51 protein-coding genes and 3 pseudogenes are annotated in these 57,671 nt (G+C 69.9%); 24 read left to right on the plus strand and 30 right to left on the minus strand.

From position 1 onward, the window contains the following. A partial coding sequence (locus IL992_RS42755) for an FCD domain-containing protein (RefSeq protein WP_193209002.1) occupies positions 1–146 on the plus strand: 146 nt, incomplete at its 5' end. A gap of 53 nt (positions 147–199) precedes the next feature. On the opposite strand, the gene IL992_RS42760 is transcribed toward IL992_RS42755, so the two are convergent. Genes IL992_RS42760 through IL992_RS42775 form a run of 4 tightly spaced genes read right to left on the minus strand, consistent with a single transcriptional unit; the run spans position 200 to position 4,499 of the window. Then, positions 200–1,384, minus strand: a complete 1,185-nt coding sequence (locus IL992_RS42760; protein ID WP_226874818.1) for a mandelate racemase/muconate lactonizing enzyme family protein — start codon at positions 1,382–1,384, stop codon at positions 200–202. Positions 1,385–1,409: 25 nt separating this feature from the next. Then, positions 1,410–2,237: a carbohydrate ABC transporter permease gene (locus IL992_RS42765; RefSeq protein WP_193209004.1), complete on the minus strand. Its 828-nt coding sequence runs from the start codon at positions 2,235–2,237 to the stop codon at positions 1,410–1,412. After that, complete coding sequence (locus IL992_RS42770) at positions 2,237–3,193, minus strand: carbohydrate ABC transporter permease (protein ID WP_226874819.1); 957 nt, start codon at positions 3,191–3,193, stop codon at positions 2,237–2,239. Before IL992_RS42770 ends, IL992_RS42765 begins: the two co-directional genes overlap by 1 nt. Before the next feature lie 28 nt (positions 3,194–3,221). After that, a complete protein-coding gene (locus tag IL992_RS42775) occupies positions 3,222–4,499 on the minus strand; it encodes an ABC transporter substrate-binding protein (protein ID WP_193209006.1) in 1,278 nt (425 codons plus the stop codon). Between the two features lie 219 nt (positions 4,500–4,718). Here IL992_RS42775 and IL992_RS42780 point away from each other — a divergent pair, with 219 nt between their 5' ends. The 6 genes from IL992_RS42780 to IL992_RS42805 all read left to right on the plus strand — a co-directional run bounded on the left by IL992_RS42780 (position 4,719) and on the right by IL992_RS42805 (position 13,470). Next, complete coding sequence (locus IL992_RS42780; RefSeq protein WP_319019190.1) at positions 4,719–5,408, plus strand: FadR/GntR family transcriptional regulator; 690 nt, start codon at positions 4,719–4,721, stop codon at positions 5,406–5,408. 567 nt (positions 5,409–5,975) lie between these two features. Continuing rightward, positions 5,976–7,307 (plus strand): lectin, encoded by a 1,332-nt coding sequence (locus IL992_RS42785; RefSeq protein WP_226874820.1) that lies wholly within the window; start codon positions 5,976–5,978, stop codon positions 7,305–7,307. 231 nt (positions 7,308–7,538) lie between these two features. Continuing rightward, on the plus strand, positions 7,539–10,391 hold the full coding sequence (locus IL992_RS42790; protein WP_193209009.1) for a glycosyl hydrolase family 95 catalytic domain-containing protein: 2,853 nt from the start codon (positions 7,539–7,541) through the stop codon (positions 10,389–10,391). 292 nt (positions 10,392–10,683) lie between these two features. Next, on the plus strand, positions 10,684–11,637 hold the full coding sequence (locus tag IL992_RS42795; protein WP_193209010.1) for a copper resistance protein CopC: 954 nt from the start codon (positions 10,684–10,686) through the stop codon (positions 11,635–11,637). Between the two features lie 30 nt (positions 11,638–11,667). Then, the gene (locus IL992_RS42800; protein WP_193209011.1) at positions 11,668–12,144 is read left to right on the plus strand and encodes a cupredoxin domain-containing protein; all 477 of its coding nucleotides are present in this window, start codon (positions 11,668–11,670) and stop codon (positions 12,142–12,144) included. A 9-nt stretch (positions 12,145–12,153) separates the two neighbouring features. Further along, positions 12,154–13,470, plus strand: a complete 1,317-nt coding sequence (locus IL992_RS42805) for a hypothetical protein (protein ID WP_193209012.1) — start codon at positions 12,154–12,156, stop codon at positions 13,468–13,470. Between the two features lie 55 nt (positions 13,471–13,525). On the opposite strand, the gene IL992_RS42810 is transcribed toward IL992_RS42805, so the two are convergent. The 4 genes from IL992_RS42810 to IL992_RS42825 form a co-directional block, all read right to left on the minus strand. Beyond that, the gene (locus IL992_RS42810) at positions 13,526–15,163 is read right to left on the minus strand and encodes a GH39 family glycosyl hydrolase (protein WP_193209013.1); all 1,638 of its coding nucleotides are present in this window, start codon (positions 15,161–15,163) and stop codon (positions 13,526–13,528) included. 60 nt (positions 15,164–15,223) lie between these two features. Further along, entirely contained in the window at positions 15,224–16,075 is an 852-nt protein-coding gene (locus IL992_RS42815) for a carbohydrate ABC transporter permease (protein ID WP_319019191.1), read from the minus strand. A gap of 73 nt (positions 16,076–16,148) precedes the next feature. After that, positions 16,149–17,102 (minus strand): carbohydrate ABC transporter permease, encoded by a 954-nt coding sequence (locus IL992_RS42820; protein WP_193209015.1) that lies wholly within the window; start codon positions 17,100–17,102, stop codon positions 16,149–16,151. 99 nt (positions 17,103–17,201) lie between these two features. After that, positions 17,202–18,533: an ABC transporter substrate-binding protein gene (locus tag IL992_RS42825; RefSeq protein ID WP_193209016.1), complete on the minus strand. Its 1,332-nt coding sequence runs from the start codon at positions 18,531–18,533 to the stop codon at positions 17,202–17,204. A gap of 221 nt (positions 18,534–18,754) precedes the next feature. Between IL992_RS42825 and IL992_RS42830 the strand changes: the two genes are divergently transcribed. After that, positions 18,755–19,765 carry a LacI family DNA-binding transcriptional regulator gene (locus IL992_RS42830; RefSeq protein WP_264295204.1) on the plus strand — a complete coding sequence of 337 codons (1,011 nt, stop codon included), beginning with the start codon at positions 18,755–18,757 and terminating at the stop codon, positions 19,763–19,765. A 66-nt stretch (positions 19,766–19,831) separates the two neighbouring features. On the opposite strand, the gene IL992_RS42835 is transcribed toward IL992_RS42830, so the two are convergent. After that, positions 19,832–20,881 (minus strand): LacI family DNA-binding transcriptional regulator, encoded by a 1,050-nt coding sequence (locus IL992_RS42835; RefSeq protein WP_319019192.1) that lies wholly within the window; start codon positions 20,879–20,881, stop codon positions 19,832–19,834. A gap of 109 nt (positions 20,882–20,990) precedes the next feature. Here IL992_RS42835 and IL992_RS42840 point away from each other — a divergent pair, with 109 nt between their 5' ends. The 4 genes from IL992_RS42840 to IL992_RS42850 all read left to right on the plus strand — a co-directional run bounded on the left by IL992_RS42840 (position 20,991) and on the right by IL992_RS42850 (position 25,683). Then, the gene (locus IL992_RS42840; RefSeq protein WP_319019193.1) at positions 20,991–22,118 is read left to right on the plus strand and encodes a LacI family DNA-binding transcriptional regulator; all 1,128 of its coding nucleotides are present in this window, start codon (positions 20,991–20,993) and stop codon (positions 22,116–22,118) included. 366 nt (positions 22,119–22,484) lie between these two features. Beyond that, positions 22,485–24,677, plus strand: coding sequence for a cellulase family glycosylhydrolase (locus tag IL992_RS42845; protein ID WP_319019194.1), 2,193 nt, complete (start codon positions 22,485–22,487; stop codon positions 24,675–24,677). A 113-nt stretch (positions 24,678–24,790) separates the two neighbouring features. Then, the gene (locus IL992_RS48090; RefSeq protein WP_264295205.1) at positions 24,791–24,922 is read left to right on the plus strand and encodes a hypothetical protein; all 132 of its coding nucleotides are present in this window, start codon (positions 24,791–24,793) and stop codon (positions 24,920–24,922) included. 71 nt (positions 24,923–24,993) lie between these two features. Then, on the plus strand, positions 24,994–25,683 hold the full coding sequence (locus IL992_RS42850) for a Rossmann-fold NAD(P)-binding domain-containing protein (protein ID WP_193209052.1): 690 nt from the start codon (positions 24,994–24,996) through the stop codon (positions 25,681–25,683). A gap of 144 nt (positions 25,684–25,827) precedes the next feature. On the opposite strand, the pseudogene IL992_RS42855 reads toward IL992_RS42850, so the two are convergent. The 3 genes and pseudogenes from IL992_RS42855 to IL992_RS49190 form a co-directional block, all read right to left on the minus strand. Next, positions 25,828–26,012 (minus strand): annotated as a pseudogene (locus IL992_RS42855) (response regulator transcription factor); the annotation flags it as partial. An 87-nt stretch (positions 26,013–26,099) separates the two neighbouring features. After that, complete coding sequence (locus tag IL992_RS47240) at positions 26,100–26,312, minus strand: hypothetical protein (protein WP_226874821.1); 213 nt, start codon at positions 26,310–26,312, stop codon at positions 26,100–26,102. Between the two features lie 130 nt (positions 26,313–26,442). Next, positions 26,443–26,691, minus strand: a pseudogene (locus tag IL992_RS49190) (Rieske 2Fe-2S domain-containing protein); the annotation flags it as partial. 160 nt (positions 26,692–26,851) lie between these two features. Between IL992_RS49190 and rpmG the strand changes: the two are divergent. Both rpmG and IL992_RS42870 read left to right on the plus strand, forming a co-directional pair. Continuing rightward, the gene (gene rpmG, locus IL992_RS42865; protein ID WP_193209020.1) at positions 26,852–27,016 is read left to right on the plus strand and encodes a 50S ribosomal protein L33; all 165 of its coding nucleotides are present in this window, start codon (positions 26,852–26,854) and stop codon (positions 27,014–27,016) included. After that, positions 27,013–27,258, plus strand: coding sequence for a type B 50S ribosomal protein L31 (locus tag IL992_RS42870; RefSeq protein WP_193209021.1), 246 nt, complete (start codon positions 27,013–27,015; stop codon positions 27,256–27,258). The genes rpmG and IL992_RS42870 overlap by 4 nt, the downstream gene beginning before the upstream one ends. A gap of 83 nt (positions 27,259–27,341) precedes the next feature. Here IL992_RS42870 and IL992_RS42875 read toward each other — a convergent pair whose 3' ends face one another. From IL992_RS42875 to IL992_RS42915, 9 genes are all read right to left on the minus strand, one after another. Further along, entirely contained in the window at positions 27,342–28,805 is a 1,464-nt protein-coding gene (locus IL992_RS42875; protein ID WP_193209022.1) for a benzaldehyde dehydrogenase, read from the minus strand. 24 nt (positions 28,806–28,829) lie between these two features. Beyond that, positions 28,830–29,945, minus strand: a complete 1,116-nt coding sequence (locus IL992_RS42880) for an NAD(P)-dependent alcohol dehydrogenase (RefSeq protein WP_193209023.1) — start codon at positions 29,943–29,945, stop codon at positions 28,830–28,832. Beyond that, a complete protein-coding gene (locus IL992_RS42885) occupies positions 29,942–31,312 on the minus strand; it encodes an amidase (RefSeq protein ID WP_193209024.1) in 1,371 nt (456 codons plus the stop codon). Before IL992_RS42885 ends, IL992_RS42880 begins: the two co-directional genes overlap by 4 nt. Then, entirely contained in the window at positions 31,296–32,330 is a 1,035-nt protein-coding gene (locus IL992_RS42890) for a branched-chain amino acid ABC transporter permease (RefSeq protein ID WP_193209025.1), read from the minus strand. The genes IL992_RS42885 and IL992_RS42890 overlap by 17 nt, the downstream gene beginning before the upstream one ends. Further along, positions 32,327–33,193 carry a branched-chain amino acid ABC transporter permease gene (locus tag IL992_RS42895; RefSeq protein ID WP_193209026.1) on the minus strand — a complete coding sequence of 289 codons (867 nt, stop codon included), beginning with the start codon at positions 33,191–33,193 and terminating at the stop codon, positions 32,327–32,329. The genes IL992_RS42890 and IL992_RS42895 overlap by 4 nt, the downstream gene beginning before the upstream one ends. 1 nt (position 33,194) lies before the next feature. Next, positions 33,195–33,920, minus strand: a complete 726-nt coding sequence (locus IL992_RS42900; RefSeq protein WP_193209027.1) for an ABC transporter ATP-binding protein — start codon at positions 33,918–33,920, stop codon at positions 33,195–33,197. Continuing rightward, positions 33,917–34,672 (minus strand): ABC transporter ATP-binding protein, encoded by a 756-nt coding sequence (locus IL992_RS42905; RefSeq protein WP_193209028.1) that lies wholly within the window; start codon positions 34,670–34,672, stop codon positions 33,917–33,919. The genes IL992_RS42900 and IL992_RS42905 overlap by 4 nt, the downstream gene beginning before the upstream one ends. Then, positions 34,669–35,979: an ABC transporter substrate-binding protein gene (locus IL992_RS42910; RefSeq protein ID WP_193209029.1), complete on the minus strand. Its 1,311-nt coding sequence runs from the start codon at positions 35,977–35,979 to the stop codon at positions 34,669–34,671. Before IL992_RS42910 ends, IL992_RS42905 begins: the two co-directional genes overlap by 4 nt. Before the next feature lie 219 nt (positions 35,980–36,198). Beyond that, entirely contained in the window at positions 36,199–37,038 is an 840-nt protein-coding gene (locus IL992_RS42915; protein WP_319019195.1) for an IclR family transcriptional regulator, read from the minus strand. Between the two features lie 115 nt (positions 37,039–37,153). Between IL992_RS42915 and IL992_RS42920 the strand changes: the two genes are divergently transcribed. Then, the gene (locus tag IL992_RS42920; RefSeq protein ID WP_193209031.1) at positions 37,154–38,644 is read left to right on the plus strand and encodes an aldehyde dehydrogenase family protein; all 1,491 of its coding nucleotides are present in this window, start codon (positions 37,154–37,156) and stop codon (positions 38,642–38,644) included. Between the two features lie 192 nt (positions 38,645–38,836). Here the strand turns inward: IL992_RS42920 and IL992_RS49195 are convergent. Further along, positions 38,837–39,055 (minus strand): annotated as a pseudogene (locus IL992_RS49195) (ester cyclase); the annotation flags it as partial. After that, positions 39,015–39,152 (minus strand): hypothetical protein, encoded by a 138-nt coding sequence (locus IL992_RS48095; RefSeq protein ID WP_264295206.1) that lies wholly within the window; start codon positions 39,150–39,152, stop codon positions 39,015–39,017. The pseudogene IL992_RS49195 and the gene IL992_RS48095, both read right to left, overlap by 41 nt. On the opposite strand from IL992_RS48095, the gene IL992_RS47255 reads away from it, so the two are divergent. After that, positions 39,090–39,614: a LysR substrate-binding domain-containing protein gene (locus IL992_RS47255; protein ID WP_264295207.1), complete on the plus strand. Its 525-nt coding sequence runs from the start codon at positions 39,090–39,092 to the stop codon at positions 39,612–39,614. The genes IL992_RS48095 and IL992_RS47255 overlap by 63 nt on opposite strands. Positions 39,615–39,617: 3 nt before the next feature. Here IL992_RS47255 and IL992_RS48100 read toward each other — a convergent pair whose 3' ends face one another. Next, positions 39,618–43,331 (minus strand): CHAT domain-containing protein, encoded by a 3,714-nt coding sequence (locus IL992_RS48100; protein ID WP_193209032.1) that lies wholly within the window; start codon positions 43,329–43,331, stop codon positions 39,618–39,620. A gap of 148 nt (positions 43,332–43,479) precedes the next feature. Here IL992_RS48100 and IL992_RS42935 point away from each other — a divergent pair, with 148 nt between their 5' ends. Then, positions 43,480–44,019 carry a hypothetical protein gene (locus tag IL992_RS42935; RefSeq protein ID WP_193209033.1) on the plus strand — a complete coding sequence of 180 codons (540 nt, stop codon included), beginning with the start codon at positions 43,480–43,482 and terminating at the stop codon, positions 44,017–44,019. A gap of 4 nt (positions 44,020–44,023) precedes the next feature. After that, complete coding sequence (locus tag IL992_RS42940; RefSeq protein WP_193209034.1) at positions 44,024–45,043, plus strand: hypothetical protein; 1,020 nt, start codon at positions 44,024–44,026, stop codon at positions 45,041–45,043. A 43-nt stretch (positions 45,044–45,086) separates the two neighbouring features. Here the strand turns inward: IL992_RS42940 and IL992_RS42945 are convergent, their stop codons facing one another. Together IL992_RS42945 and IL992_RS42950 are read right to left on the minus strand one after the other, a co-directional pair. Next, complete coding sequence (locus IL992_RS42945) at positions 45,087–46,166, minus strand: C45 family autoproteolytic acyltransferase/hydolase (protein WP_193209035.1); 1,080 nt, start codon at positions 46,164–46,166, stop codon at positions 45,087–45,089. Between the two features lie 88 nt (positions 46,167–46,254). Continuing rightward, the gene (locus tag IL992_RS42950) at positions 46,255–46,848 is read right to left on the minus strand and encodes a TetR/AcrR family transcriptional regulator (RefSeq protein WP_226874830.1); all 594 of its coding nucleotides are present in this window, start codon (positions 46,846–46,848) and stop codon (positions 46,255–46,257) included. A gap of 108 nt (positions 46,849–46,956) precedes the next feature. Between IL992_RS42950 and ureA the strand changes: the two genes are divergently transcribed. From ureA to IL992_RS42970, 4 genes are all read left to right on the plus strand, one after another. Further along, positions 46,957–47,634, plus strand: coding sequence for an urease subunit gamma (ureA, locus tag IL992_RS42955; protein ID WP_193209037.1), 678 nt, complete (start codon positions 46,957–46,959; stop codon positions 47,632–47,634). Next, positions 47,634–49,277: an urease subunit alpha gene (locus IL992_RS42960; RefSeq protein WP_193209038.1), complete on the plus strand. Its 1,644-nt coding sequence runs from the start codon at positions 47,634–47,636 to the stop codon at positions 49,275–49,277. Before ureA ends, IL992_RS42960 begins: the two co-directional genes overlap by 1 nt. An 18-nt stretch (positions 49,278–49,295) precedes the next feature. Further along, positions 49,296–50,276, plus strand: coding sequence for an agmatine deiminase family protein (locus IL992_RS42965; RefSeq protein ID WP_193209049.1), 981 nt, complete (start codon positions 49,296–49,298; stop codon positions 50,274–50,276). A 171-nt stretch (positions 50,277–50,447) separates the two neighbouring features. Further along, positions 50,448–51,686, plus strand: coding sequence for a cytochrome P450 (locus tag IL992_RS42970; protein ID WP_319019196.1), 1,239 nt, complete (start codon positions 50,448–50,450; stop codon positions 51,684–51,686). Positions 51,687–51,741: 55 nt separating this feature from the next. Here the strand turns inward: IL992_RS42970 and IL992_RS42975 are convergent, their stop codons facing one another. Continuing rightward, positions 51,742–51,984, minus strand: a complete 243-nt coding sequence (locus tag IL992_RS42975) for an aldo/keto reductase (protein WP_193209039.1) — start codon at positions 51,982–51,984, stop codon at positions 51,742–51,744. 400 nt (positions 51,985–52,384) lie between these two features. Here IL992_RS42975 and IL992_RS42980 point away from each other — a divergent pair, with 400 nt between their 5' ends. Further along, positions 52,385–53,224: a zinc-binding dehydrogenase gene (locus IL992_RS42980; RefSeq protein WP_226874833.1), complete on the plus strand. Its 840-nt coding sequence runs from the start codon at positions 52,385–52,387 to the stop codon at positions 53,222–53,224. A 26-nt stretch (positions 53,225–53,250) separates the two neighbouring features. Here IL992_RS42980 and IL992_RS42985 read toward each other — a convergent pair whose 3' ends face one another. After that, positions 53,251–53,859 carry a TetR/AcrR family transcriptional regulator gene (locus tag IL992_RS42985; protein ID WP_193209040.1) on the minus strand — a complete coding sequence of 203 codons (609 nt, stop codon included), beginning with the start codon at positions 53,857–53,859 and terminating at the stop codon, positions 53,251–53,253. A gap of 110 nt (positions 53,860–53,969) precedes the next feature. Continuing rightward, positions 53,970–54,224 carry a hypothetical protein gene (locus tag IL992_RS47265; RefSeq protein WP_226874822.1) on the minus strand — a complete coding sequence of 85 codons (255 nt, stop codon included), beginning with the start codon at positions 54,222–54,224 and terminating at the stop codon, positions 53,970–53,972. A 374-nt stretch (positions 54,225–54,598) separates the two neighbouring features. Here IL992_RS47265 and IL992_RS42995 point away from each other — a divergent pair, with 374 nt between their 5' ends. After that, positions 54,599–55,552 carry an alpha/beta hydrolase gene (locus tag IL992_RS42995; RefSeq protein WP_319019197.1) on the plus strand — a complete coding sequence of 318 codons (954 nt, stop codon included), beginning with the start codon at positions 54,599–54,601 and terminating at the stop codon, positions 55,550–55,552. Positions 55,553–55,624: 72 nt separating this feature from the next. Here the strand turns inward: IL992_RS42995 and IL992_RS43000 are convergent, their stop codons facing one another. Then, on the minus strand, positions 55,625–57,403 hold the full coding sequence (locus IL992_RS43000; protein WP_193209042.1) for a glycosyl hydrolase family 18 protein: 1,779 nt from the start codon (positions 57,401–57,403) through the stop codon (positions 55,625–55,627). Positions 57,404–57,671: the final 268 nt, after the last annotated feature.

Consider the following 57,671-nt stretch of genomic DNA (forward strand, 5'->3'; position numbering starts at 1 on the left):
CCGTCGAAGAACACGACGCCATCTACCAGGCCATCCGCGCCGGCGACCCCGAAGCCGCCGCCCACGCCGCCGCCACACACATCGACAACACACTCGACGACTACCGCAGAGAGATCCAGCAACGCCTCTTCTCCCCCTCCGGCTGATCCCGGCTGATCCCGGCCGATGCCCCCACTGCGTAACGACACGGGGCGTGGGCTCAGACGCCGGCGTCGGCCGCGGAAGGCGCCGTCCCGTCCCAGATACCGCTCGGCAGGGAGCCGCCGGTCACGGCCAGAAGTCGTCGTCCGGCGTGCTCCGGCCGGATGTTGGGGCCCTTGGCGGCTCTGGTGTCCGGCCGGCGCGCGAACGTGTCGATCGCCTGCTCGTCGATCGTGATGCCGAGGCCCGGCGTGTCTCCGAGGACGAAGGCGCCGTTCTCGACGTACAGGTCGAGCGACATTCCGACCGGCGGGTACAGGTCCTGCAACTCGCTCGCCATGTGGTTCGGCACCGACGTCGCGGCGTGCAGCAGCGCGACCGGCGTGGTGCCGATCGGGCTGACCGGCAGGTCATGGGCGTGCGCCAGGGCAGACACCCGGAGAAAGTGGGTCACCCCCCAGACCGCGGCCGTCTGGACGATGTCGACTGCTCCCGCGGCCAGCAGCGGACGAAACTGCTCGAGCCCGGTCAGGTTCTCCCCCGAGGCGACGGAGGCGCGGATCCCGCGGCCGACGACGGCCAGGCCTTCGGCGTCCCACCGCCGGACCGGCTCTTCGATCCAGGTGAGATCCAAAGTGCGCTCGAGCTCGCAGACGTGCCGGACCGCCTGCTTGCGGGTCCATGCCTCGTTCACGTCGAGCATCAGGCCCGGCCGCAATCCCTGCCCGGCCTCGGTCAGGACATCACGTACCAGCGTCAGGCGGTGCCGGTCGCGTTCGATGTCGAGGCCACCCTTGAGCTTGGCCGCCCGCAGGCCGTGCTGGGCGTAGACCTGGTAGACGGAGACGAGCTCGTCGTCGGTCAGGCCGATGTCGAGGCCCGAAGCGTAGGCGGGAACCCGCCTGTCCCGTCCGCCCAGCAGACGCCAGAGCGGTTCACCGGCCGCCTGTGCCTTGATGTCCCACAGGGCGGTGTCGAGTGCACCGATCGTGCCGAACACGGCGCCCGCGTGCCCCGCCTTGAAGGTCTGCCGCAGCATCCGGTCGTAGAGCGCCGTCACGCCGCGCGGATCCTCGCCCTCGATGGCGGCGAACACGGCGTCGATCTCCACGTGCGGCCCCAGGCCGACGCCGGTGATCCCCTCGTCGGTGTCCACCATGACGATCGGCGCCGAGACGACTCCGTCGGGGAAGACACCGTTGGCGTCACCGACGGGACGGCCCCATTCCTGGACCGTCGTCATGGTCCGATACCCCGTGATCCGCATGTCAGCCCTTCGTGGAACCGGCGGTGACGCCGTCGGCGATCTGGCGCTGGAGGAACAGATACAGCATCAGCACGGGTATCGCGGCGATCAGGACTCCCGAGGCGAAGGTGGGAATGTCGTCGGAGTACTGTCCGCGCAGTGAGTTGACCCCGATCATGAGGGTCCGATGCTCGGGCGACGCCATCATCAGCAGGGAGATCAGCACATCGTTCCAGCAGAACAGGGTGTCGAGGATTCCTACGGAGAGCAGCGCCGGAACGCCCAGCGGGAGCATGATCCGCCGGTACACCCCGTACACCGTGTTTCCGTCGATCCTGGCCGCGTCGACGATCTCCGCCGGAATGGTCCTGTAGTGGCTCGTCATCAGGAAGACGGTGAACGGGAGGAACTGCGCGACGTAGGCCAGGATCAGTCCCGGGTAGGTGTCGACGAGCCCGCTGTCGGCCATGACCCTGGTGAGCGGCACCATGATCACTTGGAACGGGATGAACAGCCCCGCGAGACAGCCCAGGAAGATCACCGAAGAGCCGCGGAACCGCAGTTGACTCAGCGCGAAGCCCGCCATCGACCCCAACAGCAGCAGCAGGGCCACGGCGAACGACACGACGATGAACGAGTTGGCGAAGTACCGCGCCATTCCGGCGCCGGCCCACGCCTCGGCGATGTTGTCCCAGCGCAGGGAATCCGTCGGGGAGAACCGGTCGAGGATGTAGTCGCGCCGGGTCTTCATCGCGACGTTGGCGGTGAAGACGAGAGGATAGATCGTCGCCAGCGCGAGAGCGGCCATCGGGACGGCGGCCACCCACCTGGCCAGACGCATGCCGGGCATCAGTCCTGCCTCCCCGCACGGCGGAGCAGAGTGATCTGCAGGAGCCCCACCACGAGCATGACGACGAAGAGAACCGTCGAGGCGGCCGAGGCGAGCGCCGGCCGGTTCATCTGTCCCTGCTGGTGCCAGATGTAGTACTCCGGCAGGTAGGTCGATCCCTCCGGTCCCCCGCTGGTCATGACGAAGAGCAGGCCGAACATGGACGTCAGCATCCCGATCATCGTGGTCACGAAGACGAACTGGATGGTGCGCGTCAGACTCGGGATGATCACGTGCCAGATGACCTGGCGGAGCGACGCGCCGTCCACGCGGGCGGCGTCCAGAAGCGAGGCGTCGAGGGTGCTGAATCCGGCGAGGAACACCACCAGAGCCATACCGAACGTCGCCCAGATGTGCACGCCGACAACCGTGAACATGGAGATGCCCGGATCGCCGAGCCAGTCGACCGGTCCGACGCCGATCGCCCCGAGGGCGGCGTTCAACGGGCCGTCGAACCCGAGCATGAGGTTGAAGATCGCACCGACGATCACCGGGGAGAGCACAGCCGGGAAGAAGTAGACGCTGCGGTAGACCCGGTGACCCGGAACGCGCAGATAGATGAAGGTCGCGAGCAGGCCCGGAATCGCCACCGCCACGGGAAGCAGCAGCACCAGCAGCCCGACGTTGCGCAGCGAGATGTGGAACAACGGGTCGCCGGCCAGCTCCAGGTAGTTGCTCAGGCCGACCGGGGTCCCGTTGAGCTCGCCGTCGCCCGTGAAGGAGAAGTTGACCCCGAGGACGAGCGGCCACAGCCGCAGCACCACGATGATCAGTACGGCCGGGGCCACCAGGACGTAGGGGGCGAGGCGTTCCGCGCGCGCCCCACGGGAGGCCGGGCGGATAGCCGCCCCCTCGCGAGGTCCCCGCTGCTTCGTCGTCGCTCCGCCGGCCCGCCCGGAGCCTGCCGGGCGGACCAACGGCGACGAACCTCCGAGCGGCACGCGATCAGCCCGCCCGGTCGGAGGCGGCCAGCTGCTCCACCGCCTTGTCCACCGTGGTCGACCCGCTCAGGAGCTGCTGGGACAGCCTTCCCATCAGGTCCAGGGTCTTGGAGGACAGCGCCACGTGCAGGGCGGGCTTGCCGGATTTGATCTCGGACACGATCGCGGCGACGGCCGGGCCGGCCTGCGAGACGTCGATCGTCGTGTCGGACGCGATCGCACCGGCCTTGGAGTAGAACGCGGTCAAGGCGTCGGTCGACGTCAGGGATCGCACCAGATCGGCGGCCAGCCCCGGATCCTTCGTCCACTTCGCGACCGCGTAGCCGATGCCGCCGTCGTACGGAAGGCTCGGGGTGGCCCCGTCGGTGACGACGGGGGCCTGCATGACGCCGATCTTGTCGGGCGGCAGGAACTCGCCGAAGTCCTTCCAGTGCCCGATGTCCGACATCAGCCCGATGATGTGGGCGGCCTTGCCGGTCTCGAAGACTCTGAAGATGTCGGTGAACATCGCGGTGGAGTTGGCGCCCTTGTTGTTCAGCCCCTTGTCGTTGGCGTCCTTCCACAACTCGAAGATCCGCTTCACGTGGGGAGAGGTCCAGTCGCGCTTCCCGCCGATCCAGTCGTCGTACTCCTGCGGCGTCAGGATGCCGGATCCGAGGCCCGACATGAAGAACTGGATCCCGAAGCCTTCCTTGTTGCCGAGCGCGAAGCACGCGGCCCCGGTCGCCTTCTTGATGGCGGCGCAGTCGCCGGCGAACTCGTCCCATGTCCTGGGCGGGTTCGCCGGGTCGAGACCGGCCTTCTCGTAGAGCGCCTTGTTGTAGTAGATCGGGTGCCCCTGCAGGGTCACCGGCGCGGCGTAGATCTTGCCGTCCTTGCTGAACGCGTCCCAGCCCGCCAGCCGGCTCTTGTCCCCGGCCACGTACTGGTCCAGCGGAAGGAGCGCGTCGACCCGGTCACGGATCTGCCCGCCGCCGTTGAAGAGCATGACGTCGGGCCCCTTGTTGGACTGGATGGCCGTGCCCAGCAGGGTGTAGTACTGGTCGAACGGCTGGGCGACGAACTCGACGGTGACCCCGGGATGCCGCTTGGCGAAGTCGGCCTTCGCCTTCTCGATATACGCCGCCGCGGCCGGTTCACCTGACTTCCAGTCCCAGACCACGAGCTTCTGCTGCTTCTGCTGAGAGTCTCCGGACGGGGACTCCGTCCGTGCCGCGCTCCCGCAGCCGGCCACGGCCAGTCCCGCGACCATCACCGCCGACCACAAGGCTCTCTGCTTCATCGCTGCTCTCACTCTCCGAGAGCGGCCGGCGGACCCGGCCGTGTCGGGCGAAAGGTAACTCGTATGACGTCTGACGTCAATAGACGTCGCGTATACTGGCGCGGTGGCGCTCCTTGGCCAGGGCCACCGGAGGGGGATATGACGGCATCGCAGGAAACGGCCGGCGGTACCCCGGCGCCACCGGCCTGGGTACGACGCCCGGCCAGCCTCGCCCGAGCGGTGACCGCCGAGCTGGTGGAGCGCATCGTACGCGGCGTGCACCCGCCGGGGACGCCACTGCCCCCCGAGCCCGCGCTGTGCGAAGCCTTCTCCGTGAGCCGCACCGTCGTCAGGGAGGCCGTGAAAGTCCTGCAGGAGAAGGGGCTGGTACAGGTCCGCCAGGGCGCCGGCACGATGGTGACCCCGCCCGCGATGTGGGACATGCTCGACGAGCTCGTCCTCGCCGCGACCATCGCCGAGGACGAGAGCCTGGCGATTCTCGACGACCTCGTGGTGACGCGGCGTGTGCTCGAGTCCGACATGGCGAACGTCGCCGCCCGCCTGGCCGGGCCGGACACGGTCGAGCGGTTGCGCGCGCTGGTCGACCAGATGGACGAGCTCGTGGACGACCACGTCACGTACGCGGAAAGCGACCGCGCCTTCCACGACACGATCATGCAGGCGTCGGGAAACCGCATCGCCCGAGGCGTCGTACGGGCACTGGAGAGCCAGGTCGTGAACACCGCCCGCTACATGGGCCGGACCGAGCGAGCCCTGTGCGTGGCGTCGAACCTGGGCCACCGGCGCATCTACGAACGCATCGCCGCCCACGATCCCGAGGGCGCCTCCGAGGCGATGTTCAATCACATCACCGAGGCCTGGCTCGTCCGCCGCAGCGGACCGGCCGATCCCGTACGGCTGCGGCGTTAGGCCGCGTCCCCGTGCCGGCGGCCGCCCCGCCCGGGCAGGGCTGGGGTGGCCGCTTGGCCTGACCGCCCGTTCGCGTCCTCCGGAACGATTCGATCGCCGGGCGGTGAAAGTTTCATCGCGGCACGTCGGTGGTGACCACGAGCGCTTCCCTGGTCAGACGCGGGAGCGACGGCTCGTCTCGGGCAAGGGCCCCGTCGCGTCGGAAAGACCCGGTGTTGACAAATCTTGTCACGGTCATATTTGCTCCGCTGCACCATCGGCTCCAGCCTCTCGAAAGAAAGGAGATTCGATCACGGCGCCCGATGTGAGCGCTAACATGCCTGCCCGCGACCGGCCTGTCCCTGTGCGCCGGGCCGGCGGGTTTCGATAGGCGGAACGCGCGCGCCGGGTCGACCCGGACATTCGCCGAGTCAGCGGTCGGAAAAGCCGGGACGGCTGACGCGGTCACCCCAGAAAAGGTGCAGGCAAGAATGGCTCCCCATCTACGTGTGTCACCACGGGAACGGCAAAGGAACTTGCGTGATGTCGAGGCATAGGTCCCTCTTCACCGCTGTCGCGACTGCGGCATTGCTCGTTCTGGCTACGGCACAGACGGCGCTGGGCGACAGTGCGACCACGTCTCTCGCCAGGAAGAGCGCCCTCGCGGCCACCGCGGGATGCGGCAAGACTCCGACGCTGAGAAGCGGTACGCAGTCGATTACCACCAGCGGGAAAAATCGCAGCTACATCCTGAGAATTCCCGACAACTACAACAACACGACCCCCTACCGGTTGATCTTCGGATTCCACTGGAACGGTGGCACCGCAAATGACGTCGACTCGGGTGGAACCAGCGGGTACCCCTGGTCCTATTACGGGCTCAGGGCATTGTCGAACAACACGGCGATCTTCGTCGCGCCGCAGGGCATCAACAACGGCTGGGCCAATTCCGGCGGTGAGGACATCACTTTCGTCGACGACATGATCCGGCGGATCGAGGCGGACCTCTGCGTCGACACGACGCAGCGCTTCGCCATGGGTTTCAGCTACGGCGGCGGCATGAGTTACGCGCTCGCCTGCGCCCGGTCGACGGTCTTCCGCGCCGTGGCGGTCTACTCCGGCGCACAGCTCAGCGGGTGCGGCGGCGGCACCCAGCCCATCGCGTACATCGGGCTGCACGGCCTCAGGGACCCGGTGCTCAACATCTCTCTGGGCCGGGGGCTGCGTGACACGTTCGTCAGGAACAACGGCTGCACGCCCCAGAACCCGCCGGAGCCGGCGCAGGGCAGCCTGACGCACATCGTCACCTACTACTCGGGGTGCCGAGCCGGGTATCCGGTCGCGTGGGCGGCGTTCGACGCGGGTCACACGCCGAATCCCGTGGACGGGAAGTCCGGCGACCTCGAACCTGGCGAGAACTCCTGGACCAGGCCAGTGGTGTGGAATTTCTTCGCGCAGTTCGCAGGCGACAACCCGACGCCGCCGGCCTCACCCTCTCCCTCGCCGACCGTCTCGCCGACGGGTAATCCTCCGGCGACGAGCGCCCTCAAGGGTGTGGCGTCGGGACGCTGCCTGGACGTCAACGGCGCCTCGCAATCCAACGGCGCCCAGGCGCAGATCTGGGACTGCAACGGGCAGCCCAACCAGCAGTGGACCTCCACCAGCGCCGGTGAGCTGCGCGTCTACGGCAACAAGTGCCTCGACGTCAACGGCGGCGCCACGGCCGACGGCACCAGCGTGATCATCTGGGACTGCAACGGCCAGAACAACCAGAAATGGCGCCTCAACACCGACGGCACCATCATCGCCGTCGGCGCGAACAAGTGCCTGGACGTGTCCGGCGCCGGCACCGCCAACGGCACCAAGACCCAGATCTGGACCTGCCACGGCGGCACCAACCAGAAGTGGACCCGCGCCTGACCCTCAATCCCTCACCGGGGCGGCCGAAGCGCCGCCCCGCGCGGGCGAGAGCCTCACACGAGCCGGTCCGCCCGAGATCCGCGCGGACCGGCTCGCCTTTTCCAAGTGCCACACGGCCGGGCACCGCCTCAAGCGTCCCGCCCACCCGCCGCCGTGCCTCGTCGGTGCCGGCCTCGTGGTCGTACCGGACGTAGGCCGTCCGCCCGTAACCCATGCGTCTGGAGAACCCCAATGGCTGATGTATCGCGAAGGCAACTGCTGAGACTCGGTGCGATTGGAGCCGGAGCCGCGCTGTTGCCGGTGCAGTGGACGGCCACTGCGCGTGCCGCGTCGGCGCCGCCGCCGGAGGTACGCGCCGCCAACGATCTGGCGCTGTGGTACGACGAGAGCGCCGGCACGGACTGGCTGCGTGCGCTCCCGATCGGCAACGGCCGCCTGGGTGCCATGGTGTTCGGCAACGTCGACACCGAGCGGCTGCAGCTCAACGAGGACACCATCTGGGCCGGCGGCCCGTACGACCAGAGCAATCCGAAGGGCGCGGCGGCACTGGGGCAGATCCGGCAGCTGGTCTTCCAGAACCAGTGGAGTCAGGCCCAGAGCCTGATCGACCAGAACATGCTGGGCAATCCCTCCGCTCAGCTGGCGTACCAGACCGTCGGCAATCTGCGGCTGACCTTCGGCAGCGCCAGCGGCGTCTCGGAGTACACCCGGTTCCTGGACCTGACCACGGCCACCACGACGACGTCGTACCTGCAGAACGGTGTCCGGTATCGGCGAGAGGTGCTCGCGAGCGCGCCGGACCAGGTGATCGCCCTGCGCCTGACCGCCGACAAGCCCGGGTCCATCACGTTCTCCGCGACGTTCGACAGCCCCCAGCGGACGACGCGTTCCAGCCCGGACGGTACGACGGTGGCGCTCGACGGCGTCTCCGGCGATCAGAGGGGTCTGTCGGGCAAGGTCAGGTTCCTGGCACTGGCCCGGGCCGTCGCCGACGGAGGCAGCGTCAGCAGCTCCGGCGGCACGCTGCAGGTGAGGGCCGCCAACAGCGTGACCGTGCTGATCTCCATCGGCTCCAGCTATGTGAACTACAAGGACGTCAGCGGCGACTACCAGGGCATCGCGCGGCGATACCTCGACGCCGCCAACGGCAGGACCTACGACGACCTGCGCGCCCGGCACGTGGCCGACTACCAGCGGCTGTTCGGGCGCACCACGCTCGATCTCGGCCGCACCGCGGCGGCCGACCAGCCGACCGACGTACGGATCGCGCAGCACGCCACCACCAACGACCCGCAGTTCTCGGCGCTGCTGTTCCAGTTCGGCCGCTACCTGCTGATCTCCTCATCGCGACCGGGCACCCAGCCGGCCAACCTGCAGGGCATCTGGAACGACTCGCTGACCCCGTCGTGGGATTCGAAGTACACCCTCAACGCCAACCTGCCGATGAACTACTGGCCGGCCGACACGACGAACCTGTCGGAGTGCTACGAGCCGGTGTTCCGGATGATCAACGACCTCACGGTCACCGGTGCCCGCACGGCCCGGGTGCAGTACAACGCCGGCGGCTGGGTGACCCACCACAACACGGACGGGTGGCGGGGCTCGTCGGTCGTCGACTTCGCCACGTCCGGCATGTGGCAGACCGGCGGAGCGTGGCTGGCCACCATGATCTGGGATCACTACCTGTTCACCGGCGACCTCGAGTTCCTCCGGCAGTACTACCCGGCGATGAAGGGTGCCGCGCAGTTCTTCCTGGACACCCTCGTACAGGAGCCGAGCCTGGGATATCTGGTCACGAACCCGTCGAACTCGCCGGAGCTGACCCACCACTCGGGCGTCAGCGTGTGCGCCGGCCCCACCATGGACAACCAGATCCTGCGCGACCTGTTCAACGGCTGCGCCAAAGCCTGCCAGGTGCTCGACGTCGACGCCGACTTCCGTACGCGGGTCCTGGCCGCCCGGGACCGGCTGGCTCCGATGAAGGTCGGGTCGCGCGGCAACATCCAGGAGTGGCTGTACGACTGGATCGAGACCGAGCAGAATCACCGGCACATCTCGCACCTGTACGGCCTGCACCCCAGCAACCAGATCACCAAGCGCGGCACGCCCACCCTGTACAACGCGGCGCGGAGGACCCTCGAACTGCGCGGTGACGACGGCACCGGCTGGTCTCTCGCCTGGAAGATCAACTACTGGGCCCGGATGGAGGAGGGCAACCGGGCGCGCAACCTGATCGGCCTCCTGGTGAGGACGGACCGGCTCGCGCCGAACATGTTCGACCTGCACCCGCCGTTCCAGATCGACGGCAACTTCGGCGCCACGTCCGGCATCACCGAGATGCTGCTGCAGAGCCACAACGGTGAGCTGCACGTGCTGCCCGCGCTGCCGACGGCCTGGCCGAGCGGGAAAGTGCAGGGCCTCCGGGGACGTGGCGGCTACACGGTGGACGCGACCTGGAGCTCCGATGGGGCCATCGAGATCCTCGTCAAGTTCGACCGCGACGGCACGGTCAACGTACGCAGCCGTATCTTCACCGGGACCTACCAGGTCGCCGACGCCGAGACCGGTGGTGCCGTCACCGTCACCAAGCCCGAGGCCGACGTGATCGCGTTGCCCGGCCAGGCTGGCCGTACCTATCGTCTGACCGGGTCCGGCGGCGGCACCCCGCCGTCGGCATATGTGCGGATCGCGAACGTCACCACCGGTCTGGCGCTGGACAGCGGCGGCAACGTGGCGTCGGGGTCGAACCTCAAGCAGTGGAACTGGGACGGCAGCACGAACCTGCAGTGGCAGCTGGTCGACCTGGGCGGCGGGTGGTATCGGATCGTCAACCGCACCAACGGCATGGTGGCCGACAGCTGGGGCAACACCGCCAACGGCGCCAACGCCAGGCAGTCGGCCTGGAACGGCGGCAACAACCAGCAGTGGCGCCTCAACGATCTGGGCAACGGCCGCTACCAGATCGTCAACCGCGGCACCGGGACGTCTCTCGACGGCATGGGCTACACCACCGCCGGCTCGGCCGTCGGCATGTGGACGCCCAACAGCAGCACCAACAACCAATGGACCATCACCGCGGTCTGACCGACACGCGGCACACCCTGTCCTTCCGTGATCCGGTTGAGGACCTCCACAAGGAGACCTTCCCGCGAATCCTCGGCGGCCTGCCCGGATTCGCGGGAAGGTCCTCGGCCCGCACGTGGCTGCCGGGGAACGTCCTCGATGTCATCGCCGGACTCACTCCACTTCTGTTGTGAACGCATCAAGTTCTGTTCATTCGCGGCGAAAGTCGTTAGCCTCGACGCGATCGGTCTCACCGGTCCGAGCCGCATCCCCCTCATCCAGGGGCCGTACCTCGTGGAGAGCAGAAGTGACGATGGCGCGCTGGTTGGGCCGGTTGCTTCTGCCGGTCGTCGTCGGCGTGCTGGCGATGACCGCCCTGGCGGCGCCCGCTTTCGCCCATGGCCAGCTCGCGATGTCGACACCGGTCAAGGACAGTACGGTGCGCGAGCCGATGGAGTTCCTGTCGCTCTACTTCACCGAGGCGCCCGCCCCGAACGCGTACTTCGCGGTCACCGCCCCCAGCGGCGCCCGGGTCGACCGGCCCTGGACGCACGGTCAGCCCAAACGTCTCGACAAGCCCGTCCAGGAGTACAACCTCGTCGACGGGGTGTGGGAACCGAGCGTGTACAACACGGGGTTCCCAGCGGAGATCCCGGTCGCCTACTGGCCGGAGCGGGGCGAGTACGTCGTGCGCTATCTGTCGATCGCCTCCGACGGCGAGCCGGTGCAGGGAGAACTGCGGTTCACCTACAAGGGCAAGACCTCGGGGCCGCCCAAGGGCTGGCAGGCCCCGGACAACGAGCCCGACTCCAGCCTGCTCGCCTCGGCCGAGCCCGGGAGCGGCACCCAGGCCCCGGTGCCCGAGGCCGGCGGGAGCCCGGCCCCGGGAACACAGGCCGGCGGCAGCCCGGCCCCGGTAACACAGACCGGCGGCAGCCCGGCGGCGATGGGCCCCGCGGTGCCACAGGCCGGCGCGGCGGCGGTTCCCGAAACCGGCGGCAGTCAGGGCGCCGTGCCCGAAACCGGCACGGCCGGCACCGCCGCCGGGAACGCGCAGCCGGCCGACTCCGGCACCGGGCTGTCGGTATGGCTGGTGCCCGCGGTCCTCATCGTGGGAGCGGGCGTCCTGGTGGTGCGTGCGGCACGCAGGCCCGCGCCCACCACCACGGCGGCCCGGCGGCCTTCCGGCCGCCCGCAGGCCAAGACGCCCTCACGCGCGCCGGCGTCCCGTACTCCACAGCGCCCCAAATCCGCCAAACGACGCTGACTTGCCCCACCCCCTTCAGGAGAACCCCCCATGACGATCGTCCCTGCGCGCCTGCGCCCGTTGCTCGCCGCGCTCCCGCTCGGCGCGGCTCTGCTGATGGCCACGTCGGCCTGTGGCGGGTCGGATGCCGCCACCCCCGCCCAGTCGGCTGCCCCGGTATCGACCGAGCCGGCTGCCCCGGCTACCACCGAGCCCGCTCCCGCGGCCCCCAGCGAGTCGGCCGCAGCCGCCCCCGCCGAGTCGGCCGTGAAGGAGATCACCGTCACCGTCGCCGGTCGGAAGGTCACGCCGCCGCCGGGACGGATCGAGGTGACCAAGGGCCAGACGGTGCGGATCACGGTCACCAGCGACGCCGCCGACGAGGCGCACCTGCACGGGTACGACAAGGAGGCCGCCCTGCAACCCGGAACCCCCGCGAGCATCGAGTTCGTCGCCGACCAGACCGGGCTGTTCGAGATGGAGACCCACGAGTCGGGACTGCAGCTGTTCCAGCTCGTCGTGCGTTAGGCGGGCGGGATGCTGCTGGCTCACGGCATCGGCGGCCGCCAGGACCTGCCGATCCCGTTCTCGGCCGCGCTGATCGGCGCGATCCTCGCGTTGCTGGTGTCGTTCGTGGCGCTCGGCGCACTGTGGAAACAACCGCGCCTGGGCGGCGACCGTCCTGACGCCCGCTCGCTGCCCACCGCCGTCCGGACGGCGGTGACCGCGCCCGCCTGGCGGTGGGCCTGGCGTATCGCCGGGCTCGTCGCCGCGGCGTACTTCTGCATCGGGTTGCTCTTCGGCCCCGATCGAGCCGACAACCCCACGGCCGGGGCGTTCTACGTCCTGTTCTGGGTCGGCCTGGTGCCGCTTTCGCTGCTGTTCGGCCCGGTGTGGCGCGGCCTGAACCCGCTGCGGACGCTGCATCTGCTGGCCTGCAAGGGGCTCGGACGCGATCCCGAGCTCGGCCTGCGGCCGCTGCCTGCGGGCGTCGGCTACTGGCCCGCCTGCGCGGGCCTGTTCGCGTTCGTCTGGCTGGAACTGGTCGCTCCCGAACGGGCCACCCTGCCGGTCATCGGAGCCTGGCTCGCGGCCTACGCCGTGCTCATGCTCGCCGGGGCGGTCGTCTTCGGCTCCCGGTGGTTCGACCACGCCGATCCGTTCGAGGTCTACAGCGACCTCGTCGGCAGGCTCGCCCCCGTGCACAGGCGCCGCGACGCCGTCGTGGTCTGGCGCAACTCCCTCGACGGCATGGCCGGGCTACGACCGGCACCGGGACTGACGGCACTGGTGGTCGTGCTCCTGGGCTCCACCATGTACGACAGCCTGTCCAATGCCCCGGTATGGGTGCGCTTCGTGCAGGAGAGTTCGGTGCCCTCGCCGGTCACGGGCACCGCCGGCCTGGTCACCGTCATCGCTCTGGTGCTCGCGGCCTACCGGACCGCGACCGCGCTCGCCGGCCGATGGGGCGCGGCCCAGCCCGGCACGACGGCGGGCGAGATCGCCCACTCGATCGTGCCGATCGCCGTCGGATACGTCGTCGCCCACTACTACACCCTGTTCCTCCTGGAAGGGCAGCGGACCATCGCCCTGCTGTCCGACCCGCTGGACACCGGCGCCGACTGGCTGGGCACCGCCGGGTGGACCATCCAGGCGCTCGGCACCACCCCCGCCGGAGTCGCCACCCTCCAGGTCACGGTCATCGTCATCGGCCACGTGCTGGGCACCGTACTGGCCCACGACCGCGCACTGGCCCTGTTCCCCCGGCGTACCGCCGTCCTCGGGCAGATTCCCCTGCTCCTGCTGATGGTGGTCTACACCGTCGTGGGCCTGCTCCTCCTGTTCGCCGCCTGAGCGGGAAGGCGAAGGCCGGGAAGGGGAAGGCCGGGAAGGAGCAGGCGCCGTGCGGTCATGCCGACTGCCTGAGCGACATCACCGCCCACGGCGCGAGTTCGACGTCGAGGTCGAGCACGCCGGTGTCGGGCACGATCAGCGTGAACCTGAGGAGCGAGTCGGCGACCCTGCTCAGGTGCTCGCTCTCGGCCCGGGACGGGTTGAGGGGGGACCCCAGCTGATACCAGGCCTCGGCGACGTTCCCGTGCTCCCAGTCCACGATCTCGACGAGGAACGCGGCGCCCGGCTCCAGCCCGCCGATCGAATGCCGGATCCGCCGGCTCGGCCCCATCTGGGCCAGCGCGCGCGTCGCCGCGTACGAGTTCTCCGACCGGACACCCCGCATGGCCATGTCCTCGGGGTAGTTGAAGAACACCGCCGACACGGCCGACATCCGGCTGTCACGGGTCACGACCCCGTCGGACGTCGCGAGCAGCAGCCGGTCGCCGAGCCTTTCCAGCATGGTGAAGGCGTGGAACGTGGGCTTGTGGATGCCGGCCTCGTTCACGATGCCGAATCCGCCGTGAAACGGCCCGATCCCGGCGCCGCCCTCCTCGAAGACGTCCGTGAAGGTCCAGTAGGAGATCGAGTCGGCGAGGGTGGCGCACTGCAGATACGACCGCGTGATGGAGGTCGCCGCGAACAGCGTGTCGTGGATGAAGTCACGCGATGACGGCGACGTCGACCACTCCGTGATGTGGATCTCCGCATCGGGGTACGGGCTGTTGCTCACGAGCTTGCGCAGCAGGGTCAGGTCGTCGAACGTGGCATCGGCGTACCGGGTGATGTGCACCGCCTCGCCGTCGGCGGCGAACGCGAAGTCGGTGGGGTAGGTGTGCGTCGAGATGAAGTCGATCGGAAGTCCGCGCTCCGCGCACCAGGCGATGAAGTCCTCGATCCACACCGGGCGCCAGTCGAGCGCGTCCACGTCGGAGGCGGCGGCCGTTTCGTGCGTCGCGGCGCGGTCCTCGACCTCGCCCTTGTAGCGGTCGTCGGGGACGAAGACGCTCGTCGCGGGCCCGCCCACCTTCAACGCGGGATCGATGTTCTTGATCGCCGTCACGGTCTGCTCGTAAAGCTCGAAGTACTCGGTCTTCGTCCCGGTCCAGAAGTGGGGAACCAGGTTCGGCTCGTTCCACACCTCGAACCGCCATTCCCGCACCTCGTCGAGGCCGTAGCGGTCGATCCAGTGCTCGACCGACCTTGTGACCAGCTCGACCCAGCGCGCCATGTCCTTGGGCGGGCTGCAGTGAGCGCCCCACCAGAACACCGTCTCCGTCACCGTCGCGAGCTCGCGCGGCATGAAACCCAGCTCGACGAACGGACGGACACCGCGGCCCACGATGAAGTCGAACACCTTGTCCACGTAGCTGAACGTGTACACGGGCTCGGCAAGGGGGGAGTTCGGCCCGAACCCGCCACCATAACTCTCCCGGTACACGAACATGTCGTCATGGAAGACGCCGTGGAAGCGGATGTACTCGATTCCACATGCCTCGACGACCTCGGCGAATTGCCGTTGCCAGTCCGCGCGCAGTGCCTCGTTCGCCCGTCCGGCGCCGATGCATTTGCTCCACACGTGCGGGAAGGCGCTCTCGTCGCACACCTTCCCGTCGATCCGCAGCCGGAGCTCGGACACACTGTCGCTCGTCATGGTCTCACTTCTCTTCACAGGGTCGTTTACAGGTGGGAGATGGCCGGCGGCGGGGCGTTCCTAGCCCTTGATGGCGCCCAGCGACAGACCTGACTGCCAGTACCGCTGCAGGCTGAGGAACGCGATGATCAACGGGACGATCGTCAGCAGCGCGGACGTGATCACGAGATTCTGGACGAGGGCGCCGTTCCCGGCCGACGAGCCCAGCTTGTTCCACTGGTTGATGCCGACGGTCAGCGGATACCAGGCGGGATCCTTGAGCATGATCAACGGCAGGAAGTAGTTGTTCCAGATCGAGACGAACGAGAAGAGCAGGACCGTCACGCTCGCCGGCGCGAGCAGCGGGAGCGCGATCCGGAGAAAGGTCCTGAACTCCCCCGCGCCGTCGATCTTCGCGGCCTCGAGCAGGCCGGTCGGCACGGCTTCGGCCGTGAACACCCACATCAGGTACAACCCGAACGGGTTGATGAAGGACGGGATGAGGATCGCCCACGGGGTGTTGGTCAGGCCGAGGTGCGCGAACAGCAGGAACTGCGGGATCGCCAGGGCGATGCCGGGGACCGAGATCGATCCCAGCACGACGAAGAGGAACACTCGCTTGCCCGTGAAGTCGAGCTTCGCCAGGGCGTACCCGCCGAGGGCGGCCAGGAAGGTCGACACGGTCGCGCCCACGACCACGTAGAGGAGGGTGTTGAGGAGCCACCGGGAGAAGATCCCGTCCTGGTAGCGGAACACCCCCACGATGTTGTCCCAGAGGGCGAATTCGCGACCGGGTGCGAGCCCGAACGACGAGACGAAATCGGCCTGCGACTTGGTCGCGTTGATGACGAGCCAGACGAGCGGCAGCAGGCAGTAGAGGGTGAACAGGGCCGTCATCACGGTGAGAGTCGTGCTCTTCCTGGGATTGTCCACCGTGTAGAGCCGAAGGCCGCGACCGGAACGACGGATCGGCGTGCCCAGGGCTTTCCCGCCCTCGGCCCGCGGGCTACTGATCGGATGCATTCCTCAACCCTCTGATCTGGACGGCGTAGGCGACGGCGATCGTGATCGCCGCCATGACGAGCGCGAGCGCTGCCGCATAGCCCTGCTGGGAACCGGTGAACGCCAGGTTGTACGCGTACAGGTTGGGCGTGTAGAAGGTCGTGACGCCGCTGTTGGCCACCATGGTGGGCAGGATCTGCGGTTCGTTGAACATCTGGAACGTGCCGATGATCGAGAAGATGATCGTGACGACCAGGGATCCGCGCAGTGCCGGCAGCTTGATCGCGCGGATGACCTGGAACTCGTTCGCCCCGTCGATCGCGGCCGCCTCGTACAGTTCGCGCGGGACGGCCTTGAGCGCGGCGTAGAAGATGAGCATGTTGAAGCCGGTGAAGGCCCACGTCACCATCAGCCCGATGGAGATGAGCGTGGTCCCGGGGGCGAATGGGTCGATGTCCGTGCCCAGGGCGTTGTTGAGGCTGCCGAACAGGCCGTACTTGACGCCGAGCAGGAATCCCCACATGAGAGTCGACACGATCGCCGGCACCGCGTAGGGCAGGAAGATCGTCGCCCGCATGAACCTGGTGCCGTGCACGCGCATGGAGTCCAGCGCCAGCGCGAGCGCCATGGAGAAGAACAGCATGATCGGCACCTGGACGAGCGTGAACCGCACGACGCGTCCCACCCCGTCCCAGAACTGCGGATCCTGGAACAGCTTGCCGTAGTTGGCGAACCCGACGAACGTGGTGCCACCGATGAGCCTCTCCTGGAAGAGGCTCAGGTAGGCGGCGTACAGGATGGGCACGATGAACACGAGCGCGAACAACGCGCCGAAGGGCGCGATGAACGCCAGTCCGATCTGCGATCTCCGGCGCTTCCCGGCCGGCGCCGGATGCCGTTCCTCATCCGGCGACGCCATGGCCGAAGGGGTGACGTCGAACCGACGTGCCAGGTCCATGTCCGTGTTCCTTCCGATCCATTGCGGTGCCCGGCTCGCTTCTTCGCCGGCTGTTGTGCGGCGGCTGTGTCGCACGCGACCCGCCGTGACGAAGAATTCCTAGTCCACTTCGAAGCCCTGCTCGTTGCCGTACTGGATGCAGCGCTGCTTCCACTGTTCGAGGATCTCGGCGAGCTTGACCTTGCCCGAGGTGTAGAACGGTGACGCGATGTCGCCGTAGATCGAGCGCGCCCACTCGAAGAACGGCGGATACTGCCAGCCGCTCCCGACGACCTCCGAGGCCTCGGCGAGCACGGCGCCGACCTTCTGGCCGCCGAAGTACTTGTTCGCCTTGCCCTGGAACGCCTCGCTCTCCAACACCGACGTGTTCGGCACGAAGGCTCCCGCGTCGACACGGGACGACAGACCGCCGCCGTGCGTGAAGTACTCGAGGAACTTGAACGCCGCGTCCTTGTGCCCGGCCGCGGCCGGGATGCCGAAGGAACTTCCGCCGTTCTCCGCTCCGACCTTGTCTCCCTGCTGCCACTGCGGCATCAGGGCGACCCTGAAGTCACCGGCGGCCTTCGGCGCGCGCTCAGGCAGCGTCGAGGTCAGCCAGCCGCCCATGGTCTGGGAGGCGAGGGTTCCGTCGTTGAGCGTCCGGTTCCAGTCGTCGGACCACCCCGTGACCTTGGTGTTGATCAGGCCCTCGTCGAGCATCTTCTGCCAGAAGGCCACCGCCTTGGTCGTGCCCGCATCCGTGAAGTCGATGTGCACCTTGTTGCCGTTCACCTTGAACGGGCGGCCGCCGGCCTGCCAGATGAGCGACAGCAGGAAGAAGATGTCCCCCGTGTCCTGGGCGATGTAGTAGTCGCCGCCGAGCGCGTGCACCTTCTTGGCGGCCTCGTAGTACTCGTCCCAGGTGGCCGGGGCCTTGTCGATGCCGGCCTTCTTGAGCGTGGCGGAGTTGTAGAACATCGCCGACGGTCCGTAGTCGGACGGCAGCGCGTAGACCTTGCCGTTGACCGTCACATCACCCCACGCGGCCGGGACGTAGTCGTTCTTGAAGTTCGCGACGCCGAACTCTCCGAGGTCGGTGAGCTTGCCGGGGATGGCGAAGTAGGGCACTGCGAAGTACTCGAACATCACGAGGTCGGGCACACCGGAACCGGCCTGGATGGCGTTGTCGAGCGCCTTGTACTCGTCCTGGGACGAGCCTCCGTTGACGACCTCGACCTTGATGTTCGGGTTCGCCGCCTGGAAGCCGGGGACGGCCTTCGCGACGGTGCCGTCCCAGCTCCAGACCGTCAGCTTCACCTGCTCGTCGCCGCCGCCGGCCGCGCCGCCGCCGGCCGAGTCGCTTGAGCCGCTTGAGCCGCTTGAGCATGCGGCCAGCGCGAGCATCGGCACGAGTACTGCGGAAAGGAGCCTTGCCTTCTGGGAGAGCCGCATGGGCCTCTCCTCTCACCCAGAGGATGGTTACGAAAATCTTTCGCAACTTGTTCGTTGCTGCCAGGACAGTAGGTGGTGTGTCCATCCGGTGTCAACGGGGTGAACAGGCGAGAATGCCTGGCAGCATCTGGCGGATACGACCCCGTGGTAGGTTTCGAAATAGTTTCGTAGCCCTGGAAGGAGCCCTGATGCCACGGCGAGGTCGTTCCGAGCGAGCCACCTTGGCGGATGTCGCCCGACTGGCCGGCGTCTCGCCGACGACCGCGTCGAAGGTCCTCAACGGACGCAGCGATGTGGGGGCGAAGACGCGTGAGCTCGTCCTCGGAGTCATGGCCGAGATCGGCTACAAGCCGACGGCGGCGCGTCACGAGCAGACACGGGACAGGGCCCTCGTCACCATGCTCGACTTCGTGGAGTCCCGTTATGCCGGGACGGTGCTCCAGGGGATACTCGTGGCCGCGACCTCCGCGCAGGCCGAGCTCCTTCTTCGCCTGCCGCCCGACGAGCCGATCAGCACGAACCGTACGGCGGCCCGTGCGTGGGTGGAGGAGCAGAAGGCGTCCGGCGTCGCCGGCATCATCGCGCTCGCCGTCGCCGTGCCCGACGCGGTGCTCCTCGCCACGGAGGATCTCGAGGTGCCCGTCGTGACGATCGACCCGATCGACACGACCGAATCGCGTGTCGTCAGCATCGGCTCCACCAACTGGGCGGGCGGTCGCTCCGCGACCGAGCACGTCATCAGGCACGGCCACCGCAGGATCGCCTGGATCGGCGGCCCGCCGGGCTCAGCCCCCTCGGTGGAACGCTTCCACGGATACCAGGCCGCGCTCGACTCGGCCGGCATCACGCCGGACCGCGCGCTGATCCGCCATGAGGCGTTCTCCGTCGAGGCGGGACTCCGGCACGGCCGTGACGTCCTCTCCCTCGACGAGCGGCCGACCGCCGTCGTCGCGGGCAACGACGAGATCGCCGTCGGCGTCCTCGCCGCGGCCAAGGAGCTTCACATCGCCGTCCCCGGCGAGCTGTCGGTCACCGGGTTCGACGACACGCCGCAGACCGAGTGGACCACGCCCCGGCTCACGTCCGTCCGGCAGCCTCTCGTCGGCATGGGCCGGATGGCCGTCGAGACCGTCCTCGACATGGCGGACGGCGTTCAGCCCGCCTCCCGGCACCTCCAGCTCGCGACGACGCTCAGCGTCCGCGACTCGACGGGCCCCGTCCCGTCGTCCTGATCCGCCCAGGTCCGGCACAACATCGCGGGCGGGAACGCCTCGATGCCTCCCGGCTGTCAGCGCGCCTCAGAGTTTGGGGGGAGCCGTGCTCTCGCGGATGGTGAGCGTGGTGGCGATCTCCAGGCCGGCCTGTGCCGGCTGCTCGCCCCGTCCGAGAGCCAGTGCCAGCTCCGTCGCCGCCGCCGCCATCTCGGTCAGCGGTTGGTGGACGGTGGTCATCGGCGGGTCGACCCAGGCCACGACCGGCAGATCGTCGAAGCCCACCACGCTCAGGTCGTCCGGAATGCGCAGGCCGAGCTCGCGCGCCGCCTTGTAGACGCCCAGCGCCTGCAGGTCGTTCGCGGCGAAGACGGCCGTGGGAGGATCGGGGCGGGTCAGCAGCTCCCGCGCCGCGGCGCAGCCGTCCTCTCGGGTGAGCGGAGAGTGGACGATCAGACTGGGGTCCACCGACAGTCCCGCCGCCTCCAGCGCCGAGCCGTAGCCTGCCAGCCGCGCGCGGCAGCACGACACGTCCTCCGGGCCGCCGATCATGGCGATGCGCCGGTGTCCCAGCTCGATCAGGTGGCGGGTGGCGGATCGGCCTCCCCGCCAGTTGGTGGCGCCGACGAAGGGCACGTCATCGGGCAGCTCGGTGGTCGGGTCGAAGACGACGAACGGGATGCCTTTGGCCTTGAGCTGGTCGCGCTCCGCCTCCGACAGTTGCGCCACCGACAGCACGCACCGCGGGCGCCGCTCCGTCACATCGCCCAAGGTGCGGCCGGACGAGTCGTGGAGACCGAACTCGGAGACCATGACCCCGACACGGTTCTTGCGGGCCACCCGCTCGACGCCCCGGATGATCTCCACGGCCCACATGCTCTCCAGCTCGCGGAACACGAGCTCCACCGTGTTGTTACGACTGCCGGGAGGCTTGCGGTAGCCGTACCTGTTGATCAGTTCCTCGATGCGCGCCCTGGTGTCGTCGGACACTCCCGATCTGCCGTTGAGCACCTTGGAGACGGTGGGAATCGACACGCCCGCCGACTCCGCTATGTAGGCGACGGTGACCGGCCCCTGTACGTCGTCCCGCGGATCCTGGCCGCTCTCCGCCGGCGCCTCCGTCAGGTTGTCCGCCACGGCCGCCTTCCCCCGTCGCCTTCTCGTTGCCGTCCGCATGCGCAAGCACGTCCCGCCCGCCTGCCGATCTCATACTGGCAGATCCGACGTGGGGCGTTATTCTTGCGCCGTGCAGCGGCCCGCGGCGGCCGGCCGGGGGACGGCGTGGCGGGATGCCGGCGCCGGGCCGGTGAGGAAGGGAGCCGCGTTGTCCTACGCCGAGTCGGGCGGACCGATCGCCGGCCGGGACCGTCGGCGAGGCGACCCGTCCAGGCCCGTGACGATCTCCTACATCGCCGCGACCGCCGGGGTGTCCATCCCCACGGTGTCCAAGGTCATCAACGGCCGTTCCGGTGTGTCGCCCGAGACGCGCGCCCGTGTCGAGGCCCTGATCAACGAGTACGGATACCGCAGGACCAACCGCAGCAACGTGATGGAGCTCGTCTTCGACGAGCTCGCGGACATGTGGGGGCTGGAGATCATCCGCGGGGTCGAGCGGGTGGCACGCGAGCAGCGTGTGGGGGTCGTGCTGACGGAGTTCGGCCCGGAACGCGACGAGACCGATTACCCCAACGACGACACCCTGGCCCGCCGCCCGGCCTGCGTCGTGACCGTGGCCCAGTTGTCGGAGGAGCAGCGTGACCAGCTGCGGGCCAGGGGGATTCCATTCGTGGTCTTCGACCCCACCGGTGAGCTGCCGGACGACGTACCCTTCGTCGGAGCGACGAACTGGTCCGGCGGCCGCTCGGCCACCCGCCACCTGGTCAAGCTGGGGCACCGCCGCCTGGCGATGATCGGCGGCCCGGACCAGATCTTGTGCTGCCGCGCCAGGCTGGACGGCTACCGCTCGGCGATGGAAGACGGCGGCCTGCAGGTGGACAGCGACCTCGTCGTACGCACCGGCCTCACCATGGAGGACGGCCGTGCGGCCGCGCTCGATCTGCTGAACCGCCCGGAGCGGCCGACGGCGATCTTCACCTGCAACGACCTTCAGGCGCTCGGCGTCTACCAGGCCGCGCGGGCGCTGGGGCTGAGGATACCGGCCGACCTGAGTGTGGTCGGCTTCGACGATCTGCCCATAGCGGCCCTGATCGATCCCCCGTTGACCACCGTCCATCAGCCGCTCACCGAGATGGCCATGGCCGCCACCGAGCTCGCGCTCGCCCTGGGGCGCGGGGAGGAGAGGCCGCGGATCGGCCTCGAGCTGGCCACCACCCTCACCGTCCGGGAGAGCACCGCGCCACCCGCAGAGCGCTGAAGCGGTACAGGCCGACTTCGTTGCGGCTGTTCTTGAAAATTTCAGGATAAAGCTCCAGAAACTTTCTAACGTCCTATCCGCAGACGGGCGAGCGCGCCGTGCCAGACCGTGGTGATACCACCGGTGACCTGGCCGGAAAGAGGTGCATGGGTCTCTGAAGGTTCCTGCTGATGAGACCGCCTGCGCATCGGTGCGGTGGCTACGTGAGAGGCAGTGGTTCGCGAAACACCGCCCTGCTATGTTTCGCGCGATATTGAGTTTCTGTTGCGTAGCTGAGTTTGCCTGCGCCGGCGTCTCACTCCATTTGAAGCGGTTCGGCAGGCCGTCCGGCACGACAACACCTGTGTAAGACAAGGGAGGTCGGTCGTGGATCTGCGACTCTTACGAAGAGCCCGGCTGCGGGTGAGCGTGGTCGTCGGCACCCTGGCCGTGCTGCTGGCGGCGGGGATGACGATGGCCGTCAACGCCCAGGCGGCCGTGGCCTGCCGCGTGGCGTACGCGGTCTCGGCTCAGTGGCCGGGTGGTTTCACCGCCGACGTGAGCGTCACCAACCTCGGTGACCCGGTCAACGGCTGGAAACTGGCCTGGACGTTCCCCTCGGGCCAGCAGGTCACCCAGGCGTGGAACGCGACGATCACCTCGTCGGGCGCGCAGGTCACCGCGGCGAACGCGAGCTACAACGCGGCCATCGCGACCAACGGGACGGTCTCCTTCGGCTTCAACGGGTCGTGGGCCGGCAGCAACACCACACCGCCCGCGTTCGCGCTCAACGGCGTCACGTGCACCGGAGGTACCGGCGCCTCGCCGTCTCCCAGCCCGTCGCCCTCCACGAGTCCGTCGCGGTCACCGTCACCGTCGCCCTCCGCGAGTCCGTCACGGTCGCCATCTCCCAGCCCGTCGCCGTCCGCGTCCCCCTCGCCGTCCCCCAGCCCGTCACCATCGCCGTCCCCTTCTCCGTCGCCCCAGCCGGGCGACGCGATGGCCAGGGTGGCCGCGATGCAGCCCGGCTGGAATCTGGGCAACACGTTCGACGCCATCCCCGATGAGACGTCGTGGGGCAACCCGCTGACGACCCAGGCCCTGCTCCACCACGTGCGATCCCAGGGGTTCAACAGCATCCGGATCCCGGTGACCTGGAGCAACCACCACGGTCCTGCGCCTGACTACACCATCGACGCCGCCTGGCTGAACCGCATCCGCCAGGTCGTCGACTGGTCGCTTGCCGAGGGCTTCTACGTGATGATCAACCTGCATCACGACTCCTGGCAGTGGATCAACGGGTACCCCGGCGACCGCACCACCGTGATGAACAGGTACACCGCGCTGTGGAGGCAGATCGCCGGCACGTTCCGCGACTATTCGCCGAAGCTGGTGTTCGAGAGCATCAACGAGCCGCAGTTCACCGGCACCTCTGGAGACAGCGAGAGCGATCAGGTGCTGAACGAGCTCAACACCGAGTTCGTCCACCTCGTGCGCGGGTCCGGAGGCGGCAACGCCACCCGGCTGCTCGTGCTGCCCACCCTGAACACCAGCGGCGACCAGAGCCGGCTGGACGCGTTGACGGCCACCTTCAACCAGCTCCACGACCCCAATCTCGCCGCGACGGTGCACTTCTACGGGTGGTGGCCGTTCAGCGTCAACATCGCCGGCGGCACCACGTACGACACCAACGTCGAGCAGGACCTGATCGGCACCTTCGACCGGGTGTACAACACCTTCGTGTCCCGCGGGATCCCGGTGATCATCGGAGAATGGGCGCTGCTCGATTACGATCACACCCGGCCCGGGATCATCGAACGCGGCGAGTTCCTGAAGTATCTCGAGGCCGTCGGCTATCACGCCCGCATCCGGAAGCTCACCACCATGCTCTGGGACGCGGGCCAGTTCCTGAACCGCAACGAGCTGCGATGGCGTGACCAGGGCGTCTACGAGATGATGAAGGCCAGCTGGACCACGCGCTCCGGCACCGCCTCGTCCGATCAGGTGTACGTCCCCCGCACCGGCGCGATCAGCGGCAAGACGCTCACGCTCAACCTCAACGGCACCACGTTCCAGGGCCTGCGACAGGGCGGCACCAACCTCGCCGAAGGCGCCGACTACACCGTGTCCGGCAACACCCTGACCCTCACCGCGGCGGCCCTGACGCGGCTGGCCGGGAACCGGGCGTACGGGGTGAACGCCACGATCGAGGCCCGCTTCTCCCAGGGTGTGCCGTGGCCGATCAGCGTCATCACCTCCGACCCGCCGACCCAGGCCGCCGCGACCGGCACGACCTCCTCGTTCGCCATACCCACCCAGTTCCGCGGCGACCAGCTCGCGACCATGGAGGCCAAGTACGCCGACGGCAGCCCCGCCGGACCTGCCAACTGGACCCCGTACAAGCACTTCTGGGAGCACTTCCAGCCCGACTACAACGCCAACACCATCATCCTGAAACCCGAGTTCTTCAATGAGGTCAACGACGGCCGCGTCACCCTCACCTTCCACTTCTGGAGCGGGTCGAAGACCACCTACTACATCACCAAGTCCGGCACCACGGTGACCGGCGGCACCTCCTGACGAACCACGGACGGGGGGCCGCGGCCACACCGGCCACGGCCCCCATTCAGGGGTGGCGGCTGGCGCCAGAGCCAGTTTTACGTGTGTAGACAGTTCTGAACGATGATGAATCGATGCGGATAATGATCCTGGGAGGCTCGTGGTTCGCCGGCCGTGCCGTGGTGGCGGAGGCCGTACAGCGAGGCTGGCAGGTCACCCTGTTCAATCGCGGCGCGGCAGGCCACCACATGGAGCGCAGCACGTAAGTGGTGGCTGGGAACGTCCCGAGGATCTCGCACAGCTCCCCTCGCATGGGCCATGGGATGTCGTCCGCGACGTGGCCGGGGCCGTACCGGCCCTGGTGCGCGACGCGCCACGGGCGCTCGCCGGCAGTGTGGACCGCTACGCGTTCATATCTACGATCTCGGCGTACCGCGACTGGCCGTACCGGGCCGTCGACGAGTCCTCCCCCTGTGGGACGGCGACCCCGATCTCGACCCCGGCACCCGCAGGCAGATGGGACCCCGACGCGTATGGTCCGCTCAAGGTGGGCTGTGAGCTGGCGATCCGGCGAGAGTTCGGCGACAACACCCTGTTCATCCGGCCGCATGTCATCCTTGGCCCCGGCGAGTACGTGGGCCGGCTGCCGTGGTGGTTACGTCGGCTCGTCCGCGGCGGCCGGGTGCTCGCCCCGGCACCACCCGACCGGGCCATCCATCCGGTCGATGTCCGCGACGTCGCCCGCTTCACCCTCGACCTGATCGAACGGCAAGCCACGGGCGTCTGCGACGTCGCCACGCCGATCGGCCGGGAGACCTACGGCGGCATGCTCCAGGCGTGCAAGCAGGCCACCGGTTCGACTGCCGAGTTCGTGTGGGTGGAGGAGTCTTGGCTGGCTGAGCGCGGCGTGCTGGAGTGGACCGAAATCCCCACGGGCGGTCAGCCGGTCAACTGCTCGCTGAACTCTTTGGCGAACGCCCGGTTGATGGCGGGGTCGCGGCCGTCGACATATCGCTCGGTCGGCTGATAGCCGATCCCTGTGGTAGAGGGCGAGCGCCGCGGTGTTGCGTACGCCGGTCTCCAGGATGGCCCGCCGAGCCCCGCTCCTACGGCATGGCGTTCCCACTCGGCCAAAATCCGCTCGCCCAGCCCGAGACCACGAAAACGGGGACATGAGGATCGGCATGCCGCTGCCGGAGGCGACGATGCGTTTGGCGATCTCGTCGCCGGAGGGCCCGGGATGTCCCGGTCGAGGACGGCGATGTCGTAGGCGTGGATGCTCAGCAGTTCCAGAGCGGTGTCGCCGTCACCGGCGATCGCTTCCAGGCGCAGGCCATCGCGGATGGCTTCGGTCAGAGCACGCCGAGGGGCGCGATGCGCGAGTGCAGTTGTACAGGCACGGCGGGGTGTACTCGATGTCCTGCCAGCGCATGAGCCGTCCGGTCAGCCGGTGGACTTGGCATAGAAGGGCGGGCACTCGGCGTCGTCCATGTGCCGGCTGACGTACACCACGCCGGCCTCCTCGTCCACCTCGGTCGTGATCGGGGTCGCTGCCACCTCCGGGGTGCCGATGTAGCCGCCGTGCAGGTACGTCTCGTGCGACAGGTCCAGCAGGTTGTCCACCAGCAGCCCGAACCGCGCCTTGAGCGGCTCCATCCCCGACACCGTCGTGTAGTCCGGAGTCCAGCCACGGCGCCCGCGGGATGCGGGCCGCGTCGGCCTTCCCCGGGTCGCCGATCCACACCCACACGAACGAGTCCTGCTCCACCACGGGGTAGCTCTTCAGCCGGGCGGTACGAGGCACGCGCGTCTGGCCGGGCACGGCCACGCACACGCCGTCCGCGCCGTAGGTGAACCCGTGATGGCCGCACACCACCTGGTCGTCGACCAACTGGCTCGGTGCCTGTGACAGCGGGAAACGGCGGTGCACGCACCGGTCCGACATCGCGGTGACCTCGCCGGCGCGGGTGCGCGACTCCTTCGTACTCCAGGGGTAAAGCGGGCGAGGGCACTGCTTCTGACGATGAGACCTCACGCATGCGGGCGGCGGAACACCGCTTCCCGCATGCCGGAAAGCGAATGTCCCGCCGTCTCACGAGCCGGAAGTGGTGTGCCGGAACGGGGACGGCAGGGGGATGAAAATGAGAACCGTTGTGGTTATCACGCGCAGCCGTCGACCGAGAAGGACGAGAGGGATGGCCAGAAACGAGCTACGACCGGTGATCAAGCTGCGCTCCGGCGCAGGCACCGGCTACACCTACGTGACCACCAAGAACAGGCGCAACGATCCCGACCGCCTGAAGCTGCGCAGATACGACCCGACCGTCCGCCGCCACGTCGAGTTCCGGGAGGAACGATGAAAAAGGCCATCCACCCCGACTACCGGCCGGTCGTCTTCCGCGACCCCGGCGCCGGTTTCGCCTTCCTCACCCGATCCACGATCACCAGCGACAAGACCATCGTGTGGGAGGACGGCACCACCTATCCCGTGGTGGACGTCGACGTCTCCTCGGCCAGCCACCCCTTCTACACCGGCCGCAACCGGGTGCTGGACACCGCCGGCCGGGTCGAGCGGTTCAACCAGCGCTACGGGAGAAGCTGAAGGCCGCGGCCCTCGTTCGGGCCAGGGGGAGAAGGTCAGATGCGGCCGGCTCGGGCCGAGCCGGCCGCGTGGCGGGGAGTCCGTCAGAAGGGATAACGCGCGGGCTCGCCGCGCATGGTGATCCAGCGGGTCTCGGTGAACGCCTCGATGTTCGCCGCGGCGCCCCCGAACCGGGATCCGGTGCCGGACGCCCGAACGCCGCCGAACGGCGCGTTGGCCTCGTCGTTCACGGTCTGGTCGTTGATGTGCACGATGCCGGTGGGGATGCGTTCCGCGACGGCGAGCCCGTGCATCACGTCACGTGTCACGATGCCCAGCGAAAGCCCGTACTCGCTCACCGCGGCCAGTTCGGCGGCCTCCTCGGGTGAGGACACACGGGTGACCGGCGCGACGGGACCGAACACCTCCTCGGCGAAGGCGGGCGCGGTGAGGGGGGTGCCGGCCAGCACGGTCGGCCGGTAGAAGAGGTCGTCGTACGTTCCGCCGGACGCCAGTCTCGCCCCCTGCTCCACGCTCGCCGTGACCATGCGGTGGATCTTGTCGCGCTGTCCCGCGTCGATGACCGGCCCCAGCGCGACCGCGCCGGACTTCGGGTCACCCACCGGGAGCCCACCGGCCTTCTCCGCGAGCCGTTCCACGAAGTCGTCGTACAGCCGTGCGGAGACCAGGTGACGCCCGGTCGTCATGCAGATCTGCCCCTGGTGGAAGAACGACCCCCAGGCGGCCAGGTTCACCGCCGCGTCCACGTCGGCGTCGTCCAGCACCAGCAGCGCGGAGTTCCCGCCGAGCTCCAGATGCGCCCGCTTCAGGTGCCGCCCCGCCAGCTCGCCGATGCGGCGGCCGACGGGGGTCGAGCCGGTGAACGAGATGACCCGGACGTTGGGGTCGGTGACCAGGGCCTCGCCGACGTCGGCGCCGCCGGGCAGCATCTGCAGGACGCCGGGCGGCAGGCCGGCCTCCTCGAAGACACGCGCCATCAGCGTGCCGCCGGTGACGGCGGTGCGCGGGTCCGGCTTGAGGATGACGGCGTTGCCGAGGGCGAGCGCCGGGGCGACCGACCGGATGCCGAGAATGATCGGCACGTTGAACGGTGAGATCACCGCGACCACGCCCGCCGGCATCCGCCGCGCCATGGACAGCCGCGGCTGCTCCGACGGCAGGACCTCGCCAATCGCCCGGCCCGGCAGCGAGGCCGCCTCGTAGCACTCCTCCGCCGCCACGTGCAGCGCGAACCCGGCCATCCCCGGGACCGCGCCGACCTCGCGGATGTTCCAGTCGCTGATCTCCTCGGCGTGACGCTGCCACAGGTCCCCGGCTCTGCGCAGGACGGCCGCGCGCGCGGTGTGCGGCATCGCGGCCCACTCCCGCTGGGCTCTGGTGGCGGTCTCCCCCGCCTCCGCCACGTCCTCGGGGGTCGCCAGCCCCATCCGGCCGAGTTCCTCACCGGTGGCCGGTTCGACGACCGCGTAGTCGCCTCCCCGTCCGGCGGTCCACTCGCCGTTCTTGAAGATGTTTCCCTGCCAGTCGACGCTGTCGAGAAGTCCCACAGCGGGTGTCCTTTCCTGTTGTCCTCAGTGGCTCATGCGCAGGACGGGCTTGAGCACGTCGCCGTGACGGCTGTCCCGCAGTGCCGTGTCGATGTCGGCCAGGTCGTAGAACCGCACCAGCCGGTCGAACGGGAAGCGTCCCTGACGATGCAGTTCGACGAGGGTGCCGATGAGCGTCTCGCTGCGGCCGCTGCCGCCGAGGGTGCCGACGACTCGCTTGCCCCACAGCGTCGACAGGTGGTCGAGCCCGAACTCCGCGCCCGCCGGCGCCCCGCCGATGAGGACGCAGGTCCCGAGCATCCCCACGCTGTCGGCCGCCTGACGTACGACGGAGATGACGCCGGTGCACTCCAGGGCGTGGTCGGCCGGCCCACCGCAGATCCGGTGCACCTCCGCCACGGGGTCCGCCTCGGAGACGTCGACGGTGTGGGTGGCGCCGAACTCCGTGGCCAGGGCGAGCCGGGCCGGGTGCCGGTCGACCGCGATGATCGTCGTGGCCGGGGACAGCCGGGCCGCCATGACGGCGGCCAGCCCGACCGCGCCCGCCCCGTACACCACGAGGCTCGACCCCGGGCCGGGCTTCAGCGTGTTGAACACCGCCCCCGCGCCCGTCGCGATGCCGCAGGCGAGCGGGCCGAGCAGGTCCAGCGGCGCGTCCGGGGGGACCACGACCAGGGCCTCGGCCCAGGTGAGCGAGTAGGTGGAGAACGACGACTGCCCGAAGAAATGGCTGTGCACCGGTGAGCCGCCGGGGCGGCGCAGGGCGGTCTTCCCGGCGCGCGGGCCGAGCAGCCGCCCGCCTCCGCACAGGGCCTCTCCGAGGCGGGAGCAGTAGCGCGGCTCGCCGTCCCGGCAGTTGCGGCAGTCCCCGCACGACGGCCAGCCGATCACCACGTGGTCGCCCGGCCGCACGCCGGTGACGCCCTCGCCCACGGCCACGACCTCCCCGGCTCCCTCGTGCCCGAGCACGGCGGGGAACGGCATCGGCAGGTCCCCGTGCCGGGTGATCTCGTCGGTGTGGCAGATCCCCGAGGCGACGATCTTCACCAGCGCTTCGCCCGGCCCGGGCTCGTCGAGGTCGAGTTCTTCGATGCGAAACGGTCCGTGGAGTTCGTCGACGACGGCGGCGGTCACCTTCATGACGTTCTTTCCTTGGGGGTCGTAGGGACGACGGGAGGAGGCAGCGGCGGGGTCAGCCGCTCGACCGTACGGGCCACGTGCAGGACGACCTCGTCGCGCATGGCGGCGCCGGCGAGTTGCAGGCCGACCGGCAGTCCGCCGGCCAGCGTCACCGGCACCGAGACGGCGGGCAGCCCCGCGGCGTTGAAGGGTGAGGTGAGCCGGGTCAGCACGAACTCGACGGGCCACTCCTGGTTCCCGGCCGTCAGCGTCATCGCACCGATGGGCGGGGCCACGACGGGCACGGTGGCGCAGGCCAGCACGTCGCAGGAGGCGAGCGCCCTGCGCAGGGCGCCGGTCAACCGGCGTATGGCCGCCTCGTGGGCCTCGACCTGGTCGGCGGTGGGCGGAGCCATCCGCATCAGTTCGGCGATGTCCGGCCCGAACAGCTCGGGGTTCCGCTCGAACGCGCGCCGGTGGAAGGCGCCGGCCTCGTGGGCGATCCTGGAGAGCAGGGCCTGCGGCATGAGCGGCTCGCCGGGGACGACGACGTCGTCCACGCGCAGCCCGTGCTCCTCCAGCCGGCTGCGGGTGGCCGCCAGCGCCTCGCGGACCTCCGGGGCGAGCACCGCGTCGAACCAGCCGCCCAGCCAGCCCACCCGCGGCTTCGCGGGAAGATCGGCCGGCGCCGGTGCCGCGAGTGCGGTCGTCAGCAGCGCCGCGTCGTCCACCGTGCGCGCCAGGACGCCGAGGTGGTCCAGCGACGGGGCCAGCGGCAGCACGCCGTCGAGGGGGACGCGGCCCCGGGTCGGCTTGAAGCCGACGCAGCCGCTGAGCGCGGCCGGGATGCGCACGCTGCCTGCCGTGTCCGAGCCGAGCGCGCCCAGGCAGCTGCCCGCGGCGACGGAGGCGGCCGAGCCGCCGGAGGAGCCACCGGGGATGCGCCCCCGGCGGTACGGGTTGTGGGTGGGGCCGAAGAACGGGCTGTCCGTGCGCCCTCCCCACGCCAGCTCGTGCGTGGTGTGCTTGCCCAGGATCACCACCCCCGCCTCCCGCAGCCGGGCCACCGCGCTCGCGTCCCGCTCCGGGACGTGGCCGGTGAACAGGGGCGATCCGTAGCCGGTGGGGACACCCGCCGTGTCGATCAGGTCCTTGATTCCGATGGGGAGGCCGTGCAGCGGCCCGCGGGCCGGTTCCCCCGCGAGCGCCGCCGCCCGGGCCCGTGCCCGGTCGGCCGTCACCGTCGCGTACGCGTTGAGGCACGGCTCGGTCGCCTCGATCCTGGCCAGCATGTGCTCGGTCAGCTCGGCGGGCGACAGTTCACCGCGGGCGATGGCGGCCGAGGCGGCGGTCGCCGTGAGAGCGGCCGCCTCAACCGGAGACGACATCGGTGTCCCGCTTCCGGACGAAGTAGCCGACGGGGAACAGGCTCAGCCCGGTCCTGTCGCGCACCAGGCCCCACAAGCCGCGCGGCAGCCGGAGCGCCGCCGCGATGCCGATGGCGCCCAGGAGCACCAGGTACCAGGAGCCGTAGTCGGACAGCAGCTGCTGCAGCCCGAAGAAGACGACCGCCCCGACCAGTGGACCCTCGATGGAGCCGATGCCGCCGATGACGACGATGAAGATCATGTATGCCGACCACTGCACGCTGAAGATGGCGTCGGGGTTGACACTGAGCGAGCTCACCGTGATGACCCCGCCGGCCGCGCCGCAGCCGGCCGCCGAGACGAGGTAGACCACGCGCTTGGCCCGCCGTACGTCGATCCCGACGGAGCTCGCGGCGGTCTCCTCGTCGCGGACGGCCATGAGCGACAGGCCGAGCCGGCCTCGCAGCAACAGGTAGCATCCGGCGATCGTGGCCAGGGCCAGGGCGAGCGCGACCCAGTAGGTCAGCGCCCCGCGCAGGACCTGGTCGACGCCGGAGAGCCCGGTCAGGCCCTTGCCGCTGCCGCCGCCGAGGCTGTCGACCCGGACGACCAGGAGCCGGTAGACCTCGGCGATCACCCAGGTCCCGACGGCGAAGTAGTCGCCGCGCAGCCGGAAGGCGAGCCACGAGGTCGGCAGCGCGAAGACGGCGCAGGTGAGCGCGGCCAGCGGCACCGCGAGGTACGGCTGCACACCCAGGTCGGCGAGCGCGACGACGGAGTAGGCGCCGATGCCGATGTAGGCCTGCTGCCCGACCGAGACCAGCCCGCCGAACCCGGCGAGCAGGTTCCACATGCTCGCCAGCGCGACCAGCACGAACAGGTTGACGAGAGTGTCGGTGACCGTGCTGAACACCAGGAACGGGAGCGCCGCGAGGACCGCGACGGCGATCAGCATGGCGACGGCCGACAGTTTGGAGGAGCGGGCGGCGCGGCTCACGTCAACGGCCGCGCGTGCGGTCAGCATCTGGGAGATGGTCATGCGGTCCGTCCTGCGAGCAGGCCCTGCGGCCGGAAGGCCAGCACGGCGAGGAAGACGAGGTGGCCGGCGAGCAGGGTCAGCGCGGGGTCGATCTGCGCCCCCAGGGACTGGGTGACGCCGAGGACGACGCCGCCGAGCAGCGTTCCCCACAGCGACCCGAGACCGCCGATGACGACCGCCTCGAAGGCGAAGATCAGCCGCGAGGGGCCGATCGCGGGATCGAACGACGAGCGGATCGCGAACATCAGTCCGGCGAGCGCGACGGTGGCGAACGCGATGGCGGTCGCGATGCCGTAGACGTGCCGGCTGTCCGCGCCCACCAGGTTCGCGGTCTCCCGGTCGTCGGACGACGCGCGCAGCATCCGGCCGAGGCCGGTGCGCGACAGGAACAGCTGGATGCCGGCCAGGGCGAGGCAGGCCAGCAGGAACGTCGTCAGCGAGAGATAGCCGACGGAGATCGAGCCGCTGAGCTCGAACGAGCCCGTGGCGAAGGAACCCCCGTCGAGGGTGCGGGTGTCCGCGGAGAAGATCTCCAGCAGGACGTTCTGCAGCACGATGGACAGGCCGAAGGTGACCAGCAGAGTCGCCAGCGGCCCCGCGGACAGGCTGCGTTGCAGCAGCACCCGCTGGGTCAGGTACCCGAGCACGGCGAACAGCGGGACGGTCACCACCAGAACCACCCACAGGGGCAGCCCGGTGCCGCCGACCAGCGCCAATGCCAGGAACGACGCGACCACCGCGAGGTCGCCGTGCGCGAGGTTGACGATCCGCATGACGCCGAACATCAGCGACAACCCGGTCGCGAACAGCGCGTAGAGCCCGCCGAGCAGCAGCCCTTGGATGACGGCGTTGAGCCAGCCCATGTCAGTCGTGTCCCTCTCGGTCAGTCGGGCCGATTCCGAAGTACGCGTGCTCCACCTGCTCCGGGGTCAGGTCCTGCGGCCGTCCCCGCAGTACGGACCTGCCTTCGAGCAGGCAGTGCACCCGGTCGGCCACCCGCAGGGCCTGGGAGACGTCCTGCTCGACGATCAGCGCGGTGGTGCCGGTGGCGACGATGTCCGGGAGCACCTGGTAGATGCGGCGTACGATCACCGGCGCGAGGCCCAGCGACAGCTCGTCGATGAGCAACAGGTCCGGGTTGGACAGCAGCGCCCTGCCGATGGCCACCGACTGCTGCTCGCCGCCCGACAGCTGTGCGGCGTTCTGCCCACGCCGGTCGGCCATCCAGGGGAACAGCTCGTACACGCGGGCGACGGTCCAGGGACCGGGACGCCTGCGGTACGCGCCGGTCAGCAGGTTCTCCTCCACGCTGAGGGAGCGGAACAGCCGCCGGCCCTCCGGCACCAGGGCGATGCCTTCCGACACGCGTTTGTGGGCGGGGAAGCGGGTGATGTCGCGGCCCCTGAGGTGGACGGTTCCCGACGTCGGGGGGTTGAGCCCGGCAAGGGCGCGCAGCAGCGTGGACTTGCCCGCGCCGTTGGCGCCGATGATGGCGAGCACCTCGCCCTTCTCGATCTCCAGGCTGAGGCCGTCCACGGCGCGGAGCTGGCCGTGGTGCACGGTGAGGTCGCGGATGGACAGCAGCGTCATGAGCCCTCCTCGTCCGTGAGGCCGGTCTCCGGGCCGCCGCCCAGGTAGAGCTCGCGGACCTTCGGATCGGCGAGCACCGTCATCGGCTCGCCGTCCGCGACCAGGTCGCCGCCGGCGAGACAGACCATCCGGCCGACGGTCTTCACCAGTGCGTGCACGACGTGCTCGATCCAGACGATGCCGAGGCCCTCGGCGTGCAGCCGCTTCACCACCTCGACCAGTTCGAGCACCTCCGGCTCGGTCAGCCCGCCGGCGACCTCGTCCAGGAGCAGCAGCCGAGGCGCCGTGCCGATGGCCCGGGCCACCTCCAGGCGCTTGCGCTGGAGCAGGGTGAGCCGCCCCGCGGGGGTGTTCGCCAGGCCGGCCAGGCCGGTGCGGTCGAGCACGTCCATGCCGTGCGTCCAGGCCTGCCTGCCCTTGAGCCCGGCGCCCTGGTGGGCGCACACGAGCACGTTCTCGAACACGGTCAGGTGCTCGAAGGGCCGGGGCACCTGGTAGGTGCGGCCGATGCCGGCCCGGGTGCGGGCGTGCGGCGGTACGGCCGTGACATCGCGGCCTTCGAACCAGACCGCGCCGCTGTCGGGGCGCAGGTCACCGGAGATCATGGCGAACAGGCTGGACTTGCCGGCTCCGTTCGGCCCCACGATCCCGAGCGCCTCGCCCGGCTGGACCGAAAGCGTCATCTCCCTGGCGACGGTCACCTTGCCGAAGCTCTTGGTGACGCCGTCGAGGTGCAGCAGTGACGGCGTCATCGGGCGTCGGTGGGCTTCAGCTCGCCGCCGACGGGGACGTCCTTGTTCGGCGTGTTGTCGACGATGACGACGTCCCAGGGGAAGCGCTCGCCCTTGCGCCACTGGCCGCCGACCGGGTGCTGGATGGCGATGCCGGGCTGCGGGCCCGCGGTGAAGTCGAGGTTCCCGCTCATACAGTTGATCTTCATGCCGCGCAGCTTGGAAGCCACCTCGTCGCGGTCCTTGGGGTCGCTCGCGTCCTTGAAGGCCTGAATCGCGATCTCGAACAGTGAGTAGACCGAGCCGAGGGCCTGGGTCCACTGCTTGCCGGTGGCCGCGGCGAAGTCGTCGGCGAGTTGCTTGGCGCTCTTGCCGTCGAGGGTGGAGGTGTAGGGGTGGGCGGGGCTCCACCAGAAGTCGGTGGCGATGTTGTTCGCGAGCCGGCCGAGGGCCTCGGCCTCCGAGGGGAACAGCATGACCTTCGCGACGGTGGCCAGCTTCGGCCGGAAGCCCTGCTGCTGGGCCTGCTTCCAGAAGGTCTGGAAGTCCGGGGGAATCGGGGTGCAGGTGAACAGCTCCGCGTCCGACTCCTTGAACTTCGCGATCTGCGCGGTGAAGTCGGTCGCGCCGTCCTGGTAGGCGCCGCCGTCGACGACGGTGTAGCCGGACTTCTCCATCATCGGGCCGAGCCCCTGACGGAACGCGTTGGCGTCGGTGTCGTTGGGCCACAGGGCGGCGACGTTCTTGTTGGAGACGTCCATGCGCTCCCACATGGGGAAGAAGCAGTCGGCGAACTCCTGCATGCCGAAGAAGAACAACGTCGTGTATTTGAAGCCCTCGCCCGGCTTGCCACCCCGGCCGTGGAACCACGCCTCCCACGGAGCGATCGTGGTGACGTTCGGGATGCCGTTGGCCTCGCACTGGTCGGCCACCGGGTTGGTGGTGTCGGGCGTGGAGGAACCGACGATGAGGTCGACCTTGTCGCTGTTGATCAGCTGCCGGGTGACCTCGGTGGCGCGGTTGGGGTTCGACTGCGTGTCCTTGACGACGATCTCGAGCGTGCGCTTCTTGCCGCCCGAGGTGAACCCGTTCCGCAGCGCCTCCTGGATCTGCTTGACCACGAAGTTGTCGGCGGTGGCGAAGCCGGCCAGCGGGCCCGTCTGCGGGCTGACGTAGCCGATCTTGAGCACGTCGGACGACGAGGTGCCCGTGCCCTTCAGCCCGCCGCAGGCACTCAGCAGCGGGGCGCCGCCGATCGCGGCGGTGCCGAGGCCCACCGCGCTGAGGAAAGAACGGCGGTCCATGCCGCCCACGGAAGCGTCGCTCACGCGAGGACTCCTTGTGTCGTACGGTCCCGCGGGCATGGCGAAGCCCTGTCGGGACACCAGGGGGTGCTCGTGAAAACCGGGTCGGGTGGGGTCGCGCGGCTGGTGACCGCGGCGCCGACCTCGGGGATGTCGGAAAGGTGCCCCGACCGTACGGTCCCGTTAACACGGGAGCAACAGGGCGTCCCGGAAGCTCGAACGCGAATTCCTTGACTGGAACGGCTATGCCTGCGGCCGGTAGCCGAGTCGCCGGGAGATCTCGGCCGCGGTGCGCCGCAGCGGGGCCTCCAGCCGCCCGGCCAGCGCCTCCACGGTGGTCGGCGCGAGGGTCAGGTACACCGCGACGTTGATCGCCGCCACCACGTCGCCGGACCGGTCGCGCACCGGCGCGGAGAACGACCTCAGGCCGGGAGCCAGCTCCTCGTCGTTGACCGCCATGCCGCTCTGGCGCACCTTCGCCAGCGCCGCCAGCAGCTGCTCCCTGTTGGTGATCGTCTTGGGCCCGCGGCGGGCCATGTCGGTGTGATCGAGGATCTGCCGCAGCGCCGCCGGGTCCTTGTACGCCAGCAGCACCTTGCCCATCGAGGTGCAGTACGCCGGCAGCCGGGAGCCCACGTGCAGGTTGAGGTCCATGGCCAGGGCGCTGCGCCGGCCGCTGCGCCGGCGGTCCACGTAGACGACGTCCGGCCCGTCGCACAGCCCCAGGCTGACCGTGAACCCGGTCTCGTCGGCCAGCGCCTGCAGCAGCGGCCCGGTGACCCGGGTGAGCTCCATCGAGTCGATCGCCGCGAACCCGAGGTCGACGGCGCGCGGGCCGAGGAAGTACTTCTTGGTCTCCGGGTCCTGCTGGAGATACTCCAGCACGGTCAGCGTGGCCACGTATCGGTGCGTAGTGCTCTTGTTCAGGCCGACCGCGCGCGCCAGGTCGGCGATCCCCAGCACCGATCGGTTCCCGGTGAAGGCCGACAGGATGCGCAGGCCGCGCTCCAGGGAGACGGAGTGCGAGGCGGAGGGGTCGGTCGTCACACGACCAGGCCGGCGGGGAGAGTCCTCTTCGGTCACGGCGGTCAGCATATTGCCACCGCGTTCCAGTCCTCCGAACGCATTTGACTGCCGGCCCGATTGCGTGAACGCTTTCTCGACCGTGCGGACGACGTGGGGAAGAGGATCGAGCCATATGACCGGAGCGGGGCGCGCCGGGAACGGGTGGCGCACGGCGCGACTCGGTCACTTCATCGGCGGCGACTGGGTGGCCGCCGGCTCCGGCCGAACCTACCTCGACCACTCCCCGTGGTCCGGGGCGGCGCTCTGCGAGGTCGCCGCCGGCGACGCCGAGGACGCGCGCCGGGCGATCGAGGCCGCCCATGCGGCGTTCGGCGGCTGGGCCGGACAGGCGCCCCGGCGACGCCAGCAGATCTTCCTGCGCGCCGCCGACATCCTGGAGGGCCGCCGTGCGGAGGTCCTCGACGCCCTCGCCGACGAGACCGGGTGCGGCCGTCACTTCGGCGACGTCCAGTTCGACTTCACGCTCAGGCTCCTGCGCCAGGCCGCCCATCTGGCCTACCGGCCCATGGGGGAACTGCTGCCGTCGGACGTCGAGGGCACCCAGGCCATGGCCGTACGGCGCCCGGTCGGCGTGGTCGCGGCGATCGCGCCGTGGAACGCCTCGCTCACCCTGTCAGGACGGGCGATCGTCGGCCCGCTCGCCCTCGGCAACACGGTCGTGCTGAAACCCTCGGAGGAAGCGCCCTACACCGGAGGCGCGCTCTGGGCAGAGATCCTCCACGAGGCCGGCCTGCCCGCCGGCGCGCTGAACGTCGTCACCCACGCTCCGGGGGAGGCCGGCGACATCGGCGACGCGATGCTCGCGAACCCCCTGGTCAAGCGGATCAACTTCACCGGGTCGACGCCGACGGGACGGCGCCTCGCCGAGAAGGCCGGGCGGCACCTCAAGCGCCTCGTGCTCCAGCTCAGCGGGCAGAACCCGCTCATCGTCGCGCGCGACGCCGACATCGGGTACGCCGTGGACGCCGCGGCCTACGGCGCCTTCGTCCACCAGGGACAGGTGTGCATGTGCGCCCGGCGCGTCTACGTCGAGCGCCCGCTGGCGGAGGAGTTCGCCGAGCGGTTCGCGGCCAAGGTGGCGGCGCTGCCGACGGGCGACCCGCATGCCCCGGAGACGGTCGTCGGCCCGGTCATCAACGAGTGGGCCCTGGCCCTCCTCGACCGCCGCGTCAACGAGGCCGTCGAACTCGGCGCCCGCGTCCTGGCCGGAGGGGTCCCCCGGCCGCCGTGCTATCCGGCCACCGTACTCACCGACGTCCCCGGCGAGGCCGAGATCGCCCACGGCGAGACCTTCGGGCCGGTCGTGATCCTGGAGGCCGTCGACTCGGCCGAGGAGGCGGTCGCCCGGGCCAACCGGTCGGATCTGGGCCTGGCCGCCTCGATCATCACGGGTGACAGCCGCCGCGGCCTGCGACTGGCGGCGCAATTGGACGTCGGCATCGTCCACGTGAACGACCAGCCCGTCAACGACGAGCCGCACATGCCGTTCGGCGGCGTCAAGGACAGCGGCTGGGGACGTTTCGGGCTCGGTTTCGCCGCCGAGGAGTTCTGCGAGCTCCAGTGGGTCACCGTACGCGACCAGGATCGGACCTTCTCCTTCTGACCCGCCACCGCCGGCGGCGGGACCGAGTGGATGGTGCGCGTGTGCGCACGCTTGGCCTAGCCGGCGGCGGGCAGGATGGCGTTGGGCGAGGTGCCGAAACGGCCGGCTGTCGCGTCGAGCACGGTCAGGCTCCCGTACGCGTCGGCCGCCGTCGACGTGCAGGATCTGGCCGGTGATTTGGAAGTCCGACGCCCGGAACCCGACCTCGCGGCCCGTGCCCTCGACGCCGAGCAACTCCCCCATGTGTACGCCGCGGCCGACCGAGCGCACGGCCACCATGTCGCCGGACTCGACGACGTGCTCGATCGTGACGGTCAGGCCGCCGCGCAGCCCACCCGGATCACCGTCGGCTACACCGCGGGCCTGATCGTCACTCCGGCGGTGCAAGCACCCCGACGCCGACGTACGCACGCTGCACCTGGAGTGGAACGAGCCGCGCGAGGCCCTGCTCGACCGGCGGGTCGACGCGGCGATCACCCGGCTGCCGCTGCAGACCGACGACCTGCACGTGACGATCCTCTACGAGGAGCCGAAGATGCTGCTCGTGCCGGCCGGGCACCGTCTGGCCGGCAAGGAGTCGGTCACCCTCGACGACATCGACGGCGAGCCGATCCCCCGCTTCCCGGACCCGGAGTTCGACGCGTACTGGCGTATCGACCCACGGCCCGGAGGACGCCCCGCGCCCGGCGGACCCCCTGTCGAGACCATCGAGGACAAGCTCGAATACATAGCCGCCGGGCAGGCTGTGGCCATCGTCCCGGCCTCCCTGCACGCGGCCGGAATCCGCCCCGACCTCACCGCGATCCCGCTGCGCGGCGTCGAACCGGGCCACGTCGTCGTGGCAACCCGGGCCGCGGACCGCAGCCGGCTGGTGGCCGCATTCCGCAGGTCGGCCCGTGACTGCGTGAGCGGTCAGGTGGACAGCTCCTCCTGGTCGACGCCTCACCTGGCGCACGGCGCCGGCAGGTGAAGGTCACCGCCAGTCGCCGACCAGCACGAACGCCGCCCAATGGAAAAGATCCGCGTACGGCCTGATCTGATAGTCGGCGGCGCCGACGTGGCGGGCGGCGTGGCGACAGCGCGTGGCCGCGGCGAGAAGGCGGCGCTGCTCGGGCGATCCCTCCTCGTGGCGGCCCGCCAGGGCGAGGTACGCGGCCTCCGCGCCCCTGAGATCGCGGGCACGCGCGCGTAGATCGGCGATGTCCGTCGACAGTGCCTCGTACGCCTCCGGGAAACGCTCCAGCGCCCGCTCGCAGTAGGCGATGGCCTCGGTCACGGTCATGGTCCGTACGCGATCCTGGGCGCGCCCCAAAGCGGAGGACTTGTCTTCTCCCCTGACCAGGCGCGTATAGAACTCCTCCATCAGGATGCTGGTCGATATCTCATCCACCGACCACAGGCTGACCACCGCCGAGGACGCCCCGGCATAGATCAGCGCCCGGGTGAGCCCGATCAACTCGTCACCCGAGGTGAGGGCGGACAGCCCGGTCCGGCAGGCGCTCAGCGTCACCAGATCGCAGTCCAGGCGAAGGCTCAGCACGTCGGTGGCGGTCAATCGGCCCTCGCCCGGCGCGAGCAGGATGCCAGACCTACCGGGCTCGCCGTCGTCGAATTCGCCGTGGCAGGCCACGTGCCATACGTCGGCCGACCTCTCACGCACCGCCGTGCGGGTGACGTCCGGGCCGGTCAGCACCTGCGCGTGCGGCCCGAAGAGGCCGGCGATGGCGGTCGCCTGCACCCGAGCGTGGACGAGGGGCCGGTCCGGGGACGAGTCGGCGAGGAGGACCGCGCCCCGCTCCCACTTCACCCGGCCGTCTTCGCGGCGTGTGCAATACCGCAGCGTCGAGGCGCTGGGCAGGTATGAGACCGGGTTCCGCGATCCGAACGGCACTCCGTCGATCTCCACCGCGTGCAGCGGGACCATGTGCAGGACGTCGTGGGGCACCAGGCAGACGTGCTCGCCCTCGGCGCAGGCGTCGGCCAGCGGCCGCACGAGGGCCCGGAAGACGTCCTGCCAGTCGGAACCGCCCTCGGGAAGGGGCGTTCGCGACGCCTCCGCAGCTGTGCGGAGATCCACCCGGGTCTGCTCAAGGACGACGACCTCGGGTTCCTCCTCCCCCGCGCGGACGAGGAACAGGAGCGTGCCCCCATCGGTGACGAGGAACTCGCCGAGCACCACGCCGTCCCCGAGGAGCTGACGGATCTCGGCCTGCGAAACCGGACGCCCTTCGCGCAGATCCGCGTACTCCGCTCCGGCCGTTCCCGCGAAGCGCAGCTCCGCGCGTACGGCGTCGAGGCGCTCACGCAACGTGCGGACTTCGTCGGCCCGGCCCTCCCGCAGTGCCCGCTCGAAGTCCTCGGCCGCCGACTGCTCGGCCGCGGCCAGCTCACGCAGCTCCGGGGGTACGACCCGGGTGCTGACACCGCCGAGGAGTTCGAGGAAGACGCGGGAGCGGCCACGCTCAACAAGCTCGAACGCCTCGGCGTGGGGGTGGGGAACGCCCAGGTCCTCCAGTACCAGCGCGAACGCCGCCCGTTCGTACGGGTCGCCGTTCGGCCCCGCCCCGGCGCCGATGCGAAGGTCGGCGTCCAGAACGCGCCCGCGCATCTCCTCCAGAGTGGTGACGGCCTCGCGCAGCAGCCGGTAGCCGGATCGCGCGTCCCCGTCCAGCAGGGCGAGGTCGGCGAGGTTCATCAGGGAGTTGTAGGACCAGGTGAGGTGGCCCGCGGCCGCGGCCTGCGCATGGGCGTCCCTGAGCACGTCTTTCGCCTCGTGGTAGCGCTCCTCGTAGATCAGTGCCGCCGCACGCAGGTACTCGTTCAGTCCCGGTGCCAGCGAGAACTCGCGGGGGAATCGCGCGCGAACGGGCTCCCCATACACGACGGCGCTGACGATCGCCTCCTGAGCGGCCAATGCCTGCTTGGTGACCCTCGGCATCGTGCGGGAGCGGATGAGCGGCGCCGGGGTCAGTTCCTCGGCGCGCATGACGGCCCAGTCCGCGCGGCCGAGCGGGGTCGCCTGCGATTGACGGAGGAGTGACCGGGCCTCGGCCACGTCCCCGAGAACCATGCGGGCGAGGGCCGCGACGGTGAGGACGTGCCGCCGGATCGGGCCGGTCAAGGCCGCTGGGTCCGGCCCGTCCTCGATGAGACGGAGCGCGTCCCCGGGACGGGCGAGGCGGCCGGCGAGAATCAGGGCCGCGTTGGCGCGCGCCATCGCCGCGCCGTTCGGCGCGTCGCCGGCTTCGGCGTGCCGGGCCGCGGCGAGCCACTCGCCGATCGAGGTGTCGCGCCAGTTGAGGTACTGGCACAGGAGAGCCCGGGTGACGTGGCATTGGGCGCGCGCCCTGGCCTGGTCTCGGCGCAGCCGGGCGAGGTGCGCGGCCGGACAGCGCGGCATCACCTCCTCCTCCACGAGGGTGAGCGCGGCCTCGGCGACCTCCACCCAGCGGAAGGCCTCCTGCTCCTTCATGGGCTCGCGGGTCCAGGGGTCGAAGTTGAGAAAAGCCTGGCCGAGGGGAACGCGTCCCATGCCGGACAGGGCTCCGTTCGCGCTCAGGGTGGTGACGAAACCGTAGTCGGGGCGCCCCGGACGGGCGAGGAACGCGTCGAACAGCCATGCCGAGAAGATCCGGGCCTGCTCGGCCGGGGTCAGACGGAACATCATCGACAGATAGAAGCCCCGCAGGGCCCTGACCTCCGCGTCGACGGCCCCCAGGCAGGTCAGCGCGGCCTCGGCGCACACGAGGATCGCCACCCCCGGCAGGAGATCGGGCGCCGGGTGGAAGACCACGACCACGGCGTACAGGTAGAGGCCGCGGCGCAGCGCCGGGTCGATCACCAACGCCACGGCCACCCAGATGCTCACCAGCGGGCCCCTCCCCCCTTGTCGCGGGGGGACCCGGACCATCGCGTCGAGCAGGACCAGCACGGCACCGCCGACCAGCCACGCCGGGCCGGGCAGCGACCGCCACAGAGCGACGGTCCACTCGCCGACCGGCGTCGCCGCGACGGCGCAGGTGCCGAGGATCATGGCGATCGACGACACCCGGAACCCCCGTTGGGAGGGTCTGGGCACGCGCTGGATCAGATGGTCGAGCCACCAGGCCTGTCCGGTGATCAGAACGGCCAGGCCGAGCGTCCAATCGGGCCAGGAGCCGATGGCCGGCGACGGTCCGCGGAAGGCGAGCGCCAACGGAGCGGCCCCGGCGAGCAGGTGGAGCGCTCGGGCGGTGCGGTCGCGGAGCGTCGGAGGCTGGATGAAGCCGAGGTCGCCCCGCGTCCGGGAACCCGTGAACAGGCCGGGTGGGCGCGGTCCGGCCGGTGAGAGCTCACGGATCACGTGGCCGATCAGGATCGGGACGATCCACCACCGCAGGAGATCGGGGTCCGGGTCGAGGAACCCGAAGACGAGGGCGCCCCCCATCCCGGCGCTCACCCAGCCGGTTCCCCCGACCACGGCGCCCAGTGCGGCGAGCGCGAACTTCCATGACAGCAACGCGTGCAGGACTCCGTGAAGACCCCACGAGATCCCGCCCCAGAGCACCGTGAAGAACAGCACGACCGCCGACAACACGATCACGGAGTCCACCTGGGCCGGCCCGCCCCTGCGGTAGGCGACGACTCGCGCCCGCGCCACCGTGGCCCCGACGGCGAGCACCAGGAGCACGATCGAGAAGACAGGCATCCGATCATCTCCGATTCGGGTCGCCACCCCGAGGCCGCCCTCGCCCGTTCACCGGTACATCGGCCGATCGGTCACGCGCGTTTCCTCGACGCCAGGCAGGCGCGGGCCTTCCGCCCATCGGCCGGAGCCGTCATGATGGCGACTGGACATGGCGAACTATGAAGCGCTGCCGACGGCGACCTCTCCCGCGGAGGCGCGCAGACAACTGGCCGGGCCGGCGGAACACGTCCTGCTGCTCGGCGAGGGAGGCGCCCCGTCGGCTCTGCTGACCGCCGACCTGCTCGACCGTCCGGACCGGCCGCCGATCGTGATGATTCCGGAGGGGATGTCGGCGCGCGATTTCGCCGCGAGTCCCGGCGTCACCTTGCTCGACCTGTCCGACGACATTCCCGGAATCGTGGTCCTGCACGGCGATCGGCCGGTCGGCGTCATGCCGATCGCGGTCGTCCTGGAGGCGATCGCCCGCGAGGCGACCGAGCCCGGTCCGACCACCATGGGCCCGAACGGAAACGCGTCGGACGGCACGCTCGCCGGCGATGTCGGGCTGCCGCGAGCGCTGGCGCGCTGCCATGCGCCCGGGTGCGGGTTGCTCAACGAGCTGCTCTTCTACGACCGTGCGGCCCCGCCGTGGTGCCGTAACGCGAACCCGCCCGCGCACCGCCTCGTCCTCGCCCCGCGGACGGCGTGAGGAGATGCTCGACAAGGCGATGGAGGCCACGGTCGGCGCCGTGGACCGCAGGTTCCTGATCACGGTCTTCCTGCCGACCGCGCTGTTCCTCGGCCTGACCGTGGTGACGGTGTGGCCGTCGTTCCGTCCGGGCGGAGCCCTGACGTGGTGGCAGTCGCAGAGCGGGGAGCTGCGTCTCATCGGGGGGCTTGTGTTCCTGGCCGTCGCGCTGCTGACCGCGGCGCTGCTCGGCAGCGGCCTGGGGCTTCTGGTCCGGGTGTACGAAGGGTACTGGCCCGGCCGGCTCGGGACCGCCGTCGCCGCGCTCGGCCGCAGGCACCACAGGAAGGTGCTTGCGGGTCTGGCCGTCCGCGCCGACGCGGCGTCCTACGCCCGGATCGAGAGCGGCTATCCCTTCCCCTCCGACAGGGCGGAGGTGAGGCCGACGACCCTCGGCAACGTTCTGCGGAACGCGGAACTGCACCCGCGGTACCGGTACGGCGTGGACGCCGTCCTCGTGTGGCCGAGACTGTTCCAACTGGCTCCTGAACGGGCGTTGGCCTGCGTCGCGGCCGCGCGCGCCGATGTCGAACTGCACCTTACGGTGAGCGCGCTGTCGGTCCTCTACGGGCTCATCGCCGGAACGGCCCAGCTCCTCCAGATGGGGCCCTGGTGGTCGTTCCCCCTGCTCTTCACCGGGCCGATGGCCGTGGGGCTGCTCAGCTACCTGGCGGCGGTGGCGGCCGCGCGGACGTACGGAACACATGTCAAAGCGATCTTCGACCTGCACCGGCTCGATGTCCTCGACAAGGCGGCCGCCGACCTGCCTGGGCCGGAGGAGGAGCGGTGGCACCGGCTCCAGGAGTTCTGGTATCGCGCGGTCCCTCCGCTCACGACCGTCGTCCCCGGCGTCGCGAGCGCGGACGCGCACCCGACCGCACCTCCTGACGAGGAGGCGAGGCGAAGTGTGCGACTGAGCGGGTGGTTGGCCATGGGGGTCCTGCTGGCCACGCTCGCCGGATCGCTGTTCCTGCTCATGATCTGAGCGACCCCGCCTCAAGGGCGCGCTCCCGGCCCGCCTGTGTGCGTCAGGCCGTGAGCACCCGCCACGGGCGGTCTCGTGCCTCCAGCGGGGATCCGTCGGCGATGCGCGCCGTACGGTCCGCGGGTTCGAGCACGATCGTGGACAGCGTGGCCCAGCGCTCGCCGAGCGGCAGGGTCATGTCCGGCACGCAGCACAGCGGCGGCTGGCCCGGGCCGGAGTAGAGGAAGCCGAGCAGTTCGGCCGCGCTCCGCGGTCGCGGGCCGCGCGCGAGGCGGGCGGCGACGAGGTCGTAACGTTCGCCGGAATCCGGCTGGTAGAGCTCGCTCTTCTCACCCGCCCGGGGTCCCGGGGAGAGGAAGTGGTTGGTGCGGATGACGGTCCCGCCGACCGGCTCGATGACGAACACGCCGATCGGGGTGATGTCGGCGGTGACGACCGTCTCCGGATCGAAAAGGGTGAACGAGCTCGACGCGCTGACGGACGCCGACCGCACGAGGTCGAGCGCCTCCCCGACCGAGCCTGCCTCCTCCAGCACGGTGGCGGCGAGGAGGTGGACCGGAACGCCGCCGACGCCGTCCGCGCGGTGGCCGAGGATGTTGAAGTGCAGCGCGAGCCCGGCGCTGTTGACGCCGACCTTGGCGAGGATGCCGTGCTCGGTGAGCCCGACCACGTCGTGCCGGCCTCCGCGCACCTCGTGCGTGTGCCAGTACGGCGCGAGCTCCACGTGCCAGTCCCAGGTCTGCACCCCGAAGGTGCGCGGGCCGCCCTCGCCTGCATCGAGGCGCCGGACGATGGTCGAGCACTCGCCGGGACGGCCCTGCGGGCTCTGCGCGAGAAGTTCGGTGCGCGCGTTGAGCGCGTAGACCTGCCAGGGGTCGATCCCCGCGCCCGCGGCGAGGCCCTCCAGCTCCTCCCGCAGGCGCGGGCGGAACGCCTCGATCACGTCCGCGGTGCGGAGCGCGTCCTCGCGGACGCGGTCCTCGGTCAGCCCGGCCAGGCGGAAGAGCTCGATGTAGAGGTCGAGCCCGCCGGGGAGAGCGTCGCGAAGCCGTTCGCCGCGTTCCTCGCCGCGTTTCAAGGGGTCGGACGCGGTTACGGCGACATGCCGCCTTTCGGGGTTCATCTCTTCCTTCGTCGGACGACCATCGTCGTCAGGCAGTCGTCGTCGAGGTCCGGCTGAAAAGGCCCGCGCTGATCCGGTGCGTGCGGCGTCATGCGAGCTCGCGGCGCATGGACGCGAGCACGGTTTCCTTCGCCCAGAGGGCGTCGTGGCCCGGTATGCCGAGCAGGACGTCGTTGCTGAGACCGTCCATGAGGCGGCAGTGCCTGACCGCCAAGTCCTCGGCCGCCTCCGCGCCGAGGTCCGACAGCCTGCGCACGATGGCGGCCAGCTCGGCCGCCCACGAGCGGAAGAAGCCGTCGAGCCGGAGCAGCGTCTCCTCGTCATCGGGCGGCCGGGCGATGACCTGCGCCCACAACCGCCAGCGCACGTCCTGGGGTCCTCGCGGCAGGTAGAGCTCGACCAGGCGGTCCAGTGCCGCGCCGGCGTCCAGGCGAGCCAGCTCGGCTCCGCGGCGCTCGTCGAGGTCGGCCTCGCTCATAAGCAGGGTGGAGACGAGGATGCGGTCGCGGCTGCCGAAGTAGTAGAGCACGTGGCTCGTGCTCATCCCGGCCCGGTCGGCGATGTCCTTGATCCGCAACTGGGTGAAGCCGACCTCCTCGATCGCCAGCAGGGCGGCCTTGAGCACGTGTGCCCGCATGTCGGGGCGCTCAAGGGTGATCTTCGACTCCCGCACCATGCGCATCACCGTAGCGCCTTCCCGCCCTGATTCGCGGTCGAATATAGACCTGTGCTCAAAGTTTGAGTACGGTTCAAACCTTGTCGCCGCTCCCTGACGCGATCCGGAGGAAGAGTGAGACTGACGCCCACTGAGCGGGATCGGTTGCTGCTGTTCACGGCGGCCGAGCTGGCCCGTTCCCGGCGGGCCAGGGGCCTGCGGCTCAACGTGCCCGAGGCGACGGCGCTGATCGCGGACACCGTCTGCGAGGCGGCCCGTGGGGGCGCCCGGCTCGCCGAGGCGATCGAGGCGGGCCGCAGCGTGCTGGGCCCGGACGACGTGCTGCCCGGCGTGCCGGACGTCGTGACCGAGATCCAGGTCGAGGCGGTGTTCGACGACGGCTCCCGGCTGGCGGTGGTCACCGATCCGTTCGGCGGCGGCTCGCTGGGCCCCGACGCCCCGGGCGCGCTCGTCGCGGCCGACCATCCGGAGGAGGCGCGCGAGACCGTCCGGATCGAGGTGGTCAACACCGCGTCCGTACCGATCAGCGTGACCTCGCACTTCCACTTCTTCGAGGTCAACCCGCGGCTGCGCTTCGACCGCGCCCTCGCCTACGGCCGCCGCCTGGCCGTGCCCGCGGGCTCGACGGTCCGGTTCGAGCCCGGCGTCGCCCGTACGGTGCCGCTCGTCGCGATCGGCGGCGCGCGGGTGGCCGTCGGTTTCGCGGGGCTGGTGGACGGGCCGCTCGACGCGCCCGGCGCGTTCGAGGCGGCGATGGAGCGGGCCCGCGTGTGCGGATATCTGGGGGCGTGATGAGTACGTACGGCTACCGCGAGGGCGACCGGCTGCGGCTCGGCGACTCGGGCCTGGTGGTGGAGGTCGAGCACGACTCGCAGAAGCGGGGCGAGGAGTTCCTGGCCGGGTTCGGCAAGACCGCCAGGGACGGGCTGCACCTGAAGGCCGCCTCCGTACGGGAGACCTGCGACCTGGTGATCAGCAACGTGCTGATCCTGGACCCGGTCCTCGGGGTGCGCAGCGCCTCGATCGGCGTCCGCGAGGGGCGGATCCACGCGATCGGCCGCGCCGGCAACCCCGACACGCTGGACGGCGTCGACGTGGTGGTGGGCACCGGGACCACGATCGTGTCCGGCGAGGGCCTCATCGCGACCGCCGGGGCGATCGACACGCACGTGCACCTGCTGTCGCCCCGGATCATGGAGGCGTCGCTGGCCTCGGGCGTGACGACGATCATCGGGCAGGAGTTCGGCCCCGTGTGGGGGGTCGGGGTGAACTCGCCGTGGGCGCTGCGGCACGCGTTCAACGCCTTCGACGCCTGGCCGGTCAACATCGGCTTCCTGGCCCGCGGCTCCTCCTCCCACCCCGCGCCCCTGGTCGAGGCGCTGGTCGAGGGCGGCGCCTCGGGCTTCAAGGTGCACGAGGACATGGGAGCCCACACCCGCGCCCTGGACACCGCCCTGACCGTCGCCGAGGAGTACGACGTGCAGGTGGCCCTGCACACCGACGGGCTCAACGAGTGCCTGTCGGTGGAGGACACCCTGGCCGTGCTTTCGGGGAGGACGATCCACGCGTTCCACATCGAAGGATGCGGCGGAGGGCACGTGCCGAACGTGCTCAAGCTGGCCGGGGTGCCCAACGTGATCGGCTCGTCCACCAACCCGACGCTGCCGTTCGGCCGGGACGCCATCGCCGAGCACCACGGGATGATCGTCTCGGTGCACGGGCTCAAGCCCGAACTTCCCGGCGACGCCGCGCTGGCCCGCGACCGGATCAGGGCGGGGACCATGGGCGCCGAGGACGTCCTGCACGACCTGGGCGTCATCGGCATCACCTCGTCCGACGCGCAGGGCATGGGCCGGGCCGGCGAGACCGTCAGGCGCACCTTCGCCATGGCCGGGAAGATGAAGGCCGAGCGGGGCGCCCCCGGACCGCACGACAACGAGCGCGTCCTTCGCTACCTGGCCAAGCTCACCGTCAACCCCGCCATCGCGCACGGCCTGTCGCACGAGGTCGGCACGCTGGAGGTGGGCAAGCTCGCCGACATCGTCCTGTGGCAACCGGCCTACTTCGGCGCCAAGCCGCAACTCGTGCTGAAGGCCGGCTTCCCCGCCTATGGCGTGACCGGCGACCCGAACGCCTCCACCGACACCTGCGAGCCGCTCGTGCTCGGTCCGCAGTTCGGCGCGCACGGCGCGACCGCCGCCGACCTGTCGGTCGCCTTCGTGGCGCAGGCCGCCGCGTCCGGCGACCGCCTGCCCACCCGCAGGCGCCGGGTCGGCGTGCGCGGCACCCGCGGCATCGGTCCCGCCTCCATGGTCCGCAACGCGCGCCTCGGCCACGTGGACGTCGATCCGCACGGCCGCGTCTCGCTCGACGGCGAGCCCGTCGAGTCCGGACCGTCCGACTCCGTCTCCCTGAACCGCCTCTACTTCCTCTGAGGAGCGATCCCCTTGTTCATGCCGCCGGAGTGGCATCCGCACAGCCGCACCTGGATGTCGTGGCCCATCGGCTATGCCCTGCAGCGGGCGGAGGCGTCGTACCGGGCGTGGTCGTCGGTCGCCAACATCATCGTGCGGTACGAACCCGTCACGATGCTGGTCGACCCCTCGGAGCGGGAGTCGGCGGCCAGGTGGCTCGACCCGCGCGTCGAGGTGGTCGAGCAGCCGCTCGACGACTGCTGGATGCGCGACAACGGCCCCACCTTCGTGTTCGACGGCGGGCGGCTCACGGGGGTCGACTGGACCTTCAACGGCTGGGGGTGGGCCCCGCACGAGAAGGACGACCTGGTCGCCTCGTCCGTCCTCGGCCGGGTGGGCGTTCCCGGCCGTCGCACCGCGATGGTCGGTGAGGGCGGCGGCATCCACGTGGACGGCGAGGGCACGGTCATCCTCACCGAGACCGTCCAGCTCGACCCCCGGCGCAACCCCGGCTGGACGAAGGCCGAGGTCGAGGCCGAGCTCCGCGACCTGCTGGGGGTGGAGAAGGCGATCTGGCTTCCCCGCGGGCTGAGCGCCGACTACGGAGGCTACGGGACGAACGGGCATGTCGACCTGCTCGCCTCGTTCGTACGGCCCGGCCTGGTGCTGTGCCACGTGCAGCCCGACCCGGCGCATCCCGACCACGAGGTCACCCGGGAGAATCTCGCGATACTGCGCGCCGCCACAGACGCCAGGGGGCGCCCTCTGGAGGTGATCGAACTGCCCGCCCCGACCGTCCAGGAGGCCGACGGCGAGCCGGTCGACTACTCCTACATCAACCACTACCTCGCCAACGGCCTGGCTCTGCTCTGCTCCTTCGACGACCCGCGGGACGCCGAGACCGCCGAGCTGTTCGCGAAGCTCTTCCCCGGCCGGGCGATCGAGGCGGTCGACGCCCGCGACATCTTCGCGCTCGGAGGCGGCATCCACTGCATCACCCAGCAACAGCCCGCCCTCTGACGGCCTCGTCCCCCGACACGGCGAACGCCGGCCTGCCGTACGGGGTGATGCGGGCCTGCGGATTGGTCGGGTGCCGCGAGTCGACCTGATTCGCCTGTTGACGGAGGGTGCGCCATTTCGTACGTTCCGCGTAGGCCGTCCCCCGGGCGCCCCGAACCGGAAGGGGTTGCAGTGACCAGCGAGCTGGATTCGAACGGGTCTGCGCCCAACATCGGGCCGCATATCGGGCCGGATGTAGTGCCGGGACCACTCGCCACGCCACCACCGGAGTTCGCCCGCAGACGCGAGTCGGGACCGCTGGAGCCGGCGACCATGCCCAGCGGCGACCGCGTCCCGATGGCCGTCCGGTACGAGGACGTCCGCGCCCTGCTGGCCTCACCCACGTCCAGCCGCAATCTGCGCCTTCCCGGGTTGCCGCGGTTCGTGAGCGGCGTCGGCATCGACGACGACCCGGACGCGCTGGTCAATCAGGATCCGCCGGAGCACACGCGCTACCGCCGGATCATGCAAGGGACCTTCACCCCGCGCCAGATCGAACCGTGGCGTCCCCGCATCGCGAGGATCGCCCAAGAACTCCTCGACGGCCTGGGCGACAGCTTCGACCTGGTCCAGGGATACGCGCTGCGGCTACCGGCCCATGTCATCTGCGAGATGCTCGGCGTGCCGATGGACCATTACGAGCAGTTCGTCCGGTGGACGGATATGTTCCTCACCACCTCCACGGCCACCGAGCAGGCGCGTTACGAGGGCCACGCCGAGTTCATGGCCTATGCCGCCGAGCTGGTCGCCCAGCATCGCCTCTCCCCCGGCGAGGACCTCATCGACCTGCTCATCCAGGCCAGGGACTCCGGCGACCGGCTGTCGGAGGGCGAACTCGTCAACACCGTCTTCTCTTTGATCACCGCCGGTTACGAGACGACAGCCTCGATGATCGCCCGTGGCGTGTTCCGGCTGCTCCTCCACCGGAGCCAGTGGGACGAGTTGGTCGCGGACCCGGCCCTGACGGCTACCGCCGTCGAAGAGATCCTGCGCTACGACGGGCCGCCGGCCAGCGCCTTCATGCGCCGTATCACGGAGGACACCGACCTGCCCAGTGGCTCGCTGAGGGCGGGGACGGTCGTCATGCCGAACCTGAACGCGGCCAACCACGACCCGCAGGCGTTCCCCGAGCCCGGCCGGTTCGACATCCACCGTTTCACCGGCCATCCCCCCAACCCGCATGTGGCGTTCGGTTACGGTCCGCACCGCTGCCTGGCCGCCAGTCTCGCCAGGGTCGAGCTCACCGAGGCGATCAGAGCCCTGGTCACTCGACGGCCCGCCCTCCGCCTGACCGCCTCGCCCGAGTCGGTGACGTGGAGCGACGGCCTGGTCCTGCGGCCGGTCGCCATGCACGTCACCTCGGCTGGATGACGCTGACGGACCTCCACCGCCCGGCGGCGCCGGATGCCGCAGAGCCGCCGCCACTTCAGTCGGACGCGGCGTCGGTCGGCTGTGAGCCGGCGGCGTCCAGCGCGGTCAGCGTGGCGTCGTCGAGCGCGATCGATCCCGCGGCGATGTTCGCCTCGAGATGGCCGATATCTGCGGTGCCCGGAATGAGCAACGTGTTCGGCAAGTGATGGAGCAGCCAGGCGAGGCCGACCTGCGCGGGGGTGCAGCCCAGAGACTGCGCCACGGCGGTGACGGCCGGATCGTCGGCCACCTTCGGCATGCCGGGGAAGGCGTCCCCGAGCCGGAAGAACGGAACCCACGCGATGGCAAAACCGGAGGACCCTCCGTTCGGCCGACTGTAGCACTACCGGAGGAACCACCGGTTCGACTTCCGCTCAAGGCCGACCAGATCGCTCATCACACGGGCGCCCGAAACTCTCTATCCGTTTGAGCAGGCATTTTGGACTTGCTGGTCCATTTTTCGCTCATTACCTTGTGACCGCCCGGCCCCCGAGGCCGGAGGGTGTCACGCATGGCGACAAGAGACTGGAGTTTCCCATGCATGCGATTCGTATCAGCGAGTACGGCGGTGCCGAGGTCATGCACTGGACCGAATCGCCCGATCCCACCCCTCGGCAGGGAGAGGTGCTCGTACGGCTCGGCGTCGCCGGGTGAACTACATGGATGTCGGCGTACGGACGGGTCCGGCTCCCGGCTGGACCATTCCCGCGATTCTGGGAATCGAGGGCATGGGATACGTCACCGCCCTCGGCGAGGGCGTACGGGATTTCAACGTCGGTGACAGGGTCGCCTGGTATTACCACCGGGGCAGCTACGCGGAGCAGATCGCCATCCCGGCGGAGTCGCTGGTGCGTGTTCCCGAAGGCGTGGATGACGAGACGGCGGCGGCGGTGATGATGCAGGGACTCACCGCCAACCATCTCACCACCGAGACCTACCAGATCAAGCCAGGTGACACGGCGGTGGTGCACGCCGCCGCCGGAGGAGTGGGGCTCATGGTGACCCAGATGGTCAAGGCGAGGGGCGGCGTCGTCATCGGCCTGGTCTCGCGGGAGGAGAAGGTGCCGGTCGCGAAGGAGGCCGGAGCCGATCACGTCATCGTCTCCAGCGGTGGCGGCTTCGAGGATCGGGTGCGGGAGATGACCGGTGGCGAGGGCGCACACGTGGTGTACGACGGCGGCGGAACGCCGACGTTTCGGTCGTCGCAGTCGGCCCTGCGCCGACACGGTGTGCACGCCTACTACGGTCCCCTCATGGGCGTCCCCTCGCTCACCCCGACGGAACTGCCCAACAGCATCCTGTTGTCCCATCCGCTCGTCCGCGATCACGTGCCCACCCGGGAGGCGCTGCTCACGCGTACGGCGGAGGTGTTCGACTTCGTCAGGAAGGGGCTGCTCAGACCGATCATCGGAGGGCGTTACGCCCTCGCGGACGCGGCGCGGGCGCACGCGGACCTCGAATCCCGCCGCACCGTGGGGAAGCTGCTGCTCCTGCCCTGAACGGATGACCCGGCCGTGCACGAGGGTCAATCGGCCAGGGGGATCGCCGCCCGCAACCGCGCGATCCACCAGTCGAGCGCGGCACGCAGATGGGTGGACTCCCCCGTTGACAGCATGATCGCCACGCCTCCCTGGATGGCGGTGAGCAGCGCGGCTGCGCTCTCGTCGGCGTCGACGGACATGGGGAGCAGGCCGTTTCGCTGCAATGCCCTGACTCCGCCGGCCAGGCTCTGCTGCCAGCGTCTCATGAACTCGGAGACGATCGCCCGCGCGCCTGGCGTGGTGCGCCCGACCTGCAGGAACAGCGAATACAGCGGGCACTGGTCGCCCTGCGACTCGTAGCGCTCCACGAGGGTGTCCCGCCAGCGATACCAGGCGTCCCAGGTATCGAGCCGGCGCAGCTGCGGCAGCTGGTCGTTCAGCACCTGGTCCGCCTCGTACTGCGCGACCGCGAGCAGCAGGGCGTCCTTGCCCTCAGGGAAGTAGTGGAAGAGCTGGCTCTTGCTCGTGCCGGTTCGCGATCGGATGTCGTCCAGGGTGACGTCGGCGACCCCCTTCTCCCGGAGGACCTCGGCGGCACCCTCGACGATCCGCGCCCGGGTGGCCCGCCCCTTCGGCGTCAGCACATGGGCCATTGCCTCGCTCCTCACCCCGCTGCAGATGGCGGCCCACTGTAGTACACCCCAGCCGAGTGGTGATCACCGCGACCCTGCCTGCGACGCCGTGAACCCGGGGCGTACGGCTGTTATGCGGGGAGATCGCGCCGGGAGGACGGATGTGGTGCGCTCCAGATGCCGCGTAGTAGTCGCATGCCCTCCTCGACGTAGTCGGCGATAGGGCGGTCGCCGCCGTCGAGGTGCCACTGCTCGAGCGCGGCGAAGTAGCCGAAGGCGAGGGCGTTCGCGATCACGCGAGCCTGCGTTTCGCTCACCTCTCCGTTCGCCGCGATCAGCGGTGCGATCCGCTGGGCGGCGCGGTCGAGCGTGGCGCAGACGGCCATGCGCACCGATGGTTCGGCGAAGAAGTAACGGACCCTGCGCCACGGGCTCCTGTCGGCCTGAGGGCCTTCGTTGCGGTAACCCGATGTGCCTTCTGCCGGGGATTCGTAGGCGCGGACGGCTCGGAGCAGGCTTCCGACGGGATCGGCGGGATCCAGGATGCTTTCGGAGAAGGGCGGGGTGACCTGCCACCGCGGCGCCGATTTCCCCGTTTCTATGCTCACGCGCCTCGGCACCCGCCTTCCGCATCCATGAGCGCGTGTTCACGACAGGAGTCCGGACGGATGTGATGGAGGTCACAGCCGCACGATGTCCATTTGCGCTACCTTGAGTATCGAAACCTCTAGTAGCGAAAACCCCGTGGCAAGGAGAAGACGTGAGTGACATCGCCGGCGCGACATTCCGGCAGGCGGCCCCGGGAGGGGGGACGGACTGGGCGGCGATGACGACCGAGGACCTGCTCGCCTACCGCGAGACAGAAAACCGCAGGCGCTCCTCCCCCGAGGCGCGGGCGATCACCGGAGAGCCGGATCCCGGCGCCTCGATCGAGTGGCAGGAGTTGGCGCTGCCCGACCGCGACCTCCCGGTCCGGGTCTACCGGCCGATGGGCGCCGACCGGGGCGACCTGCCGCTCGTGCTCCACGTGCACGGCGGCGGCTTCGTCGGTACGGCGGTGCAGTGCGACTGGGTGAACAGCCACCTCGCCGCCCAACTGCCCGCGCTCGTCGTCTCGGTCGAGCACCGCCTCCTCGACCCGGAGACTCCGCTGTCGGCCGCCGCCGACGACGGCTGGGACGCACTCCGGCACATGCTGCAGAACGCCGCGAAGTGGGGCATCGCCCCGGCACAGACCGCCGTCTTCGGCGAGAGCTGCGGCGCGCTGATCAGCGCCCTGTCCGCCATCCGGGCCAGAAACGCCGGCCTGCACCTGCGGGCCCAGGTGCTGGTCAACCCCGCCGTCGACGTGACCGAGACGATGTTCGACTACGCCTCGGTCACCCGGCACGCCGGCAGCCCGACCCTCACCATGGCGCAGCTACGGCTGTTCCGCCGGCTCGCCGTACCGCCGGGAACCGATCCTCGTGCGCTGTCGCCCCTGTACGCCGACGACCTGACCGGACTTCCTCCCGCGCTCGTGGTGCTGCCGACCGACGACCCGGTGGCCGACCACGGGCGCCGTTACGCCGAACGACTGCAAGCGGCCGGGACGCCCGTACGGCTCACCGAATATCCCGGGACCGGCCACGCCTTCCTCAGCATGCCGGGCCTGGTGCCGCAGGCCAAGGCCGCGGGGGCGGAGATCGTCGACTTCCTCCGCAGGGCCCTCTGAGCGGAAAGGGGAAGCCGCCGCACCCCGGTTCGAACGGAGTACGGCGGCCGCCGCGAGATCGACGCCTACCGATCAGGCGATGGAGAAGTCGTCGGCGTAGACGTTGCCCTGGCCGTACCAGCCGTTGACGTAGACGGTCACGACGCCGGACGAGCCGGTGGTGAAGGACAGGGACAGTTCCTTCCAGCCTCCCGACGAGGTCCAGGTGGAGCCGGTCGCGCCGCCGGACACGCCGAGGAAGGCGAAGTTGCCCTGCACCCAGGCCTTCAGCGTGTACTGATGGTTGGGCTCGAGCGTCAGCGACTGGGTGCACTGGCCGGTCTGGCTCTGCGTCGGGGTGACCTGCAGGGCGTGCGACCCGGAGTGCGCCGGAGTGCCGACGACCGTGCTGCCCGACTGGCAGACCCACGGGCCGAGGCCGCCGGACTCGAAGCCGGGGTTGCCGACCGTGCCGCCGCCGGACGACCCGTTGACCTTCAGGTTGAAGGTCGTGGTGTGGCTTCCGGACGGTGAGGTGCCGGTGACGGTGATCGGGTACGTGCCCGGCTGGACCGCCGAGGTGGTCGCCAGGGTCAGCGTCGAGCTACCGCCGGCCGTGACGGAGGCGGGGTTGAGCGTCGCGGTCACCCCGGAGGGCGCCCCGGCGGTGGTGAGATCGACGGTCTGCGCGTCGCCGTTGGTCACCGCGGTGTTCACGGTGGCCGTCGCCGTCCCGCCGGGGTCGACCGAGCCGGACGAGGGCGACACGGCGATCGAGAAGTCGTTGTCCGGGGGCTGCTGGCCGCCCCCAGAGAACGGGGCGAACGTCTGGCTGAAGAACCAGGTGCTCTGCTCGATGCCCGAGCAGCTGTCCGAACCGCCGGTGCCGGGGCAACCGCCGTTGTCGCGCTGCAGCGCCCAGAACGAGATCATCGCGAGGCCCTTGCCGGTGGCCCAGTTCAGCACGGGCGCAGCGTCCGCGGTGCGGAACGTCTCGGCCGGGCCGTAGTCGTCGATGCCGATCATCTCGGTGACGCCGATCATGTTCCAGACCTGGTCGGACGTCTTGTCCGGGTAGAGAGCGGCGAGCTGGTCGTGGAGCCCGGTCGCCGCGGTCTGGGTGTCGGTCGCCATGTTGTGGCCGGCGCCGTCGTAGTAGTCGAACGTCATGATGTTGACGACGTCGATCCTGGCGTTGTTGGTCTTGGCGTTCCGCAGCACGGCCAGGCCGCTGTCTGCGAGCCCGTGGGTGGTCGTCGGCAGCGTGTACGAGAACTGGACGGTCTTGCCGTTGGCGGCGGCCCAGTCCTCGGTCAGCTTGATCGCCTTGTTGCGGCGGTCGATCCCGGCGCTGTTGTTCAGCGAGTTGTCTTCGATGTCGAGGTCGATCCGGGTGACCCCGTACGTGTTGATCACGCTCTGGAAGACGGCCGCGATCGAGTTGACGTTGGTGCAGCTGTCGGCGATCTCGGTGCCGGTGTTGGTCGCCGTGTAACCGCCGAAGGACGGGATGACGTCACCGCCGGCGTTCCGGATCTTCGTGATCGACGCGCCGAACGTCGAGGAGGCGATCGGCATGCCGGTGTCGCCGTTCCAGTAGGCCGTGCACGAACCCTTGGTCGCGGCCTGGAGGAACGCCATGGACAGATACTTCGCCCCGGACTGCTGGGAGAGCGTCGCGGGGTCCTCGCCGGTCCACGCCTCGAAGTACGGCGCGAACACGTGCGCGGGCAGGGTTGGCGCGGCCTGTGCGGCGGTCGCCCATGTGGTCGCCGCGTGCGCTGTGGCGGTCTGAGTCGCGGTGAGGCCGAGCGTCGCGGTGGCGGTGGCGATCAGAGCCACGGCGGCGCGCAGCAGAGTGCGTGGTCGCATGAAATCTCCTGCACCAGGAGTGATCGGCGCCTTGACGCCGATCGTGGGGGGTGATGGTGCACCGGCGAGACCGTCGGTGGATTTGCTACAGCAGCGAACTGCTGGACGAGCACACGGATCCGCGCATCCCATGGTCGGGATCGGCGAGCCTATTTGTCAAGGTTCTTAACAATTAGTCGTCCCACCAGGGAAGACGCTGCGCGCACCGGAAGGAGCACGCGTGGGGCGCGTCCCGGAAGGACATCGGCGGCGTCTCAACGCAGGCGAA

Source organism: Microbispora sitophila (assembly GCF_014892245.1).
Taxonomy (GTDB): Bacteria; Actinomycetota; Actinomycetes; order Streptosporangiales; family Streptosporangiaceae; genus Microbispora; species Microbispora siamensis.

Coding starts and splice junctions, on each gene's coding strand:
- IL992_RS42900 (WP_193209027.1), bottom strand. CDS start 33,920: ATGACGCTGCTGTCCATCCGCGACCTCACCGTGCACCACGGCCAGCTC.
- IL992_RS42920 (WP_193209031.1), top strand. CDS start 37,154: ATGACCGGAGCGGGGCGCGCCGGGAACGGGTGGCGCACGGCGCGACTC.
- IL992_RS42795 (WP_193209010.1), top strand. CDS start 10,684: ATGGCGCGCTGGTTGGGCCGGTTGCTTCTGCCGGTCGTCGTCGGCGTG.
- IL992_RS42765 (WP_193209004.1), bottom strand. CDS start 2,237: ATGCCCGGCATGCGTCTGGCCAGGTGGGTGGCCGCCGTCCCGATGGCC.
- IL992_RS42870 (WP_193209021.1), top strand. CDS start 27,013: ATGAAAAAGGCCATCCACCCCGACTACCGGCCGGTCGTCTTCCGCGAC.
- IL992_RS42895 (WP_193209026.1), bottom strand. CDS start 33,193: ATGGGCTGGCTCAACGCCGTCATCCAAGGGCTGCTGCTCGGCGGGCTC.
- IL992_RS47265 (WP_226874822.1), bottom strand. CDS start 54,224: ATGGCCGTCTGCGCCACGCTCGACCGCGCCGCCCAGCGGATCGCACCG.
- IL992_RS42890 (WP_193209025.1), bottom strand. CDS start 32,330: ATGACCATCTCCCAGATGCTGACCGCACGCGCGGCCGTTGACGTGAGC.
- IL992_RS42940 (WP_193209034.1), top strand. CDS start 44,024: ATGCTCGACAAGGCGATGGAGGCCACGGTCGGCGCCGTGGACCGCAGG.
- IL992_RS42960 (WP_193209038.1), top strand. CDS start 47,634: ATGAGTACGTACGGCTACCGCGAGGGCGACCGGCTGCGGCTCGGCGAC.
- IL992_RS48100 (WP_193209032.1), bottom strand. CDS start 43,331: ATGCCTGTCTTCTCGATCGTGCTCCTGGTGCTCGCCGTCGGGGCCACG.
- IL992_RS42905 (WP_193209028.1), bottom strand. CDS start 34,672: ATGACGCCGTCACTGCTGCACCTCGACGGCGTCACCAAGAGCTTCGGC.
- IL992_RS42800 (WP_193209011.1), top strand. CDS start 11,668: ATGACGATCGTCCCTGCGCGCCTGCGCCCGTTGCTCGCCGCGCTCCCG.
- IL992_RS42775 (WP_193209006.1), bottom strand. CDS start 4,499: ATGAAGCAGAGAGCCTTGTGGTCGGCGGTGATGGTCGCGGGACTGGCC.
- IL992_RS42825 (WP_193209016.1), bottom strand. CDS start 18,533: ATGCGGCTCTCCCAGAAGGCAAGGCTCCTTTCCGCAGTACTCGTGCCG.
- IL992_RS48090 (WP_264295205.1), top strand. CDS start 24,791: ATGCGGATAATGATCCTGGGAGGCTCGTGGTTCGCCGGCCGTGCCGTG.
- IL992_RS42980 (WP_226874833.1), top strand. CDS start 52,385: ATGGATGTCGGCGTACGGACGGGTCCGGCTCCCGGCTGGACCATTCCC.
- IL992_RS42985 (WP_193209040.1), bottom strand. CDS start 53,859: ATGGCCCATGTGCTGACGCCGAAGGGGCGGGCCACCCGGGCGCGGATC.
- rpmG (WP_193209020.1), top strand. CDS start 26,852: ATGGCCAGAAACGAGCTACGACCGGTGATCAAGCTGCGCTCCGGCGCA.
- IL992_RS42760 (WP_226874818.1), bottom strand. CDS start 1,384: ATGACGACGGTCCAGGAATGGGGCCGTCCCGTCGGTGACGCCAACGGT.
- IL992_RS42810 (WP_193209013.1), bottom strand. CDS start 15,163: ATGACGAGCGACAGTGTGTCCGAGCTCCGGCTGCGGATCGACGGGAAG.
- IL992_RS42935 (WP_193209033.1), top strand. CDS start 43,480: ATGGCGAACTATGAAGCGCTGCCGACGGCGACCTCTCCCGCGGAGGCG.
- IL992_RS42790 (WP_193209009.1), top strand. CDS start 7,539: ATGGCTGATGTATCGCGAAGGCAACTGCTGAGACTCGGTGCGATTGGA.
- IL992_RS42880 (WP_193209023.1), bottom strand. CDS start 29,945: ATGAAGGTGACCGCCGCCGTCGTCGACGAACTCCACGGACCGTTTCGC.
- IL992_RS43000 (WP_193209042.1), bottom strand. CDS start 57,403: ATGCGACCACGCACTCTGCTGCGCGCCGCCGTGGCTCTGATCGCCACC.
- IL992_RS42885 (WP_193209024.1), bottom strand. CDS start 31,312: ATGTCGTCTCCGGTTGAGGCGGCCGCTCTCACGGCGACCGCCGCCTCG.
- IL992_RS42820 (WP_193209015.1), bottom strand. CDS start 17,102: ATGGACCTGGCACGTCGGTTCGACGTCACCCCTTCGGCCATGGCGTCG.
- IL992_RS42975 (WP_193209039.1), bottom strand. CDS start 51,984: ATGCCGAAGGTGGCCGACGATCCGGCCGTCACCGCCGTGGCGCAGTCT.
- IL992_RS42945 (WP_193209035.1), bottom strand. CDS start 46,166: ATGAACCCCGAAAGGCGGCATGTCGCCGTAACCGCGTCCGACCCCTTG.
- IL992_RS42950 (WP_226874830.1), bottom strand. CDS start 46,848: ATGCGCATGGTGCGGGAGTCGAAGATCACCCTTGAGCGCCCCGACATG.
- IL992_RS42965 (WP_193209049.1), top strand. CDS start 49,296: ATGCCGCCGGAGTGGCATCCGCACAGCCGCACCTGGATGTCGTGGCCC.
- IL992_RS47240 (WP_226874821.1), bottom strand. CDS start 26,312: ATGGAGCCGCTCAAGGCGCGGTTCGGGCTGCTGGTGGACAACCTGCTG.
- IL992_RS42805 (WP_193209012.1), top strand. CDS start 12,154: ATGCTGCTGGCTCACGGCATCGGCGGCCGCCAGGACCTGCCGATCCCG.